This window comes from Burkholderia sp. SRS-25 (genome assembly GCF_004343765.1).
GTDB classification, from domain to species: Bacteria; Pseudomonadota; Gammaproteobacteria; order Burkholderiales; family Burkholderiaceae; genus Burkholderia; species Burkholderia contaminans.
Map to the genome: position 1 here is coordinate 55,333 of NZ_PTXM01000014.1, position 57,671 is coordinate 113,003.

General features: G+C 66.7%; 42 protein-coding genes and 2 pseudogenes (1 of these 44 running past the window's edge). 17 read left to right on the plus strand and 27 right to left on the minus strand.

Going from position 1 to position 57,671, the window contains the following annotated elements; genetic code table 11:
* Positions 1 to 144: 144 nt before the first annotated feature.
* Both C5O79_RS19675 and C5O79_RS19680 read right to left on the minus strand, forming a co-directional pair.
* Complete coding sequence (locus tag C5O79_RS19675; protein WP_039360762.1) at positions 145 to 702, minus strand: XRE family transcriptional regulator; 558 nt, start codon at positions 700 to 702, stop codon at positions 145 to 147.
* 17 nt (positions 703 to 719) lie between these two features.
* Positions 720 to 2,009, minus strand: a complete 1,290-nt coding sequence (locus C5O79_RS19680; protein ID WP_122476439.1) for an FAD-binding oxidoreductase — start codon at positions 2,007 to 2,009, stop codon at positions 720 to 722.
* A gap of 311 nt (positions 2,010 to 2,320) precedes the next feature.
* Between C5O79_RS19680 and codB the strand changes: the two genes are divergently transcribed.
* The 3 genes from codB to C5O79_RS19695 are packed head-to-tail and all read left to right on the plus strand — an operon-like array spanning position 2,321 to position 5,605.
* Entirely contained in the window at positions 2,321 to 3,589 is a 1,269-nt protein-coding gene (gene codB / locus C5O79_RS19685; RefSeq protein ID WP_046548369.1) for a cytosine permease, read from the plus strand.
* 44 nt (positions 3,590 to 3,633) lie between these two features.
* Positions 3,634 to 4,887, plus strand: coding sequence for a cytosine deaminase (gene codA, locus C5O79_RS19690; RefSeq protein WP_122476441.1), 1,254 nt, complete (start codon positions 3,634 to 3,636; stop codon positions 4,885 to 4,887).
* Positions 4,888 to 4,927: 40 nt separating this feature from the next.
* The gene (locus C5O79_RS19695) at positions 4,928 to 5,605 is read left to right on the plus strand and encodes a TetR/AcrR family transcriptional regulator (RefSeq protein ID WP_122476444.1); all 678 of its coding nucleotides are present in this window, start codon (positions 4,928 to 4,930) and stop codon (positions 5,603 to 5,605) included.
* 70 nt (positions 5,606 to 5,675) lie between these two features.
* Here C5O79_RS19695 and C5O79_RS38600 read toward each other — a convergent pair whose 3' ends face one another.
* Positions 5,676 to 6,116, minus strand: coding sequence for a hypothetical protein (locus tag C5O79_RS38600; protein ID WP_240687914.1), 441 nt, complete (start codon positions 6,114 to 6,116; stop codon positions 5,676 to 5,678).
* A gap of 26 nt (positions 6,117 to 6,142) precedes the next feature.
* Between C5O79_RS38600 and C5O79_RS19705 the strand changes: the two genes are divergently transcribed.
* Entirely contained in the window at positions 6,143 to 6,721 is a 579-nt protein-coding gene (locus C5O79_RS19705) for a DUF488 domain-containing protein (protein ID WP_046548373.1), read from the plus strand.
* Between the two features lie 48 nt (positions 6,722 to 6,769).
* On the opposite strand, the gene C5O79_RS19710 is transcribed toward C5O79_RS19705, so the two are convergent.
* A complete protein-coding gene (locus tag C5O79_RS19710) occupies positions 6,770 to 8,065 on the minus strand; it encodes a right-handed parallel beta-helix repeat-containing protein (RefSeq protein ID WP_122476446.1) in 1,296 nt (431 codons plus the stop codon).
* Positions 8,066 to 8,689: 624 nt separating this feature from the next.
* On the opposite strand from C5O79_RS19710, the gene C5O79_RS19715 reads away from it, so the two are divergent.
* On the plus strand, positions 8,690 to 9,427 hold the full coding sequence (locus tag C5O79_RS19715) for a sulfite exporter TauE/SafE family protein (RefSeq protein WP_046548375.1): 738 nt from the start codon (positions 8,690 to 8,692) through the stop codon (positions 9,425 to 9,427).
* A 297-nt stretch (positions 9,428 to 9,724) separates the two neighbouring features.
* The gene (locus C5O79_RS19725; RefSeq protein ID WP_122476449.1) at positions 9,725 to 11,104 is read left to right on the plus strand and encodes an amino acid permease; all 1,380 of its coding nucleotides are present in this window, start codon (positions 9,725 to 9,727) and stop codon (positions 11,102 to 11,104) included.
* A gap of 83 nt (positions 11,105 to 11,187) precedes the next feature.
* On the opposite strand, the gene C5O79_RS19730 is transcribed toward C5O79_RS19725, so the two are convergent.
* The 5 genes from C5O79_RS19730 to C5O79_RS19750 all read right to left on the minus strand — a co-directional run bounded on the left by C5O79_RS19730 (position 11,188) and on the right by C5O79_RS19750 (position 16,567).
* The gene (locus C5O79_RS19730) at positions 11,188 to 11,766 is read right to left on the minus strand and encodes an NnrU family protein (protein WP_047849617.1); all 579 of its coding nucleotides are present in this window, start codon (positions 11,764 to 11,766) and stop codon (positions 11,188 to 11,190) included.
* 308 nt (positions 11,767 to 12,074) lie between these two features.
* Positions 12,075 to 12,803, minus strand: a complete 729-nt coding sequence (locus tag C5O79_RS19735) for a TfoX/Sxy family protein (protein WP_122477494.1) — start codon at positions 12,801 to 12,803, stop codon at positions 12,075 to 12,077.
* Entirely contained in the window at positions 12,800 to 13,909 is a 1,110-nt protein-coding gene (locus tag C5O79_RS19740) for a malate/lactate/ureidoglycolate dehydrogenase (protein WP_046548378.1), read from the minus strand. The genes C5O79_RS19735 and C5O79_RS19740 overlap by 4 nt, the downstream gene beginning before the upstream one ends.
* A 52-nt stretch (positions 13,910 to 13,961) precedes the next feature.
* Positions 13,962 to 15,416: a M20 family metallopeptidase gene (locus tag C5O79_RS19745; RefSeq protein ID WP_046548379.1), complete on the minus strand. Its 1,455-nt coding sequence runs from the start codon at positions 15,414 to 15,416 to the stop codon at positions 13,962 to 13,964.
* An 80-nt stretch (positions 15,417 to 15,496) separates the two neighbouring features.
* Positions 15,497 to 16,567 carry a nitronate monooxygenase gene (locus C5O79_RS19750; protein ID WP_122476451.1) on the minus strand — a complete coding sequence of 357 codons (1,071 nt, stop codon included), beginning with the start codon at positions 16,565 to 16,567 and terminating at the stop codon, positions 15,497 to 15,499.
* A gap of 431 nt (positions 16,568 to 16,998) precedes the next feature.
* Here C5O79_RS19750 and adiC point away from each other — a divergent pair, with 431 nt between their 5' ends.
* Positions 16,999 to 18,531 carry an arginine/agmatine antiporter gene (gene adiC, locus C5O79_RS19755; protein WP_122476453.1) on the plus strand — a complete coding sequence of 511 codons (1,533 nt, stop codon included), beginning with the start codon at positions 16,999 to 17,001 and terminating at the stop codon, positions 18,529 to 18,531.
* Between the two features lie 3 nt (positions 18,532 to 18,534).
* Positions 18,535 to 20,874, plus strand: a complete 2,340-nt coding sequence (locus C5O79_RS19760) for an Orn/Lys/Arg decarboxylase N-terminal domain-containing protein (protein WP_047849613.1) — start codon at positions 18,535 to 18,537, stop codon at positions 20,872 to 20,874.
* Between the two features lie 140 nt (positions 20,875 to 21,014).
* Here C5O79_RS19760 and ftrA read toward each other — a convergent pair whose 3' ends face one another.
* Complete coding sequence (gene ftrA, locus C5O79_RS19765) at positions 21,015 to 21,989, minus strand: transcriptional regulator FtrA (RefSeq protein ID WP_122476456.1); 975 nt, start codon at positions 21,987 to 21,989, stop codon at positions 21,015 to 21,017.
* Between the two features lie 110 nt (positions 21,990 to 22,099).
* Between ftrA and C5O79_RS19770 the strand changes: the two genes are divergently transcribed.
* Together C5O79_RS19770 and C5O79_RS19775 are read left to right on the plus strand one after the other, a co-directional pair.
* A complete protein-coding gene (locus tag C5O79_RS19770) occupies positions 22,100 to 22,519 on the plus strand; it encodes a rhodanese-like domain-containing protein (protein WP_046548383.1) in 420 nt (139 codons plus the stop codon).
* 101 nt (positions 22,520 to 22,620) lie between these two features.
* Entirely contained in the window at positions 22,621 to 22,947 is a 327-nt protein-coding gene (locus C5O79_RS19775) for a superinfection immunity protein (RefSeq protein ID WP_011354384.1), read from the plus strand.
* 15 nt (positions 22,948 to 22,962) lie between these two features.
* Here the strand turns inward: C5O79_RS19775 and C5O79_RS19780 are convergent, their stop codons facing one another.
* The 7 genes from C5O79_RS19780 to C5O79_RS19810 form a co-directional block, all read right to left on the minus strand.
* Positions 22,963 to 24,138: a cytochrome P450 gene (locus C5O79_RS19780; RefSeq protein ID WP_122477497.1), complete on the minus strand. Its 1,176-nt coding sequence runs from the start codon at positions 24,136 to 24,138 to the stop codon at positions 22,963 to 22,965.
* A 101-nt stretch (positions 24,139 to 24,239) separates the two neighbouring features.
* Positions 24,240 to 24,506 carry a YodC family protein gene (locus tag C5O79_RS19785; RefSeq protein ID WP_011354382.1) on the minus strand — a complete coding sequence of 89 codons (267 nt, stop codon included), beginning with the start codon at positions 24,504 to 24,506 and terminating at the stop codon, positions 24,240 to 24,242.
* Positions 24,507 to 24,843: 337 nt separating this feature from the next.
* Positions 24,844 to 25,704: an isocitrate lyase/phosphoenolpyruvate mutase family protein gene (locus C5O79_RS19790; protein WP_039366556.1), complete on the minus strand. Its 861-nt coding sequence runs from the start codon at positions 25,702 to 25,704 to the stop codon at positions 24,844 to 24,846.
* Positions 25,705 to 25,890: 186 nt separating this feature from the next.
* Positions 25,891 to 27,558, minus strand: a complete 1,668-nt coding sequence (locus C5O79_RS19795; RefSeq protein WP_122476459.1) for an ankyrin repeat domain-containing protein — start codon at positions 27,556 to 27,558, stop codon at positions 25,891 to 25,893.
* Between the two features lie 196 nt (positions 27,559 to 27,754).
* Positions 27,755 to 28,183: a GNAT family N-acetyltransferase gene (locus C5O79_RS19800; protein WP_122476461.1), complete on the minus strand. Its 429-nt coding sequence runs from the start codon at positions 28,181 to 28,183 to the stop codon at positions 27,755 to 27,757.
* A gap of 55 nt (positions 28,184 to 28,238) precedes the next feature.
* On the minus strand, positions 28,239 to 29,099 hold the full coding sequence (locus tag C5O79_RS19805) for a MurR/RpiR family transcriptional regulator (RefSeq protein WP_039366551.1): 861 nt from the start codon (positions 29,097 to 29,099) through the stop codon (positions 28,239 to 28,241).
* 55 nt (positions 29,100 to 29,154) lie between these two features.
* Positions 29,155 to 29,508 (minus strand): NirD/YgiW/YdeI family stress tolerance protein, encoded by a 354-nt coding sequence (locus C5O79_RS19810; RefSeq protein ID WP_089475311.1) that lies wholly within the window; start codon positions 29,506 to 29,508, stop codon positions 29,155 to 29,157.
* Between the two features lie 232 nt (positions 29,509 to 29,740).
* Here C5O79_RS19810 and C5O79_RS19815 point away from each other — a divergent pair, with 232 nt between their 5' ends.
* The 3 genes and pseudogenes from C5O79_RS19815 to C5O79_RS38950 form a co-directional block, all read left to right on the plus strand.
* Entirely contained in the window at positions 29,741 to 30,403 is a 663-nt protein-coding gene (locus C5O79_RS19815; protein WP_039366547.1) for a response regulator, read from the plus strand.
* Positions 30,400 to 31,776, plus strand: coding sequence for an ATP-binding protein (locus C5O79_RS19820; RefSeq protein ID WP_047849606.1), 1,377 nt, complete (start codon positions 30,400 to 30,402; stop codon positions 31,774 to 31,776). The genes C5O79_RS19815 and C5O79_RS19820 overlap by 4 nt, the downstream gene beginning before the upstream one ends.
* 137 nt (positions 31,777 to 31,913) lie before the next feature.
* Positions 31,914 to 32,000: pseudogene (locus C5O79_RS38950) on the plus strand (antibiotic biosynthesis monooxygenase); the annotation flags it as partial.
* A gap of 83 nt (positions 32,001 to 32,083) precedes the next feature.
* Here C5O79_RS38950 and C5O79_RS19830 read toward each other — a convergent pair.
* The 4 genes from C5O79_RS19830 to C5O79_RS19845 form a co-directional block, all read right to left on the minus strand.
* Entirely contained in the window at positions 32,084 to 33,529 is a 1,446-nt protein-coding gene (locus C5O79_RS19830; protein ID WP_122476463.1) for a hypothetical protein, read from the minus strand.
* 11 nt (positions 33,530 to 33,540) lie between these two features.
* Positions 33,541 to 33,819 (minus strand): PAAR domain-containing protein, encoded by a 279-nt coding sequence (locus C5O79_RS19835; RefSeq protein ID WP_122477499.1) that lies wholly within the window; start codon positions 33,817 to 33,819, stop codon positions 33,541 to 33,543.
* A 1-nt stretch (position 33,820) separates the two neighbouring features.
* Entirely contained in the window at positions 33,821 to 35,161 is a 1,341-nt protein-coding gene (locus tag C5O79_RS19840; RefSeq protein ID WP_236862340.1) for a hypothetical protein, read from the minus strand.
* 94 nt (positions 35,162 to 35,255) lie between these two features.
* Positions 35,256 to 38,924, minus strand: coding sequence for a type VI secretion system Vgr family protein (locus C5O79_RS19845; RefSeq protein ID WP_131931578.1), 3,669 nt, complete (start codon positions 38,922 to 38,924; stop codon positions 35,256 to 35,258).
* A 356-nt stretch (positions 38,925 to 39,280) separates the two neighbouring features.
* Here C5O79_RS19845 and C5O79_RS19850 point away from each other — a divergent pair.
* Both C5O79_RS19850 and C5O79_RS19855 read left to right on the plus strand, forming a co-directional pair.
* Positions 39,281 to 40,056, plus strand: a pseudogene (locus C5O79_RS19850) (ISL3 family transposase); the annotation flags it as partial.
* A 488-nt stretch (positions 40,057 to 40,544) separates the two neighbouring features.
* Positions 40,545 to 40,745 carry a membrane protein gene (locus C5O79_RS19855; protein ID WP_046548390.1) on the plus strand — a complete coding sequence of 67 codons (201 nt, stop codon included), beginning with the start codon at positions 40,545 to 40,547 and terminating at the stop codon, positions 40,743 to 40,745.
* 479 nt (positions 40,746 to 41,224) lie between these two features.
* Here the strand turns inward: C5O79_RS19855 and blaPEN-bcc are convergent, their stop codons facing one another.
* The gene (gene blaPEN-bcc, locus C5O79_RS19860; protein WP_122476470.1) at positions 41,225 to 42,163 is read right to left on the minus strand and encodes a PEN family class A beta-lactamase, Bcc-type; all 939 of its coding nucleotides are present in this window, start codon (positions 42,161 to 42,163) and stop codon (positions 41,225 to 41,227) included.
* A gap of 128 nt (positions 42,164 to 42,291) precedes the next feature.
* Between blaPEN-bcc and penR the strand changes: the two genes are divergently transcribed.
* Positions 42,292 to 43,182: a beta-lactamase transcriptional regulator PenR gene (penR, locus tag C5O79_RS19865; protein ID WP_046548392.1), complete on the plus strand. Its 891-nt coding sequence runs from the start codon at positions 42,292 to 42,294 to the stop codon at positions 43,180 to 43,182.
* Positions 43,183 to 43,683: 501 nt separating this feature from the next.
* Here penR and C5O79_RS19870 read toward each other — a convergent pair.
* The 5 genes from C5O79_RS19870 to C5O79_RS19890 form a co-directional block, all read right to left on the minus strand.
* Positions 43,684 to 43,935, minus strand: a complete 252-nt coding sequence (locus C5O79_RS19870; protein ID WP_011354368.1) for a hypothetical protein — start codon at positions 43,933 to 43,935, stop codon at positions 43,684 to 43,686.
* A 96-nt stretch (positions 43,936 to 44,031) separates the two neighbouring features.
* Positions 44,032 to 46,254 carry an amylo-alpha-1,6-glucosidase gene (locus tag C5O79_RS19875; RefSeq protein WP_046548393.1) on the minus strand — a complete coding sequence of 741 codons (2,223 nt, stop codon included), beginning with the start codon at positions 46,252 to 46,254 and terminating at the stop codon, positions 44,032 to 44,034.
* Positions 46,255 to 46,411: 157 nt separating this feature from the next.
* Positions 46,412 to 53,521 (minus strand): autotransporter-associated beta strand repeat-containing protein, encoded by a 7,110-nt coding sequence (locus C5O79_RS19880; protein WP_131931580.1) that lies wholly within the window; start codon positions 53,519 to 53,521, stop codon positions 46,412 to 46,414.
* Between the two features lie 593 nt (positions 53,522 to 54,114).
* The gene (locus tag C5O79_RS19885) at positions 54,115 to 54,774 is read right to left on the minus strand and encodes a YdcF family protein (protein WP_122476474.1); all 660 of its coding nucleotides are present in this window, start codon (positions 54,772 to 54,774) and stop codon (positions 54,115 to 54,117) included.
* A gap of 234 nt (positions 54,775 to 55,008) precedes the next feature.
* The gene (locus tag C5O79_RS19890; RefSeq protein ID WP_046548396.1) at positions 55,009 to 56,049 is read right to left on the minus strand and encodes a rod shape-determining protein; all 1,041 of its coding nucleotides are present in this window, start codon (positions 56,047 to 56,049) and stop codon (positions 55,009 to 55,011) included.
* A gap of 269 nt (positions 56,050 to 56,318) precedes the next feature.
* On the opposite strand from C5O79_RS19890, the gene C5O79_RS19895 reads away from it, so the two are divergent.
* A protein-coding gene (locus C5O79_RS19895) for a patatin-like phospholipase family protein (RefSeq protein ID WP_046548397.1) crosses the window boundary here: on the plus strand, positions 56,319 to 57,671 show its 5' portion. The gene runs 1,074 nt beyond the window's last position; only the first 1,353 of its 2,427 coding nucleotides appear in the window; it begins with the start codon at positions 56,319 to 56,321; the stop codon falls past the right edge of the window.

Sequence of the window (57,671 nt, forward strand, 5' to 3'; positions counted from 1 at the left end):
CTTTCCATGTCTTGTATGACGGCGCCGCAGCGCGGCGAACCGGATTCATGCGGCATGCACGACGCCGCATGCCTCTTTCAGATCAGGACTGCAAATAACCACGCCGGCGCGGCTTTTCCCCCGACCGAATGCCGCGCTGACAACTCAGGTGAAGACCCAGATCACGCGCGTCGGCGCATCGGTCAGATTGGCGTAACGAAAGCGCTTGTGCGCGGGAAGCTGGAATGCGTCGTTCGGGCCGAGCGTGACGGGCGTATCGTCGCCGTCGACCCAGATCGTCAGTTCTCCTTCGAGCACGAAACCGCCCTGCTCGTCGCTGTCGTCGACGGGCCGCTCGCCGCTGCTCGCGCCCGGCGCGAGATGGCTTTCGAGGATCGAGAAGCGCGCGCGCATGTTCGGCGACACGAGGATGTCGGTAATGCCGGCCGCGTAATACACGGTGCGCCGCTCGTCGGGCCGCGTCACCCACGGCACGCTGCGCGGCTTGCTCAGGCTGTAGAAATAGGTGGTCGGCACGCCGAGCGCCTCGCCGATCGCGGTGAGATCCGCCACCGTCGGGCGCGACAGCCCGCGCTCGACCTGCGACAGAAAGCCGACCGAGCGGCCGATCCGTTCCGCGAGATCGTTGAGCGTGACCTTGCGATGCTTGCGCAGGTCGCGGATCAGGATGGCCAGGCTTTCTATCTCTTCCTGTTCGTTCATGGTGGGTTCCGGTGCAGTCAGACGGTATCGCGCAGACGGTACCAGGCCTTGCCGATCGCTTCCAGCGGCGCGGCGAGCCGGTCGCCGCCGGGGAAGCGCGGATTGCGGATGCGCTGGTACTGCGCGAGCAGGCGTTCGTCGCCGAGCACGGCGTCGGCCACCGCACGCGCGCCGGCAAGTGTCGGCAGCACGCCGTGCCCCGAGAAGCCCTGCAGCCAGAAGCGCTGCCCTTGGCGGCCGATGTCCGGCGTGCGGCGCATGCTGATGTCGATATGGCCGCCCCACGCGTAATCGAGCGGCACGCCGGCAAGTTGCGGGAACACGCGTTCGAGGTGCGGGCGCGTCGCCGCCGCGATATCGGCCGGAATGCCGCCGAGATACGTGCAGCCGCCGCCGAACAGCAGCCGGTGGTCGGGGCTCAGGCGGAAATAGTCGGGTACGAACTGGTTGTCGATCACGCAACTGTTCTGCGGCAGTAGCGACCGGGCGACGTCGGGTGCGAGCGGCGCGGTCGCGACCTGGTACGTGCCGACCGGCAGCAGCCGGCGCGCGAGATCGCGATCGAGCCGGTCGACGTAGGCGTTGCAGGCCAGCACGAGCACGTCCGCGCGCACTTCGCCGCGCGCCGTGCGGGCAAGGTGACCGTCGGCCGTCTCGCGGCAGTCCAGCACGCGGCTCTGCTCGAAGATGCGGCCGCCCGTGCGCTCGATCGTCTGCGCGAGGCCGAGCGCGAGTTTCAGCGGATTCAGGTGGCCGGCCTCGGGATCGTGCAGCGCCGCAAGGTAACGCGTGCCGCCGATCCATTCGGGCATCTCGTCACGGCCGATCACACGCAGCCGATCGTAGCCCCAGCGCTCGGCCGCTTCGTCACGGGCCTGCTCGAGCATCGCGACGCGCCGCGGCCGCACGGCCGCCCACAGGCTGCCGGGCCGGTAATCGATGTCGAAACCGTGCCGCGTGGGCAATTCGCGCACCTCGGCCGCGGCCCAGCGCATGCTGTCCCACAGCAGGCGCGCGCCGTCGCGGCCGAGCGAATCCTCGAGCGGCTGCATGTCGCACGACCAGCCGAGCAGCGCCTGCCCGCCGTTGCGGCCCGACGCGGCCCACGCGACGCGGCTCGCTTCGAGCACGACGACCCGCTTGCCTGCGAGCGCCAGGCGCAACGCCGTATGCAGCCCGCTGAAGCCCGCGCCGACGACGAGCACGTCGGCGTCGATGCGTTCGTCCAGCTCCGGGCGATGCGGGATCGGTGCCGGGTAGGTACCGGCGTAGTAGCTTGCGACGTGACGGTCGGACTGCACGAACATGCGGACTCCCGTGAAAATTACGCCGAGAAATTTCATGAAAAATTAGCACGGCAATTTCACGGAGGCAAGCGGGCGAAAAAACGCCGGATCGGCCGATATGCGGAACGCGTTGCGCGTGATCCGCACCGTCCCGGTGAATGTTCCTGCCATCCACCCGGACGAAATTTGTACGCTCGTAAAAATTTTGGACAGAGAGAATGACGCGCTGAAACAGCGCGTCACCCCTCCAAGCACGGCCCCCGTAACCCCTTTCAGACCCAACCCAGTCGCTGACGGGAGACAAGATGCCCACGAACCGGGATGCAAGCCCGATGGACGAATCGGATCACGGAGAATTCTCGCTGAGCGAAGTCCCGCTCGAGAAACGCACCGGATTTCTGTCCATCACGATGGTGTTGTTGAGTTTCACGTTCTTCACAGGAACGATGTTTGCCGGCGGCAAGATCGGTGTCGCCTTCGACGTCGTCAGCATGATCCAGATCGCGGTAATCGGAAACCTGTTGCTCGCCGCCTATGCGGCATCGCTTGCGCTGATTGCCGCCCGCAGCGGCCTGAATGCGGTACTGATGGGGCGGTTCTGCTTCGGGGAAGTGGGCAGCAAGCTGTCCGATTTCCTGCTCGGCTTCGCCGAACTCGGCTGGTACGCATGGGGAACCGCGACGGTGGCGATCGTCTTGGTCAAGCTGCTGGGCTGGCCGCCCTCCGTTACCACGCCGTTGATGATCCTCTTCGGCTTCGGATTTTCCGTCACGGCCATCATCGGCTATCGCGGCATGGATGTGCTGTCGCGCGTCTCCGTGCCGTTGATGTTCGTGCTGCTGATGACGTCGATGTGGATCGCCACCCGCGATATCGGCGGATGGGCCGGCCTCACGCATGTCGCACCGTCTCATCCGATGCCGTTCTCGGCCGCCGTGACCATGGTCATCGGCACCTTTGCGAGCGGCGCGACCCAGGCAACCAACTGGACCCGCCTCGCACGCAGCGCGCGCAGCGCCGTCTCGGCCAGCATGATCGGATTCTTCGCGGGCAACGGCCTGATGATCATCGCGGGCGCATACTGCGCGATCGTCTATCAGCAAGCCGACATCGTCGAGGTGATGATGCTGCAGGGCCTGTCGATCGCGGCGGTCGTGATGCTGTGCCTCAATCTCTGGACCATCCAGGGGCCGACGATGTACAACGTGGCGGCCGCCGGGTGCCATCTGCTGCGCACCGAACGGCGCCGCACGCTCGTACTCGTGGGCGCGGCGATCGGCATCGTGCTCGCGGTCGGCGGGATGTACGAGTTGCTGATTCCGTTCCTGGTGCTGCTCGGCTCGATCATTCCGCCGGTCGGCGGCGTGATCATGGCGGACTACTGGTACCGCCATCGCGGGCAATACCCGTCGCTAGCCGCCGCCCGCCTTCCGCGGTTCAACCTGGTCGGCCTGGCCGCGTATGCGATCGGCGCCGCACTCGCCTACACCTCGCCGTGGATCGCGCCGATCGTCGGCATCGGGGCGTCCGCCGGCGCCTACATCGTGCTGCTGCAGATTGCCCGTGCGTTCACGCGCGAACCGTCCGTTCAGGGTGAATGATTCCGCAGCGCACCCGCCCGCCCCCCAGAACCACAGGAATCCTCATGAAAATCATCAACGCCAGATTGCGCGGCCGTAGCGGCCTCTTCACGATCGACATCGATGCGGGCACGTTTCGCGGCATCGACCTCCAGCCGTCGCCGCTGAAGCATCAAGGGGACGACGTCATCGATGCGGGCAGCAATCTCGTTATCCCGCCGCTGGTCGAGCCGCATATCCACCTGGATGCGACGCTGACCGCGGGCGAACCCGAGTGGAACATGAGCGGCACGCTGTTCGAAGGTATCGAGCGGTGGGGCCAGCGCAAGGCCGCCATTACCCATGAGGACACGAAAGCCCGCGCCCACGCCACGATCGGAATGTTGCGCGACAACGGCATCCAGCACGTGCGCACGCACGTGGACGTCACCGATCACACGCTTGCCGCGTTGAAGGCGATGCTCGAGGTCAGGGACGAAGCGCGCGATCTCATCGATCTGCAGATCGTCGCCTTCCCTCAGGAAGGTATCGAGTCGTTCGAGAACGGACGTGCACTGATGGAGCGCGCGATCGCAATGGGAGCCGACGTCGTGGGCGGCATTCCGCATTTCGAGAACACGCGCGACCAGGGCGTGAGCTCCATCAAGTTCCTGATGGAACTCGCGGAGCGCAAGGACTGCCTGGTCGACGTTCATTGCGACGAAACCGACGATCCGCAATCGCGCTTCCTGGAAGTGCTTGCCGAGGAAGCACGGGTTCGCGGGATGGGCACGCGCGTCACCGCCAGCCACACGACCGCGATGGGTTCCTACGACAACGCGTACTGCTCGAAGCTTTTCCGGTTGCTGAAGCGGTCGGAGATCCATTTCGTTTCGTGTCCGACCGAAAGCATCCACCTGCAGGGGCGTTTCGACACGTTCCCGAAACGACGCGGCATCACGCGCGTCGCGGAACTCGATCGCGCCGGCATCAACGTGTGCTTCGGACAGGATTCGATCAAGGACCCGTGGTATCCCATCGGCAACGGCAACATCCTGCGCATCCTCGACGTCGGCTTGCACGTGTGCCACATGCTCGGCTACGAAGACCTGCAGCGATGCCTCGATTTCGTGACGGAGCACAGCGCCCGTGCGATGTCCCTGGACGATCGCTATGGCATTGCTGTCGGGCGGCCGGCCAATCTGCTGATCCTCGACTCGGATTCCGACTATGAAGTGGTTCGCACACAGGCCAGGGTGCGAATGTCGCTCCGCGCCGGGAAGGTCATCATGCAGCGCGCGCCCGAACGCATCACCTATCCTGAAGCAGGCACGCGTTGAGCGGGCGGCGCCGCTGGCCCGACATGCGGGAGGAAGCATCGTGAAGAACCCGTCCGAGCCGACTGCGGGAACGCCCGGCCGGCCTCACGGCCGGCGCGAAGCGCTGCGCGGCACGCTCGAGGCGACCATTCTCGCCGCTGCCGAAGAATCGTTTGCCATTGATGGATTCGAGGGCAGTTCCGTTGCGACCATCGCAGCGGCCGCCGGCCTGTCGAAGCAGAACCTGATGTACTACTTCCCCACGAAGCTGGCGCTCTACCAGCGCGTGCTGGACGACGTATTGCGCGACTGGCTAGGCAGGATGCGGGAGTTTGCGGCGCCCGATCGCGAGCCCGCGGAAGCCATGTCGGCCTATATCCGGGCCAAACTCGAATTCTCCAGGAATCGCCCGCATGGATCGCGGGTTTTTGCGCTGGAAATCATCGGCGGGGCCAAGACCTACGGAAAGGAAATCCGCAAACAGCTGATTCCGGTGTTGCGCGACGACATCCGGGTGCTCGAACGCTGGATCGAGGAAGGCAAGGTCAGGCAGGTCGATGCCGAACACCTGTTCTTCCTGATCTGGGCCGCCACGCAGGCATATGCGGATTTCGCCCCCCAGATGCTGCTGGTGCTCGGCAAGCGTGCGCTGGGAAACGACGATTTCGACGCGGCTTACCGCACGATCTCGGCGCTGGTGCTCAACGCGCTGATCACCGGCGACGGAAAGACGGATTGACCGCTTGAGCGCCTCCGTCGCCATTCATGCACGCCCCCGGCGCCGTTGACATGCGCCGGGGAACCGCCGGTCAATCGTGCTTGTAGCGCTTCTTGTGCTTGTTGCCGCGGTAATGATCGTTGGAACGCGAGTTGTTGCGCGACACGTGGCCGCCCAGCGCCGCGCCCGCGCCGCCGCCCACGGCAGCGCCGACGAGCCCGCCGGCCGTGCCGCCCATCGCGTTGCCCGCAGCGGTGCCTGCGCCGCCGCCCAGTGCGCCGCCGACAATCGCGCCCGTGCGTTCGCGTTTGTTCGACGTCACCGCCGCCGCACCGGCCACCACGGCCATCCCTGCCCATTTCTTCAGCATCTGTCTGCCCTCTCCACCTTTCGAGATATCGATGCGCAAATCTAGCACCTTTCCGGAAAGCCCATCGTAATGAAGCGTCAAATCGGGCGGCGTCCTGGCCGGAGCGCGAGTTTTAGCGGACTGTGACTTTTTCCGCGTGCGGTCGCGACCGATAATGGACACGCCATCCCTCCCGACAAGGACGACGCATGACGCTCCCGTTCTACACGATCGGCCATTCGAACCGCACGCTCGACGCGTTCGTCGGGATGCTCGACGCAGTCGGTATCGCGCTGCTCGCGGATATCCGCAAGATGACGCGCTCGCGCTCCAATCCCCAGTTCAACGAAGCGACGCTGCCGGACGCGCTGGCCGCCGCCGACATCGCGTACGAACACATCGCCGCACTCGGCGGGCTGCGCGGCAAGTCGCCCGGCGTGCCGGACGACGTCAATGACTTCTGGACCAACCCGAGCTTCCACCGCTATGCCGATTACGCACTGTCACCCGCGTTTCGCGACGGCCTCGACCGGTTGATCGCGCAGGGGCATGCGCAGCGCTGCGCGATCATGTGCTCGGAAGCGGTGTGGTGGCGCTGCCACCGGCGGATCGTGTCCGACTACCTGATCGCGCGCGGCGAAACGGTACTGCACATCATGGGCTCCAACCGCGTGGAACCCGCGCACCTGACGGCCGGCGCGGTGATCCGGCCTGACGGCACGATCGTCTATCCGGACGCCGGGGACGACGCCACGGCGCCGGGGGCAACCGCACCCCCGAACGCATAGCGCGGCGCCCCGTCCGATCGCACGGCCGGCAGCGCGTCGCGAACATCGTCAGTGCCGCGCCGACGCAGGCGCGCCATTCGCCTGAATCAGGCTCGTGCGCACCGCCGGCATCCCCGACGTCACCGCGCCGCCGGCCGGAATCGTCCCGGACGGAGAGGCGCCGACCGGCGGCGCCAGCGCCACGCCGCCCAGTGAATTGCCGTACGCAACGATATCGGCGGCCGGGCAGTTGTTCGTCAGCAGCGACACCGGCATGCCGGCGATCGACGCAAGCGTCGTGTCCGCCACCGAGAAATGGCAGACGTTCCCCAACGCGCGGAAGCCGGCATAGCCCGATCCCGATACGCGGTTGCCCTTCACGACGACGTACGACACCGTCCCCGACCAGGTATCGAGCTCGATTGCGGCCTGCTGGGTAGGCTGCAAGCCGTTGTTCGCATTCGTGCCGTCCTGGATCGCGCCGACGACGTTGTTCTCGATCACCACGTCCGACACGCCGTAGGTCTTCCAGCCATCCTCCTGCGCGACCAGGATGCCGGCCGCCTTCTGAACGCCGCTGACGCTGTTGTTCGAAATCGTCACGGACCGCCCGCCGACCACGGCGATGCCGCGCCCCCAGTAGTTGCCCGACACCGTATTCCCGTCGATCAGCACGTTGGCGCTGAGGCGGCCGTCACCCTGGTAGCTGACGACGGCGATCAGGTCGTCGCCGGTGTCCTTCACCGTGTTGCCGCGCACCAGCACGTTGGTCGAGCCATAGGTGGCGTGGATGCCGTCGGCCAGCGTCGCCTGCACGGTGTTGCCCACGATCGCCACGCTGCTGCCGCCGAACACGAAGATCCCGGCGCTGGCGCCCCCCTGGATCGTCACGCCGAGCACCTGGACGCCGGTGCCCGTTACCTCGACCTTCGTCGATGCGGGCGTCGTCAGCCGCGTCGCGCCCGTGCCGACCAGCGTGACGCCGACGAGCGTCGAACCGCTGCCGCTCATCACGATGGTCTGATCGGCCGGGTTGGTCGCAACCAGCGTCGCGCCATAGCCCGAGATCACGACGTCCGTTCCGGACACCGTCAACGACCGACCGACGGCGTAGCGTCCCGGCGCGAGCACGAGGCGCTGGCCCGGCTGCAATGCATCGAACGCGGCCTGCAGCACGTCGGCCTGGTCGCCGCCGTTCGCCGTCGGCTGGACGGTCACGGCCGGAAGCGCCGGCGCGCTGCGCAACGGATGCGCATGCCGCGTGCCGCCCGGTGTGTAGGCGGCCGCTGGCGATGCGGCAAAACATGCGGTACAGATCAGGCAGACGGCCGTACTCGGGCCGACCCCGCGAAACGACTTTTTCATGGTTGTTCTCTCACGCCCGTTCGCCCGAGACGACCGGCCAACGGCCGACGGTCGCGAGGCGTTCGAGCAACGGCGATCTTACGGCGCGCGGCACACGCACCGTACCATCCCGACTGCGACATTCATTTGCTCCGCCGATGCGGCGGAGCAACGGCAACGAAGCGCCGTCGCGTGGCCGCGATCGACGCCCGGTCACCTGTTCGCCCGCCGGCGCGCATGCGTGCCCCCCGAGAAAAGGCGGCCCGATTCCGACGCGCCGGCACTGCGTGGCCGGAATCGAACCCGTCAACAGGAACTGCGTTCCCGAGCGCACCGGGCGCCGGCTGACCCCCAACCCTGCCGGTTTTTTTCCCGCCGCTCATCAACCAGTCTATTTCGCGCGCACCGTTCGACAATCCGACATTGGCCGCGCGACGTCGTAAGACCGCCCGTGCGCCCGCCCGGGCCATCCTCGACCTTGGTCGCGGGCAGTGCGGCATCGCCGCTTGCGCCGGCCGGGAAGGCTCGTGACGACACTGCGATCGCACCAGTTCACGCCGCCTCCCGTCCTGCATTACCATCGTGCGTTCGCCGCGCCTGCCCGATTCCGGCAGGTGAGCCCCGTCACCTTGCGCTCCCGCTCCGATGCTCGCTCTCGTCATCCTCGCCGGCCTGTGGGCCGGACTGCAGAACACCCTCGCCGGCGGCGGCTCGTTCGTCACGCTGCCCGCGCTGATCGTGTCGGGCATGTCGCCGCTCGCGGCGAACATCACGTCGACGGTCGCGCTGTTTCCCGCGCAGGTCACGACCGGCTGGGCGAGCCGCAAGATGGTGCGCGGCGTCGGCAGGCTGTCGTTTCGCGCGATGTTCTTCATCAGCGTGGTCGGCGGCGCGCTCGGCGGGCTGCTGTTGCTGAAAACCCCTTCGTCGATCTTCTCGCGCCTCGTGCCGTGGCTCGTGCTGTTCGCGACGATCGTGTTCGCGTGGGGCAGCTTTTTCCGCAAGCCGGGCGAAGGCACGGCGCACCTCGGCACCGTCCCCGCCGCGCTCTCGCAGTTCATGATCGCGATCTACGGCGGCTACTTCGGCGGCGGGCTCGGCTTCCTGATGATGGCCGTGCTGACGATGGCCGGCCTGTCGCCGCGCCACGCGATGTCGACGAAAAACGCGCTCGCGGGCGTGATGAACGCATCGGCCGTGGTGCTGTTCCTGACGTCGCCGCACCTGCACTGGGGCAACGCGCTCGCGCTCGGCGGCGGCGCGATCGTCGGCGGGCTGCTCGGCACGTGGGCGCTGCATCGCGTGAACGAACGCGTGCTGCGGATCGGGATCGTCTGCATCGGCGCGGTGCTGACCGTCGGGTTGTTCGTCAAGCCGATCTGACACGCGCACGCCAGCCGCCATCGCGGCAATTGATGAGCAAACCGCAAGACGTCTTTCGCATATCTCGTTTGCCGTGACGGCGGCGTCCGCCCACAATCCGGGGGGGCGTCGTCATCGCCCTCTCGCGGGCACCGACCGGCACTTCGCGGCCGCCATTCCGATTCACCGCCGGCGGCCCGGCACATCGCGTCACACACGCTCCCTCGACATCGGCGCCCCATGCGGCGGCAGAACGCTTGCCGCCGCGCGGTCCGATGCGTTCCCGGCCAACGAGCCAACAATAACTAGAGGTAGGAGATGCAGGACAACTCGTTGAGGCAAAGCCTCAAGCAACGGCACATCACGATGATCGCGCTTGGCGGTGTGATCGGCGCAGGCCTGTTCGTCGGCTCGGGCGCCATCATCGCGACCGCCGGCCCCGCGGCGATCCTGTCGTACCTGATCGGCGGCGTGATCGTCACGCTGGTCATGTTCATGCTCGGTGAAATGGCCTCCCGCAACCCCGACAGCGGATCGTTCTCCACCTACGCAAGCAGCTATCTCGGCGAATGGGCCGGCTTCGCGGTCGGCTGGCTGTACTGGTTCAAGTCGATGATGACGATCACCGTCGAGGCGATCCTGCTCGGTGCGATCCTCCACGATTTCCTGCCGTGGCTGCCCGTGTGGGGCGGCGCGCTGTTCATGCTCGTCACGCTGATCGCGAGCAACGCGTACTCGGTACGTTCGTTCGGGGAAGCGGAATACTGGCTGTCGTTCGCGAAGGTCACGACGATCATCATCTTCATGGCGCTCGGCGCCTCGATCCTGCTCGGCTTCCAGCCGCGCATTCCCGCGCCGGGGCTCGTGAACCTGACGGATCACGGCGGCTTCATGCCGAACGGCATCTCGCCCGTGCTCGCCGGCGTGATGGTCGTGATCTTCTCGCTCGGCGGCAGCGAAATCGCGGCCGTTGCGGCGGGCGAATCCGAGAACCCGAGCAAGAACGTGATCCGTGCGATCAAGAGCGTGATCGTGCGCGTGATGGTGTTCTACGTCGGCTCGGTGTCGATCCTGATCCTGTGCATGCCGTGGACCGACAAGGCCAACCTGAAATCGCCGTACGTGTCGCTGTTCAGCATGGCAGGCTTCACGGGCGCGGCCGTCGCGATGAAGATCGTGCTGTTCGTGTCGTTCATGTCGGTGATGAACTCGTTCCTGTTCTCGAACTCGCGCATGCTGTTCTCGCTCAGCCAGCGCGGCCACGCGCCCGCGATGTTCGGCCGGACCAACGCGAAAGGCGTGCCGATGAACGCGCTCGTGCTGTGCCTCGCGATCTGCGTGTCGATCCTCGGCGTTCACTTCGTGAGCGGCGGCGACCTGTTCCTGATGCTCGCGAAGAGCAGCGGCGCGTTCGTGATGATCGTGTGGATCTTCATCATCGTCGCGCACTTCGCGATGCGGCGGCAGGAGAAGCACGCGCCTCGCGATCCGCAGGCGTTCCGCGCGTGGTTTTATCCGGTGTCGAACTGGATCGCGTTGCTGGCGCTGGTGGCCGTGCTCGGGTCGCAGGCGTTCAACCCGGATTCGCGCTTCCAGTTCTGGTTCACGGTATTGACGGCGCTTGCGATCGTCGCGGCCTATTTCCTGCGCCGCAAGCCGGTGCAACTCGGCGAAACGGCCGGCGCGAAGGCGCGCTGACCGTTGCCCCAGGCGGGCGGGCGGCGCGCCGCTCGGCCGCCGCTCAGCTGTTCGACTTCTCAGTCATTCGACTTGTCGGCCGCTCAGCCGAACGGTCGGACGCCGATCAGCCAGCCGTGCAGGAACAGCGCGAAGACGGCCCACACGACGAGCCCGGCCACGACCGCCACGACGTCGCCCGACAGCCTGCCCGCCGGATAGCGCACGCCATCGCGGCGGTCACGCGCGCGCCACACGACGAAATCGACCAGCGCCCACACGAAGAAGGCGCCGAACAGCACGACTGCGTGCAGCGTGCCGTTCGCGAGCAGGTGCGCGATCGCCCACACCGCCACACCGGCCACCATTGGATGGCCGACGAGCGTCTTGATGCGGTTGCCGGGCACGTAGGAGGCGGCGATCAGCACGAAGGCGATTGCGGTCAGCATGCCGGTGAGGTGGCGCACGCCGACGGGCGACACCCACAGCAGCGTCGCGCCCTGGCGCGCGATGCCGTACCCCCAGATGATCAGCACGAAGCCGATGATCGACGCGATCGCATAGGGGCCCTTCCAGCGCTTCTCGCCGATCCGCTCGATCATCGCTGACCGCCAGCCGTCCGCGACGATCCGGATCGAATGCACACCGAGGAAGATCGCTAAACCGAGAATCAGGACGAGCATCGGCTGTCTCCGTCTGGAATGATGAGTGGGGAAGCGTTCCGCACGGTGTACGATGCGCCGTTCGCGGGGCCGGCGGCGAGGCCGGCGCAGGTCGCGCCGGGCACGGGTGCAACCCGCGCCGATCATAAACGCCGAGGCCGCCGTTGTGAAGCATGGGGGATGTGCGGTGCGGCACAAGCTTGACGCATTCGTGACTGTGCGCCCCTGCCACCCTTGCGCCAGCCGGCGCATGTCGCGTGAATCGCCGGGCGACGGCCGGGCCGGCAAAAAAGAAAAAATCGCGCGGCTTTCGCTTCGCGCGACCGGCACTATGCTTGCTTGCGCTTCGCCGGGGACTTCGCCGCTGGTTTCGACGCCGGTTTGGTGGTTCGCTTCGATGCCGGCTTGGCTTCCCGTGCAGAAGCAGGCTTTGGCGACGCTTTCGATGCCAGTTTGGCGACTCGCTTCGACGCGGGCTTCGCTTCCTCCGCCGGCGCAGGCTTCGGCAACGCTTTCGACACCGGCTTCACTTCCTCCGCCGGCGCAGGCCTCGGGAATGCTTTCGACACAGGCTTGGCGGCTCGTTTCGACGCCGGCTTCGCTTCCGGCGCGGGCACCGATTTCGATGAGGCCACCGATACCGGCTTGGCCGCGCGCTTCGACACCGGCTTCGCTTCCGGCGCCGCCGCTTTCTGCACCGCCCTCGCCTTGCGCTTCGGCGGCCCCGCCAGCAACGCCGCGCGATACGCGCTGCGGCACCAGTCGAACAGCGCGCCCGCATCCTCGAGCACGTCGGCCGGCGTTTCGTAATAGCCGTCGAGCGAAACCGTGCGCGTGGGCCGCTCGTACGAGAACGGCCCCATCCCCGCCGCGACGAACCCCGGACGGTTCACGTCATCCACACGCAGGAACAGCGACCCGCGCGACATGAAGCCGAACATCACGCCGTCGAGCCGCATCGCCGCACCGCTGAAGAAGCGCACGACCGTGACGTTGCCGAGCGGCGCGAGCTGATATGCGATCTCCTCGCCGTGCGCCTTTTCGGATTGCCAGCTCATGCGGATGCCGTGCAGCGCTGCGTCCACGCGTCGAGTTCGGCTTCATCGAAGCCGACCACCGCCGCGCTCTCGCGAATCTGCCGCCACGTCGCGCGATCGACCGGTATGCCGCCGGCACCGCGCGCCGCGCGGCTCGCCTCTTCCGGCTCGCCCGGCACCTGTACCGGCGCATCGGCGGCCTGCGGCGACGCCTTCGCCCACGCGACGAACGCATCGGCTTCGCGCTGCGCGTCGGCCGCATCGAACGCGTTCGGATCGATCAGCACCGACAGCATCCCGTTGACGATCGCACTCGTCTTCTGCAGCGTGTCGCCGTAGGTCGTATGCCCGCCGACGAGCGCGCCGCCGAAAATCTCGCACATCGCCGCCAGCGCGTAGCCCTTGTGCAACCCGAACGGCAGCAGCGCACCGAATGGCTGCTCGTGCATCACGGCCGGATCGTCGGTCGGCTGGCCGCGGGAGTCGATCAGCGACCCGGCCGGCACGCGCTTGCCCTGGTTGTACGCGACGCGCGTCTTGCCGTACGCGATCGCGCTCGTCGCGAAATCGAGCAGCAGCGGCGGCAGGCCCGCGCGCGGATACGCGGCGCAGAACGGGTTCGTGCCGAAGCGTGGATCGGCGCCGTGCAGCGGCGCGACCAGCAGGTCGCCCGGCACGTTGACGAAATGGAACGACACGAGCCCCGAGCGCGCGCACTGCTCGGCCCAGTGCCCGATGCGGCCGAGATGATGCACGTCGCGCAGCCCGATCGCGCAGATGCCCATGCGTCGCGCACGCTCGATCCCTTCGACCATCGCCTCGAACGCGATCACCTGGCCGAAGCCGCGACCGCCGTCGATCGACAGCACCGCGCCGCCATCGCGCGCGATCGACGCGTGCCCGTTCAGCTGCAACTGCCCTTCCCGCCACGACGCGACGTAGTTCGGAATCATCCCGATCCCGTGCGAATCGTGGCCCGCCAGGTTCGCGCCGACCAGGTGATCGGCGACGAGCCTTGCCTCGCGCTCGCTGCTGCCGGCCCGTTCCCAGAGTGCCGCGACGAATGCATGCAGCGGTTCGGCGCGCATGCGCAGCGGTTCGGTATGGGGCGTCGGCAGGGCGGTCATCGGCAAGGTTCCGTGAGGTCGGGTTGGGCAGTTGCCACTGCCAAGCAAGCGCTCAGCGCGCGGTCGCGATCACGTCCGCGACCGCGGCCGTCAGCTTCTTCGCATACGGCACGTGCAGGAATTCGTTCGGGCCGTGCGCGTTCGACTTCGGCCCGAGCACGCCGCACACCATGAACTGCGCGGACGGGAACCCTTCCTGCAGCACGTTCATCAGCGGGATCGTGCCGCCGAGGCCCATGTACGCGCAATCGGCGCCGAAGTGGCGGCGCGACGCGGCATCGAGCGACGACGCGAGCCACGGCGCGAGATCCGGTGCGCTCCAGCCCGTCGCGGCACCGGCGTCCGGCTTGAACGTGACCTTCGCGTTGTACGGCGGATCGAGTTCGAGCAGTTCCTTCAATTGCTGCACGGCCTGCGCGGCATCGACGAGCGGCGGCAGGCGCAGCGACAGCTTGAACGCGGTGCGCGGACGCAGCACGTTGCCCGCATCGGCGAGCGCCGGCAGGCCGGCCGCGCCGGTGACCGACAGCGACGGACGCCACGTCGAATTCAGCAGCGCCTCGCGCGGATCGGTCGTGGTCGGCAGCACCGGCTTGCCGTCCGCGCCGCAGGCCCACGGCAGCCCCTTCCACACGGCGTCGCCGAGAATCGACGCAGCGGCCTCGGCTTCGCGCACGCGGCTGTCGGGAATCTCGCAATGGAACACGCCCGGCAGCAGGTTGCCGTTCTTCGCGTCTTCGAGGCGCTCGAACAGCTGGCGCATCACGCGGAAGCTCGACGGCGCGATGCCGCCGAACACGCCCGAGTGCACGCCTTCCTCGAGCACCTCGACCTGCAGGTCGCCGGACACGAGCCCGCGCAGCGACGTGGTGAGCCACATCTGGTCGTAGTTGCCGGCGCCCGAATCGAGACACACGACGAGCGACACCTGGCCGAGCCGGTCGCGCAATGCGTCGACGTACGGCAGCAGGTCGTAGCTGCCCGATTCCTCGCAGGTCTCGATCAGGCCGACGCAGCGCGGCCGCTCGATGCCTTGCTCGTCGAGCGCGCCGAGCGCCGCGAGGCTCGCGTAGATCGCATAGCCGTCGTCGGCGCCGCCGCGGCCGTACAGCTTGCCGTTCTCGTACTTCGGCGTCCACGGGCCGAGATCCGCGCGCCAGCCGTCGAATTCGGGTTGCTTGTCGAGGTGGCCGTACAGCAGGATCGTGTCGGTGCTGCCCGAACGCGTGGCGGGCGATTCGAAGAAGATCACCGGCGTGCGGCCCGGCAAGCGCACGATCTCCAGTTTCAGGCCCTTCACGGGCTGCCGCTCGGCCCACTGCGCGGCGTCGGTGACGACCCGCTCGAGATAGCCGCGTTTCGCCCAGTCGGGGTCGAATGCGGGGCTCTTCGCGGGGATCGCGATGTAGTCGGTCAGGGCATGGAGGATTTCATCGTTCCACTTGCGCTCGATGAAGGTAACGAGCTTGTCATGGTCGAGGACGGGGGTAGTGTCGACGGAGGTCATGGTGGGGGTGCCTGGATCGGGCTGACGAAAACCCAGATGATACGCCGATGCTCCCGCGCCGGCGCCCCCTTCCCGGTCGCTCAGACCGCCTGCGGGAACGCGTCGCGCAGCCCCGCCGCGCACGCCAGCGCGTCGCGCCACAGGCGTTGCGTCAGTTCGCCCGCATCCGCTTCGCACGCGAGCGCCGCGGCCTCGCCCGACCACAGCAGCGAGAAGTCGTCGCGGCCCTGCCGCTCGAACGCGCTACGCAGCGGATCGACCGCGGCCGTCGCCAACGGGAACGCCGGCGCGAGCGCGCTCATCGGCCCCTGCTCGCGCATGAAGCGCGTCAGCAGCCCGCGCGCGGGTCGGCCCGTGTACAGGTTGGTCGTGCGCGTGCCGTCGTCGCGCGCGGCGCGCACCGCCGCGCGATGCTGCGCCGAGCGGCCGGCTTGCGGCGTCAGCAAGTAGCCCGTGCCGATCTGCACCGCGCGCGCGCCGAGCGCGAACGCCGCCGCGATGCCGCGCCCGTCGGCGATCGCGCCGGCTGCGATCACCGGCACGCGCACCGCGTCGACGATCTGCGGCAGCAGCGCGAACAGCCCCGGCTGCGCATGGATGTCGTCAGTCAGGAACATCCCGCGATGGCCACCGGCCTCCGCGCCTTGCGCGACGATCGCGTCGACGCCGCGCGCATCGAGCCAGCGCGCTTCCTCGACGGTCGTCGCGGACGACACCAACCACGCCCCCGTACGCCGCACGCGCTCGAGCAGCGCATCGTCCGGCAACCCGAAATGAAAGCTCACGACGGCCGGACGCAACGCTTCGACGACCGCGCACATCGCATCGTCGAACGGCGCGCGGCCGGGGCCGCCCTTCACGTCGGCCGGATCGAGCCCGGCTTCCGCGTAATAACCGGCGAGCGCCGCGCGCCAGCGTGCATCGACCTCCGCGTCGGGTGCAGGCGGCGTGTGGCAGAAAAAGTTCACGTTGAACGGTGCGGGCGTGCGCGCGCGAATCGCGGCGATCTCGTCGCGCAGTTGCTGCGGGCCGAGCGCCGCGCATGCGAGCGAGCCGAGCCCGCCGGCTTCGCACACCGCGATCGCGAGCGGGCTCGACGAACCCACCATCGGGGCCTGGATCAGCGGCAAACGGGAGGGCAGCGTCGTCATCGGAATCGTCCTCGGGGAAGAAGCGGTGGTCGCGCGCGCCGGCGGCACGCATTAAATGCGTTCGATATTAACCGACGAACCTGAACCCCGATTGCGGCGCAATTTACGTCACGAATTGATTTAACCGATTCGGGAAAAACGATTATTCGCCGAAGTTTCGACTGCGTGACTTCGCCCCCCAGGATCGGAATCAAAAGGCGCCCCTCGGCCTTGCCGTACGGCCCATCCACACCCGCACTCAAACACCGATTCACCCGTTTCAATGACATCCGTCAATATTCAAGTTATTAAATACCGGCGTTTACCCTTATTAAAATCCACCGAGGCGATACCATGAAAAAGTTAAATAAAGCGACGATTCATGCCGGAATCGTCGACCGGCGCCATACCGCGCCACCTCAATCGCAACACGTCTCGTCAAGGAGCGTCGCATGTCCGATGCCAGCTCGTCCTCCTCCCGCGCCGCCGCCCCATCGGCCGCGGCTTCCGCGCCGAAAATCGGCGTCATTCCCGCCACGCTGATGGTCGCGGGCAACATGATGGGCTCCGGTGTCTTCATGCTGCCCGCGAACCTCGCCGCCACCGGCGGCATCGCGATCTTCGGCTGGCTGATCACCGTCGTCGGCGCCGTGTCGCTCGCGCTCGTGTTCGCGAAGCTCGCGGCGATCGACCCGGCCGCCGGCGGCCCGTATGCGTATGCGCGCAAGTCGTTCGGCCCGTACATGGGCTACCAGACCAACCTGATCTACTGGCTCGCGAACGTGCTCGGCAACGTCGGCCTCGCGGTCGCCGGCCTCGGCTACCTCACGCATTTCTTCCCGGTCCTGAAGGACCCGCTCGTGTTCGCGCTCGCGCAGATCTTCGTGATCTGGCTGTTCACGTACGCGAACATCCTCGGGCCGAACGTCGTCGGCCGCGTGCAGTCGGTCACGACGATCTTCGCGCTCGTGCCGATCCTCGGGATGGCCGTGTTCGGCTGGTTCTGGTTCAGCAAGGACGTGTACTTCGCCGGCTGGAACGTGTCGGGCACCAACAGCTTCAGCGCGATCGGCGCGACGCTGAACTTCACGCTGTGGGCGTTCATCGGCGTCGAGAGCGCGTCGGTATCGGCCGGTGTCGTCGAGAACCCGTCGCGCAACGTGCCGATCGCGACCGTCGGCGGCGTCGTGCTCGCGGCCGTCTGCTACGTGCTCAGCTCGACCGTGATCATGGGGATGATCCCGAACAAGGCGCTGCTCGCATCGAGCGCGCCGTTCGCGGATGCCGCGCGCCTCGCGCTCGGCAATACGGCCGCGAACGCGGTCGCACTGTGCGCGGCGCTCGGCTGCCTCGGCTCGCTCGCGGGCTGGACGCTGCTGGTCGGCCAGACCGCGAAGGCCGCCGCCGACGACGGCCTGTTCGCCGGCGTGTTCGCCCGCGTGAACTCGAAGAACGTGCCGTCGGCCGGCCTCGCGATCGTCGCGCTGATCATGACCGTGCAGGTGCTCGCGACGATGTCGCCGAGCGCCAGCGAACAGTTCGGCAAGATCGCGTCGATCGCCGTGATCATGACGCTGCTGCCGTACATCTACTCGTGCATCGCGATCAAGGTGCTCGGCTACGGCAAGATGCCGTTGCACCAGTTCACGTTCTACACGATCGTCGGCCTGATCGGCGCCGTCTACGCGCTGTGGGCGATGGTCGGCTCCGATGGCCAGCAAACGCGCTGGTCGCTGATCTTCGTCGTCGCGACGATCGTCTTCTACGAGCTGTCGATCAACCGCCAGCGCGAGATCGAGGAAACCCACATCCATCCGGGTGGCCGCTCGCCGCGCTGGGTGCGCTATCTCGCGCTCGGCGTGACCATCGCCGCGCTCGCCGCCACGTTCTGGATTTCCGTGGGCCGTCACCAGGCCGACACCCTTCACGCGCGCTCGCCGGCCGTTGCCGCGAGCGTCCAGGCAACCCAGCAAACGGGGGATTGATACATGACCGCTTCCTTGACCCAACCGGCCTTCCGCCGCCTCGGCATGAAGGCGCTGCTCGTGCAGCACGACATCGATGAACGCACGGCCACCGGGCGCGCCGCGACGGCACTTGCCGAGGAGCTGCGCACGCGGCTCGTCGACGTCGTGATCGCGACGTCCGCCGACGATGCCTGCGCGGTGGTCGCCGCCGATCCGGCGATCCAGTGCCTGCTGCTCAACTGGGAACTCGGCAACGACGCCGGCCATGCGCCCGCGCAAGCCGTGCTCGACGCAATGCGCGCACGCAACGCGACCGTGCCCGTGTTCCTGCTCGCGAGCCGCGCGAGCGCGTCCGCGATTCCGGTCGACGCGATGCGCAAGGCCGACGACTTCATCTGGCTGCTGGAGGACACCACCGCGTTCATCGGCGGGCGCATCGTCGCCGCGATCGAACGCTACCGCGAGACCGTGCTGCCGCCGATGTTCCGCGCACTCGCGAAATTCTCGCGCGTGTACGAATACTCGTGGCATACGCCCGGCCACACGGGCGGCACCGCGTTCCTGAAATCGCCGGTCGGCCGCGCGTATTTCGAATTCTTCGGCGAATCGCTGTTCCGCTCCGACCTGTCGATCTCGGTCGGCGAACTCGGCTCGCTGCTCGATCACTCGGGCCCGATCGGCGAAAGCGAACGCTATGCGGCGCGCGTGTTCGGCGCACATCGCACGTACCACGTGACGAACGGCTCGTCGATGTCGAACCGCGTGATCCTGATGGCGAGCGTCACGCGCAACCAGGTCGCGCTGTGCGACCGCAACTGCCACAAGTCGGCCGAGCACGCGATGACGATGTCCGGCGCGATTCCGACCTATCTGATTCCGTCGCGCAACCACTACGGGATCATCGGGCCGATCATGCCCGAGCGGCTGACGGCCGCCGCCGTGCGGCTCGCAATCGACGCGAACCCGCTCGTGCGCGGCCGCGACGGCATTGACCCAACGCCCGTGCATGCGCTGATCACGAACTCGACGTACGACGGCCTCTGCTACAACGTCGCGCGCGTCGAGGCACTGCTCGGCCAGAGCGTCGACCGATTGCACTTCGACGAGGCATGGTACGGCTATGCGCGCTTCAACCCGATCTACCGCGACCGTTACGCGATGCACGGCGATCCGTCGCAGCACGACGCCAGCAAGCCGACCGTGTTCGCGACGCAATCGACGCACAAGCTGCTCGCCGCGCTGTCGCAGGCATCGTTCATTCATGTTCGCGACGGCCGCAACCCGATCGAGCACGCACGCTTCAACGAGGCGTACATGATGCACGCGTCGACGTCGCCGAACTACGCGATCATCGCGTCGAACGACGTGAGCGCCGCGATGATGGACGGCCCCGGCGGCGAGGCGCTGACGACCGACGCGATCCGCGAGGCCGTCGCATTCCGCCAGATGCTGGCGCGCCTGCATACGGAATGCGCGGAGAACAACGACTGGTTCTTCAACGGCTGGCAGCCCGACAGCGTCGTCGATCGCAAGACGGGCCGGCGCGTGCGCTTCCACGAAGCGGACGAAACGCTGCTCGCCACCGACCCGTCGTGCTGGGTGCTGCATCCGGGCGACACGTGGCACGGTTTCGGCGATATCGAGGACGATTACTGCATGCTCGACCCGATCAAGGTGTCGATCGTCACGCCGGGCGTCGCGTCGCACGGCGGGCTGATGCCGGTCGGCATTCCGGCGTCGGTCGTCACCGCGTATCTCGACCGGCACGGAATCGTCGTCGAGAAGACGACCGACTTCACGATCCTGTTCCTGTTCTCGCTCGGCGTGACGAAGGGCAAGTGGGGCACGCTCGTCAACACGCTGCTCGACTTCAAGCGCGACTACGATGCGAACGCGCCGCTCGAACAGGCGCTGCCCGAACTCGTCGCGCGCTATCCGGAACGCTACGGCAAGCTCGGCCTGCGCGACCTGTGCGACCTGATGTTCAGCGCGATGAGCGACCTGAAGACGACCGAGATGATGTCGCGCGGCTTCTCGACGCTGCCGAAGCCCGATTACAGCCCGGCCGAGGCGTTCGAGCACCTGGTGCACAACGACATCGAAATGCTGGAGCTCGCGGAGATGGCAGGCCGCACCGTCGCGACGGGCGTCGTGCCCTATCCGCCCGGCATTCCGCTGCTGATGCCCGGCGAAAACGCGGGGCCCGCGGACGGCCCGCTGCTCGGCTACCTGAAGGCGCTCGAGCAGTACGACCTGCGCTTTCCGGGCTTCACGCACGACACGCACGGCGTCGAAGTCGAGGATGGCGTGTATCGCATCGCGTGCATCAGGCAGAAGGCGCGCGATACCGACACGCGCTGAGTGCGCAGCGCATCGCGATGCCTGCCGCCGCCTGGCGGCGGGCGTCGGCCGCTCACGCGGCCGGGCTCTCTCGGGGATGCGCGGTCCTGGGCCGCCGCTGTGCCATCAGAGGAAGACGTCGACAGGAATCGACGCCGTGCTCAGGCGTCCCGTGCGCTTTCGCCGCGACTCATCCCGCGCCGGTACGCGGCCGGGCTCGTCGCCGCGACGCGCCGGAAATGCCGGCGCAGCGATTCCTCGGAACCGAACCCCGCACGCGCCGCGACCTGCGCGAGCGAGAGTGCGGGATGCGCTTCGAGCATGTCCTTCGCGACGTTCACGCGCTCGCGGATCAGCCACGCGAGCGGCGACATCCCCGTTGCATCCGCGAACTGACGCTGCAGCGTGCGCGTGCTCATCGCAGCCTGTGCGGCGAGCGACGCGAGCGTATGCGGCTCGGCCGCGTGCGCGCGCATCCAGTCGATCAGCTTCGCGAGCCGGTCGGTGCCGCCCGGCGCGACCGGACGCGGCACGAACTGCGCCTGCCCGCCGTCACGATGCGGCGGCAGCACGAGGCGCTGCGCGACCCGGTTCGCGATCGCGCCGCCGTGATCGCGGCGCACGAGATGCAGCAGCATGTCGAGCCCCGCCGCCGATCCGGCCGATGTGATCACCTGCCCTTCATCGACGTACAGCGCGTCGGGATTCACGCGCAGCGCCGGATAGCGCGCCTGCAGCTTCTCCGCATAGCGCCAGTGGGTCGTCACCGTGAGGCCGTCGAGCACGCCGGCTGCGGCCAGCACGAACACGCCCGAACAGATCGAGCAGAGCCGCGCGCCGCGGCGATGCGCGGCGCGCAGCTTCTTCAGCAACGGCTCCGGCGGCGGTTCGTCCGGATCGCGCCAGCCGGGAATCACGATGGTGTCGGCGCGATCGAGCGTCGCGAGCCGATAGGGCGCGGCGACCGTGATGCCGCCTGCAGCGCGCACGGGCCCCGGCTCGCTCGCGCAGACCGCGAAGCGATACCAGTCGACTCCGAGCTCGGGGCGTTCGAGGGCGAACAGTTCGACCACGCAGCCGAATTCGAACGTGCAGAGGCGATCGTAGGCGAGCGCGACGACGAGATGATTGTGCATGGCGCGATGTTACCGGAACTTGTCGATCGCGCCACTGCCGCGAAACGCGCCGAACCGCGATACTGCCCTTCATTCCACCGCGTTCCGCGCAATCTTCAGGAGAACCTGCCATGTCCTACGTCACCGACGTGCCCGCCGCCGACAGCCCCGCCGCCCTCGCGCATTTCGAGGCCTCGCTGCGCTTCGAGACCGATTGCTGGGACGTGCACGACGCGCTCGCGTCGGGCACGCCCGATTTCGTGCTGCTCGACGTGCGCGGCCCCGATCAGTTCGCCGCCGGCCACGTACCCGGCGCGCGCAACCTGCCGCGCCGCAAGATCATCGAGAGCAAGCTCGCCGGCTATCCGGCCGGCACGCTGTTCGTCGTCTACTGCGCGGGCCCGCACTGCAACGGCGCCGCGCGCGCGGCGATCCAGCTCGCGCGCCTCGGCCGGCCGGTCAAGCTGATGATCGGCGGCGTGACGGGCTGGCTCGACGAAGGTTTCGCTTTGAGCAACGAAGTGCAGCCGGCAGGCGCCGAAGCCGGCTGATCGTCATTAAAAACGCAACAATCAATTGCTTGGCCACGGCCTGCACGCAAACGGAAAAAGCGCGATACTCGGTTCCATTGCAGTTCGGATGGAGCAGCAACATGCAGAACGCAGTCCTGATTCAAGTGGCCGGTTCGGTAGCCGCGATCGCGATCTATTTTCTGCCGGCGGTCATTGCCGACCGGCGCGGCCGGCACGACAAGCTGACGGTCGCGATGTTCAACGCGCTGTTCGGGTGGACCGGCATCGGCTGGCTGATGACGCTGTACTGGGCCTGCCAGCCGAACCCGCGCACCGATGTCGCGCAGACGATCCTCGCGAAGCGCCGCGGCATCAGCATGCGGACCTTCTCGACCGGTCTCGTCGAACGCGTGCAGCGCCGCGTGGCCGCCCAGGAGCAATGGGCGGAGAAACAAGGCTGCCGTTAAGTCCCTCTTTCCCCTTCACCGTGCCGCGTCGAACTTCGGCATCCTGACGTTGGTCGACGCGCGGTAGTCCCACGCCAGCCCGTCGTGCGGCGGTACGCCGCCCGCACGCAGCCACGCCCCGAACGCCCCCGCCGTCACCGCCCGCGCGATCCGCTCGCCCGGGCAACCATGCGGCCCCGTGCCGAAGCCGAAATTCGGCCCGGCCGCGCGGCCAGGCATGAACCTCTGCGGATCGCGATGCACGGCCGGGTCGCGGTTCGCGGCGGCGAGCACGACGAGAATCGCATCGCCGGCTTCAACGGTCACGCCTTCGATCGTCGTGCGCGATGCGACGAAGCGGCGCGTGTTCTGCACCGGTGAATCGAAGCGCCCGACTTCGCCGACGAATGCGTCGAGCGCGGCATCGTCCGGCGTGACGCGCGCAGCGTTCGCCCCCGCTTCCCCGTGCCACGCCACCAGCGTATTGCCGAGCCATGCGGCGGTCGCCTCGCAGGTCTGCGACAGCAGCCCGACGAGATTCGCGACCAGCGCGCCGCTCGCCTGCCAGCCCGACGCGCGGGCCGCCTGCTGGACGGCGGCAACGAGCGTGCCGTCGTGCGCACGGGTCCGTGCGACGCGCTCCGTCATCCGGTCGAGCAGCGCTCGCGCCGCGTCGCTCGCGCGGGCCAGTGCCGCGGCATCCGACAACGGCGACAGCGCGGCGACGAAATCGACGACCTGCGCCGCGATACCGTCGAGCTGCGTCTCGTCGAAGCCGAGCAGATCGGCAACCGCGCAAACAGGCACCGTCATGCACCACGCGTTCAGCGCGCCGGCATCGCCCGGCGCCGGCAAGCGCCGCGCGGCAACCTGCGCGGCACGGTCGCGCAGCGCCGCCGTGTCGATCGGCGCGAACGCCGTGCGCAGCGCCTGCTTCGGCACGTCGTGCCGCAACACACCATCGTTCATGCGCACCAGCTCGCCGAACAGCGCGCCGGCCGTCGTACCGCGCAATGCGGGCGGCACGGGGGCGTCCAGCGGGCGAACCCGGCAGGCCGGATGACCGAGCACGGCCGTCACGGCGGCCGCGCGGCTCGCGACCCACAGGCCGAGGGTGGTGTCGAACGCGAGCGGCGGCCCGTCGACGAGCGCCGCATAGTAGGGATAGGGATCGCGGTGCGTGACCGCTGCGATGGGATCGGTCGGGTTCATGCAGACAGTATCGGGGTAGCGCACTGCCGCATGTTTCGGGCTGACGTGAAATGTCGCGGCGCGGGTACCGGACGTGGCGGCATCGCGAAGACAGCTGATCGTCAGGCAGCCGACCGGTAGCGATGCGACTGCATCCGCATGCGGACGCGCCCGGCCGAAATCGCGCGCGGCTCGGGCACCACCGTGTCGTGGGGGAACATTTCCTGCCGGAATTCGCCGTTTTCGTCGAACCACTGGCAGATCAGCCAGTCGCCGTCGTCGAATACGACCGGCCCGGCATAGGTGACGGTCATGCGCGGGCCGCCCGTCTTCAGCGTCACGACATCGCCGACGCGAAACCTGACGCGTTGATTTTCTCGGTTCGTCATCGCTCTCTCAGCATTTTTATATATCGATATTCCCGGGGGCTTGCCAACCGTTCATTCGAACGTGCCGCAGATTATCAATCAAAAAATCAGCCGGCAACTCCCGCGTTCAAAAACATACTGAACGGGGAAATGCAACAATGCGCGGCATCGACGCGCACGGCGCTCACCCGATCGCCCGACCCGGCGCGGCTTGTGCGCCGGCGCCGGTCGAACGGGCGGGAATGCGGAGAATAGACGATGTATTTTGCGTCGTCACCGACGTTTAATTCGAACGCGAAATCGGTTGATTATTGTCAATCAACATTTGATTGGAAACGATCCCACGCTTTATCGACGCTCATTCACCGAACAAAACCGGCGAATTATCGGGTGAGGCAAACCAGCGGTTGATATCGCGCCCGGGCACGGCAGCTTGCGTAAATGTAAACGTGCCGTCCTGAGCCATCTCCTTCGCCGCGCGCAGAAAGGCGCCGAGCGCGGCCCGCGCCAGCGCGCCGCCGACGCTCACGCGCTTCACGCCGAGCGCCGCCAGCGCATCGAGGCTCAGCAATCCGCCCTGCAGCCCCATCACGACGTTCACGGGCGCGCCGACGGCCTGCGTCACCGCCGCGATGTCGTCCGCATCGGTGATGCCCGGCGCGTACAGCACGTCGGCGCCCGCGTCGCGATAGGCGACGAGCCGGGCGATCGTGTCGGCGAGGTCGTGGCGGCCATGCAGGTAGTTTTCGCAGCGCGCGGTCAGCGTGAACGGAAACGGCAGCGCGCGTGCCGCGTCGACGGCCGCCGCGATGCGCTCGATCGCCGCTTCGCGCGCGTAGATCGGCGCGTCGGCGCGGCCCGTCGCGTCCTCGATCGAACCGCCCACCGCGCCGGCCTCGGCCGCGAGCCGGATCGTTTCGGCCACCGTGGCGGGCGCGTCGCCGAAGCCGTTCTCCAGATCGGCGCTGACGGGCAAACCGCCCGCGGAGACGATCTCGGCGATGTGATCGAGCATCGCGTCGCGGTCGATCGCGTTGTCGGGCTGCCCTTTCGAGAACGCATAGCCGGCACTCGTGGTCGCGAGCGCCTCGAAGCCGGCCATCGCGAGCAGGCGCGCGGTGCCGGCGTCCCACGGGTTCGGGATGATGAACGCGCCGGGGCGCGCATGCAGGGCGCGGAAGGCTTCGGCTTGACGGGCTTGCAGGTCGGAACGGGTCATCGCGGACTCCGGAAGGAAGTTGACGACCGAGCTTACGCCGGTCGTGCACGCGACGTTTCAGCGTTCGTCGAAATGTCGTCGCGCGACTGGGAAAACCTGGCGCGCCGACTGCACGCCGGCAGCCGGCAACGAGCGGGCCGGCGCCCCCACCGGCGCGTTAGCGGTCCATTAGCGGCCTACGATCGTTCAGATCGATGCGGTCGGCCCGCCGTCGATGCCGAGCAACACGTCGGCGACGGCTTCGGAGAATCGCATCGCGCGGCCGTCGATCAGCACGTCGTCCGGATTCGACGGGTCCCGCGTGGCGTGCGCCACGCCGTGCGCGAGCAGCACCCGCGCGCAAGCCTCCCAGTCGGCGGCGCCGACATGCTCCGGTTCGTTGACGGATGCCCAGGACAACGTGCCGAGCGCGTCGCTCCCGAACCCGTGCATGTCGCGCCAATTCGCGCCGTGCGCGAGCAGGAACGCCAGCAAGCCCGCGTCGCCTCGGAACACCGCGTGATTCAGCGCGCTCGCGTCCCAGTCGCCGCCCCGCGCGGCGATCGGCCAGCCCAGTTCGACCATGACCTTCACCGCGTCGCCCGAGCCCCATGCGGCGGCGTCCGGCAACAACCGCAGCTGTTCATCCGGCAGCGCGCCGGGCAGTTCGGGATGGCGCGCCTGGATACGCCGCGCATCGTCGGCGTCGGCGCGCGCGCAGGCCGCCACGAACGCGTCCGCCGCGTCGAGCGCCTCCTCCGCGCCGGCCGCACGCAACAACGCCGCGACGTCGGACAGTCCGGCCTGCATCGCCAGCCGGTACGCACTGACGCCGGTCGGGGTTCGCGCGCCGGGATCGGCGCCGGCCGCCAGCAGCGCGGCGACATGGCGCGCGGAGCAGCGAACGCCGATCGCCCGCAACAACGGCGCGCCCCAGGTCTGCGCCAGCCCCGGTCCGGGCGGCTCGTTCGGGTCGCCGCCATGCGCGAGCAGCAGTTCGAGCGCATCCGCGTCGTGCATGTCGAGCGCGCGCCGCAACGCATTCGTCCCGCCCACTCGCGCGCCGTGTTCGAGCAGCACGCGCGTGCAGGCCGGATTCTCCACCGAGTGATACAGCGATTCGCCGTCGTTCGGATCGGCGCCGGCTTCCAGCAGCATCGCGGTGAGCACCGGATCGCGATTGACGCCCGCTGCGCCGTACAGCGCCGACAGCGGCCCCGCTTCGTCCGGTTCGGCGAGCGAAGCCGGTGGAAAGCGGTTGCCGATTCGCTGGTTCGGATCGGCACCGGCATCGAGCAGAAGACGCGCGCAGGCGCGCAGCCTGGCGGCAAATTCGGGAAGCTGCCCGAGCCGCGAATGCGTGACGGCGACCAACGGCGGCAGCTTCAGCGCGCCGCCTGCACGCGCGACCCAGCCCGGATCGACGGCCAGCGCCGCCTTCACGGCGTCGAGATCGCCGGCCGCGCAAGCAACGGTTGGATCGCCGGCAACGAGATCCGGATGGTCGAGCAGCAATTGCGCGGCGACGCGCGGCCGGGCCGCGTCGAAGCCGCCGGTCACGTCGCCGCCGTACGCCAGGTCAAGCCAGCGCCGGATCAGCTGCGCGCGCTGTTGCCCCGCCAACGCATGCGTTTCGACGAACGCGCCGAGATCGGCCCATGACGCGAAACCGTACTCGCGCGCAATGCAGGACTGCGCGTCATGCAGTCGAAGCCCGAGCGCGAGCGCTTCGTCGTGCGTGCGGTTCGCGGCGGCAGGGAGAAACCGGACAAAGCGCGCGACGGCATCGGCGTCACCTTGCCGGTACAGGCGCAACAATGCCTTGGCCTGCTTTTTCAGATGATCGGGATGGGCCCCGGGAGGCAGCTTTTTCATGCGAATCCTCGTGCAGTGAATGGCCGAAGGTCCGCAATACCGCCAGCACAAAGGACAGGGGGAAAGCTGAATTTGCTGCGACAGGTGGGTTCAACCCTTTCCGCGGACCCGGAAGCGACCTGCATCGCTGACCGGTATCCTAGGCGACGGCCAACGACGGCGTCAACCGGGCCGCGCCTTGCAGCGGCGATGGCACTCAGCCTGCAGCGAGCTTCTTCGTCAGGAAAATGCGCGAGTGTCCGACCGGATAATCCGGCAGCTCACCGAAGCGGACATAGCCGCGTTTCTCGTAGAACGGCCGCGCCTGGAAGTCGAACGTATCGAGCCACGCGCTGTGGCAGCCGCGCGCGACGGCTTCCGCCTCGGCCAGATCCATGATGCGCGTGCCCGCGCCCTGGCCGCGCGCGGCCTCGGGCACCACGAGCAGGTCGACATGCAGCCAGCCGTACGCCGTGCTGCCCCACAAGCCCCCCACCACCGCGCCCTCGCCGTCGGTCACGACCACGGCCAGCGCACGGGCGTCGTTCGGACCGGCCTGGCTTGCATTGAACCGGACGAGCGGCGCGACGATCTGCTTGCGAACGTTCGCATCGCCCGCGTCCGTCACCTCGTATGTGAACGTCATCGGTTGAATCCGCTTGAATCGAAAAGAAGGCAGGGTTGAAGCCGCACGAACCGCGTCAAACGACGTAAGCGCCCTTCGCGTGCAGTTCCGCTTCCGTGCGCTCGAGCGCGGCGATCGCGTCGCTGCCTTCGAGCGCCAGCAACTGCGCGACCAGCGCTTCGGCCATCGCATGCGCGGCCACCAGCGACGGGAAGAACGACGGGCTGTCGTGCGTGAAGATCAGTTGCGCATCCGCGTGCAGTGCGATCGGCGACACCGCGCTGTCGGTGATCGCGACGATCCGGCTGCCTTGCGCCTTCGCGGCCTGCGCGACGCGGGTCGCTTCCTGCGAATACGGCGCGAAGCTGACGACGACGGTCACGCTCTGCTTCGCGATCGTGCGCAGCTCCATTTCGAGCGAACCGGCGACGCCATTGAGCAGCGACACGCTCGGACGGAACAGCCGGTAGCCGTACACGAAGCCGAACGCGACCGGATAACACGACCGAAACCCCGCGACGTGCACGTGCGACGCCTTGCGGATCAGTTTCGCGGCATCCACGAGCGTGTGCTCGTTCTGCGCGGCGGTGGCCGACAGGTTGTGTTGTTGCGCGGCGAGCAGGTCGTGCGCGAGCGACGCCTTCGCGTCGGGCCGCACGAGCGAACGCGCCCGTTGCGTGAGCGGCTCGGGGCGCGTGCGCACGCGCGCGACGCACAGGTCGCGCAGCTCGTTCCAGCCGGGGAAGCCGAATTGCTGCGCGAGCCGCACGAGCGACGCAGGCTGCACCTGCGCGCGCTGGGCGACCTTGCGCATCGACGAGGTGGCGACTTCGTCGGGATGATCGAGCAGGAAAGCGGCGCCCGCCTGGAATTGCGGGCTCAGCTCGGAAAATTGCGCCCGGATCCGGGACGCGAGTTCGTCGAAATTGGCGGCCATCTTAGTGGGTACGGGAACCGGTCGTCCATGGTATCACCGGCCCCGCGCGCACCGGTCAGCGCAGCACTTCGACGTGATCGGCGTCGACCTTCACGCTGCCCGACCATTTGCGCTCGAATTCGCCGGTCACCTTCACTTCGTTCTTGTCGCTGACGGGCTGGCCGGCCGCCCACAGCTTGCGGTCGATCTCGACGCGGATCGTGCCGGTCGCATCGGCGAATTCGTAATCCTCGCCGCCGACATGCTTGACGATGCGGCCCTGCAACTGCACGTGCTGGTCGTCCTTGCCGTTTGCGAGCAGCTCCTTCACGGTGGTCGTGGTCAGTGCGGACGGCCCCGTGTATTGCGCGTAGACGGCGGCAGGCAGCGTGGCGAGCGCAACCGTCAGGATTCTGGCCAGGTGTTTCATGATCGTGGTCCTCTTCTTCGATGTGACGCCGCGCCCCGTTGAGCACGACGGCGCCAGATTACGGACCGTAAGATTAAGCAAACCTGAAGGGTGTGCCGAAGCGACACGGTGCCGCATTGGACGAGTACGAAGGCGCGCCGCGTGCCGCCCGCATTTAAGGTCCGCCTAAGTCACGGGCGCTTATCATGGGAACCCCGGGCGCCACGACGCCCCGTTGAAGAGACACCCATTCATGCGCGTATTGCTCGTCGAGGATGATCCGCTGATCGGCAGCGGGCTCGAACAAGGCCTCAAGCAGGAAGGCTTCGCGGTCGACTGGGTCAAGGACGGCGACGCCGCGTCGCTCGCGCTGCGCGCGACCGGCTACGGCCTGCTGCTGCTCGATCTCGGGCTGCCGAACCGCGACGGCCTGTCGGTGCTCGCCGCGCTGCGCCGCCGCGACGAAACCCTCCCCGCGATCATCATCACCGCGCGCGACGGCGTGCCCGACCGCATCGCGGGCCTCGACAGCGGCGCGGACGACTATCTCGTCAAGCCGTTCGAGCTCGATGAATTGCTCGCCCGTATCCGCGCGGTGACCCGCCGCCATGCGGGCCGCGCGCAGACGACGCTCGTGATCGGCCCGCTGCGGCTCGACCCCGTCAAGCACCTCGTCTGGCTCAACGACGACGAAGTGCCGCTGTCGCCGAAGGAGTTCGTGTTGCTGCACGAGCTGATGCGCGACCCGGGCGCGGTGATTTCGCGCGAGCAGTTCGAGGAACGGCTGTACAGCTGGGGCGAGGAAATCGAGAGCAACGCCGTGCAGGTGCATATCCACAACCTGCGCAAGAAGCTCGGCCACGACACGATCCGCACGGTGCGCGGCGTCGGCTACCGGATCGGTGACGGCGCATGACGCGCATCCAACGCGCGATCGCGCGCTGGCGCAACGCGTCGCTGCGGCGGCGCCTGCTGACGTGGCTGATGCCGGCCGCCTGTGTGATCGGCCTCGTCGCGAGCGCGGGCACCTACTGGGGCGCGCTGCGCGAACTCGACGACCTGCTCGATGACCAGATGCGCAGCATGTCGAAGCAGATCGTCGTCGGCCCGAACGGCGAGCTGTCGTTCAGCAACCACGCCAACGGCAAGCACGGCTTCGAAGCGAGCGACCCCGACGCGGTGCTGCTGCAGGTCTGGCGCAACGGCACGCTCGTGTACTCGACCGACCGCGATTCGAAACTGCCGCCGCCCGAGCAGAAAGGCATCGCGAGCGTCGATGTCGACGGCCAGCCGTGGCGCACCTATGTGACCGAGCGCGGCGGCACGACGATCCGGCTCGCGCAGGCACGGCACGCCCGATGGGAAGCGATCGCCGGCATCGCCGTGCACCTGCTGTGGCCCGTGTTCTCGATGCTGCCGCTGCTCGCGATCGGCCTGTGGTTCGGCATCGGCGCGGGGTTGCGGCCGCTGCGCACGATTGCATCCGGCCTGAAACGCAGGAATGCGAACAATCTCGAGCCGGTCGACGTCGGCTCGATGCCGAACGAAGTCCGGCCGCTCGCCGAAGCGATCAACGACCTGCTCGCGCGCCTCGACCGCTCGTTCACGCTGCAGCGCCACTTCATCGCCGATGCTGCGCACGAACTGCGCACGCCGATCATGGGGCTGTCGATCCAGTCGCAATTGCTGCGGCGCGCGGCGACCGCCGAAGAACGCGAGCACATCCTCGCGCAGATCCATGCAGGCACCACGCGCCTCGGCCACCTCGCCGAGCAGTTGCTGACGCTCGCGCGTCTCGAGCCCGACGCGCAGGCGGCCGCCTCCGCGTCGGCCCCGGTCGATCTCGCCGCGCTGTGCCGATCGGTGGTATCGGATCGCACGCGCGTCGCCGACGCGCACCGGATCGATCTCGGCGCGATCGTGTCGACGCCAGTGATGACGTCGGGCAACGCGGACACGTTGCGCGTGCTGCTGAACAACCTCGTCGACAACGCGATCCGCTATGCGGGCGACGGTGCGCGCGTCGATGTGTCCGCGCGGATCGACGGCACGACGCCCGTGCTCGAAGTCGCCGACGACGGCCCCGGGATCCCGGAAGCCGAACGCACCGACGTATGGGAGCGCTTCTATCGCGGCGAAGGCGCGCAGGCCGTCACGTCGTCGGGCAGCGGGCTCGGGCTGTCGATCGTCAAGCGGATCGCCGAACAGCACCGCGCGACGGTCGCGCTCAGCACGACGCACGGCGGACGCGGGCTGACCGTCACGGTGCGCTTTCCGCTGCCGGCCTGACGCCGCGCGACGCACGGCTTTTCCACAGATTATGTTGGCAAGCTTGTGGACAACCGTCCATTAACGACACCAAGCCATTGATCGGAAAGGGTTTGCCGGGCGTGCGCGGCAAATGCGCCTGGCCGGATGCGGCGATCCGTGTGCTGTCGGCCTATCAGTCGTCCGCCGTCGCGAGCCCGCACCTGTTCCAGAAAGTCGGCGTGGCCGGTATCTGCATGGCGTAAGGGCACGCGGGAATCGGGGCTGCACACATTATTCGATCTGCGCGGAATACCCTGCATATTTCCGCATATAGTTCTCTCCACCGTCACCCAATAATGCTCGCCACCAAGTCCACTGTCGATTCCACCAACCGTGAGAAAAGTCCAGGATGACGGATGAAGAAAAACACCACCATCAAAACGATGGTGACGCACGTAACAAGCGTGTCTGTCGAACTCCAGCCCGTGTCCGCTGACAGCAGTATGCTGACCATCCACAACGACGTGAGCGCGCCGAATTCAGGCCCCAAGATCGGCCTGTAGCCGTATTCATCCTTCCACGGCACATCCACCGGATCCGGTTCCCTTGCCACGAGATTCAGCACGACACCCTGTTCGTGGGGCAGCGCAATGAGCTGTGGCCCCTGGCCGAAATGAGCCATCTTCGCGGCCAACGCTTGAATCACCCAGCGCGCCACGGGGGCCTGCGGGCCGATAGCCAGATCGAGCGCGTGCGTGTCCACCTTCAGGTCGGACTCCCTGACGGCGCCAAGGGTCGCATGCTGTGCCAGCCCCTTGAGCCGGCTGTGCCAGAAGTGGCGGATACGTTCGACGGGCACCTGTCCTGCCTTAAGCAGTAGCGCCAGCGATCCTTCCACACGGTCGGCATCGCCGGTAATCTGGCGCAGCAGCCACGCCTGGTGCTTCAGGTCAGGCTTCTCGCACATGAGTGCAGGCGACCCCAGCAGCAGCGCCACCGCCGCTTCCGAGTCCTTAAGCTCAGTATCCGGCCCGCTTGTGTTCAACCGCCATGCCAGAACCAGACGATACTTTGGCGTCGTGTCCTGCGAATGGTAGGGCAAGTAACTGGCGTTGCTCTCGAACCACGTGTCCGCAAAACCAACCTCGCGGCTGTTATCGAGCCACCGCACGACAGGCTTGCCCGGTAGCTCTAGCCTGCCCCAAGCAGTCAGAACCTCACGGGACAGCGCCGCATAGTCGCACTGCATCACGATCTCGAACGATCCGCCTTTCGCCGCCTGCGCGAGCCGTGCGGCCATTGGCGTTAGCAGCGCATCCAGCACACTGTTCAGACGCGAGCCGTCATCTGCAGCATCGATCTCTCCCAGCGCCATGACCCTGCCGGGATTTTCGGGCGGCTCACCTTCGAGTGCCAGCATGCGCTCAGCCAGGTCAGGCTCGGGCGTGAGGATCGTGCTGTCGAGCACCGCCATGCCGGAGCGGCTCTTCCGTTGCCAGCCGGTCATCTGGTGCCAGCGTGCCGAGTTATGTTCTGCGGCCTGCGTCGCGGGGATGTCATACGCAAACCAATACACGATACAGCTCAGTGCCAGCCAGCCGAAAAACGGCACCGCGACCGCGTAATGCAGGACCCTGTCCCAGGGGATGGAGCCGTACTTTGGCAGGCCAGGCACCACCAGGGCGAGGGCGGAACCCTCGACAATCAGGTACAGCAAGAGATAGAACCAAAGGGGTAGCGGCTCATAGGTCGCCCGTTCGGACGGGAACTGCGGGTTCCAGCGAAAACTCATCCAGCCTCCTGTCAGTCAACCGTCCATTCGTGCTGCGAGGCAAGCAACCGGGGTTTCGGATTGCAGGCGCACAGGCAGAAGTCATCCTCCAGCGCGGGCACCTTGCCGTACCAGTCCTGTTCGAAGCGCTCGCCGTTGCAGCCAATCCTGCCGGTGGTGCCGCAGGCGGGACAGGATACGGGTGCGCCGACATAGCCCATCCTGCGTCCGTTGTAGCCGGTGCCGTCGATGCCATCGGCCACGATCCCTTGCGCGGTGGTGCGGTCGCCTTCATAGACATGGGCGCGCATCTCAGGCGCCCACCCATTCCCAGTCGGCCCGGTTGCCTGCATCCTTGATCAACGGCATCGGCTGGCCGCGCCGCAGCGAAACGACGCTTGCCAGGTCGTGGCGGTATTCCGGGCGCAGAAAATCCGAGCCCGCAATGATGCGGGCCACCCAGCGCCCGCTGCGCGGACAGATCGAACCCGCCGCGCAGAACTGCTGGGTGTCCTCGATCATGTCGAACGACCATTGCTTGACCGGTGTCGGTGCGGTGGCTTCCCACATCCACTGCACCGGCCCATTGATGTGGACGCCGTTCCCATTCTCCATCGGCATCTTCACGTCTTCGGTGGTGGCAACGTCCCCAGCCTTGAACGGCCGGACCTGAAGGCTGCGCTGGCGGCTACTGAAACCCAGCCCCGCTGCACGGTACAAGCCATCCTTTGCGAACGTCTCGCCAGGCTTTACCGGCTGGAACGACATTTCGGCGCGTTGCGTCGCCTCCCACTGCTCGCGCTCCTCGGGGGTCGAAGGATAGTCGCGGTCGAACGTGATGCGGGTGGGGTTCTTGTAGTCCGAGTGGAAATCGACGCGCAACAAGCTGGACTGAATTCCGACAACCTCTATATTCATGAATACGCCAATATTCAAGTCGTATGCACCAGCAAGAAATTTACCAATAGAATTAGTTTTCATCTTCAGCAATACAAAACTATGCGGCGCGAGATTGATTTCCCCATCTGAAAATTGTTTCGAATCGGAAAGCAATTGCCCAGCCAATGCAAGCCCAAGCTGATCATCAACATTTCCAGGACTGCCGACGCGATAGCCGTTTACACCCAGAATATCCATATCTCGCCCCATTCTGGTATTCCATCTATCGGGCGTCTTGAACCTGATCGGGTGGTCTCCGCTATTGATAAACCTGAACGAGACCATAAATCCATCCTTTTCACGATCGATCGAATCCAGCGAAATATCGAGCTTCACAAGCCTCTTCCCGTTCTGAACCCCTGCATTGGTAAGCTTGTCTACCAGATCACCAATCTTGATCGCAACAGGGTGGCTGAAATCTGTCATATAACTACTCCGCATCACTCCGCCACACTTCGCAATGTAAAGATCAGGCAGCGTAACAGCGCTTTTTTCGTCCTTCTCAGAACAAAGCAATCCCAAAAGACTCCTAGCATCATCCAGATTCTGGTTTAACAGTTTCATCTCATATATTCCAACACCGCTGATATTTCTGTTTCCATCAGAATCCCCAATCTGCACCCGGAGCACATCTCCGGAAACAGATATTTCATTGTTTCCATATTTGTTGATGCTGCCATCCCTAGCACCATTTGTCGTGTAGCTAAATTGCATCACTCTATTTCCTATATTTATATTTTCCGCATGCGCGCAACTTCCAACCAAAGACAAGCAGACGACTACATTCCACAACCCTTTAATCGGTGAATTAAGAGTCATAACCAACCCTCCACAACTTGTTCGTTGCGAGCGAAAACTGCCTCCGCACGTACTCCAGATAATATGGCTTGATAGCCGCCGTAACACGGTCATCCTGCAATGCGGCATTAGCACCATCACCCATAACATTTGCACCAACGTAAGTTGCATCGGTTTGAGAATGCCCTTGCCAAACCATTGCGCCAGCCTTCGCGTCGACCAGCGAAAAATCTATCTGCTCATCCTTGATATAGGCTTCGTGAAGCCAGCCACCTTGATCGTAATATTCATCGGGAAAGTTAAAATAATGTCCACACTCATGCGCCTCAACATTTGCATCAGGGTAATCATGTAAAACATGATTCTTATCCTTCCACTTGTGCTTCTCTCCCCACGCCCCTGTATCTGCCCGAAGCACGAATGGAAACAGCTTCAACGATACATGCGGATTGAATCCGTTAATCGGCGCTCCCTTGATCGATACACGAAAATCGACCTTGAATTTAACTTTCACCCGGCATCCACAAGCCGCCCCCTTGGAACAACCGTCCAGGATCAACTTGTAACCGCCCTGATTTAGTACAGCCTCGATACGGCTTTTTAGCGCCCTGACATCAAATTTTGACCCAACCTCATGGCGATAATCCATTTTCACGCCCTGCCTCACCATTCCTGGCATCATCGTCGAGTGGGCAGAGAACTCGTATGGAACCGTCGCTTTGGCTGCAGGCACCGACGTGTCACGTGCTCCTTTCAGATCGACGGGAAACAGGTCCATCGGAATCAGTATTGCGCGAACCGTGCAGGTAATCGACTTGTCCTCTTCGCTGTATGAAAATTCATAATTCGAACCTCTCGAACCTCCCCCTCTATACTGTGTTTTGGTATTGGGGTCAATCCACTTGGTCCGATTATTCAGCATCCCCCAATATGGCTTGCTCTCGACATGCTGGCTGACATCCGCTTTGAGGTCTGTGATTTTCCAGTCGCAGGGAACGGCGTTCGCCAGCTTGATGGGATCAGGTGCAACGACAGCTTGCTGATCGCCGGGGCTATTCAGTGTGACCTTGGCCCTAGGCATTTCTGAATCCACGTTCGAAGGCTTTCCGTCAAACGGCGAATACGCAGACGCGCCTGGTGGCAGAGCATCGGTGGATTTACGCGAGAAAAAGTCGCTAAGCGGTGACGGCGCGGCCACCCCTCCATCAGGCGACGGCGCGGGCGGCACTGCTCCTGTGTTACCCAGCGACGCCCACTGCGACGGGCTCGGTTCAGGCGCAGGTGCGGGGGAAGGAACGAAGGCCGGGTTAGTACGCCAAACTTCACACGCTGTCGTGTACGGCACGAACGCAGGAGCGAACGCCGCGCCGCACAGGTCCATCTGTGCAGGCCCGGCCCCCTTCACACCAGCCGTGCGGTACAGCACGCTGCCGCGCGAACCGATCTCGACGCCGCCCCCGTTGATCTTCACGTAGGTGCCGCTCACGTTCAGGATGATTTCCTTTGCGGCCTTCACGTGAACCACGCCGTTGACCGACTCGACGGACATGTCCTCCTGCGACGCGAGTTGCATGCGGCCACGCTGCGCCTGCGCGACGAAATCACCCGCCGACGCAATGAGGCTCATGCCCTTCTGCGCAAACATCGACAGCACGTCTCCCGCTGCGGCGGTGAAGCGCCTGAGCGTACTGAAATGCACTCCTTTCTTTGCGGTGCCGATGATAGGGCCGTCTGCGGCAAGGTGCATCCCGTCCGCTGAAACAACACCGACCGGCCCCGGCCCCGTGACCAGGACGCCGGGCTTCTTCAATTCCTTCAGGCCATCACGGATCGCCTGCTGCGCATCCAGATCGGCGGGCGATGCCTTCGACGCTGCGGCAGAATCCGCAAGTGACTTGACGAACACCTGGTGATCCGCCAATTGCGCATCCGTCTCGTCCATGGCGAGCACCTTGCCGCTGCCGCCGCCCTGGTTGTAGGCCGTCAGCATCGCACCAGCCCCACCACGGGTGACGGCGTGACCCGAAGTCTTCAGCTCCGCACCCGCACCGCGCTCTTTCAGTTCACCGTCCGGGATGAAACCGAGGTTGAGCTGCGAGCGGCCCGAGTGCTCGGTGCTGAGTTCGATTCCTTCCTGGTTGTCAAAGTCGTCCATCCACAGCTTGTTACCCGACTGCGTGCGGATTTCGTTACGTGACATACGCCGCCGTGACGAATTGATGAGGTCGGGACGCTCGTTGTTCGGAGCGAAGCCCACGAGGATTGGCTTGTTCGGATTCCCTTCGCGGAAACCCACGAGCGCTTCATCCCCGTCCAGCGCGGGCATGTGCATGCCCGTGTTGTTCTTGCCCGAGAAGGGCTTTACAAGGCGCAAAGGGACGCTCTCCGCGCCTTTGGGCCAGTTGCCAAAGTCGCAATGGAAACGCGCAATGTACTCCCCCTTGGCAGTGAGGTAGGCAAATTTGTATTTATCAGGAGAGCAGATCGTTGCACCAAGTGTGCCATGTATCCGGGGCCACCGGCTTTCATCGACAATCATGCGATAAGGCCGTTCAGCCGGAATGGCAGTGAAGCGGTTCATGTAGCTCGCGTCGCGCGCCCCAATGTGCACGACCTTTGTGACGAACATGCCCGACTTCGTATCTTCAAGCTCCCGGTCCGAACGCACGATACGGCCCGGCCTGAGCGCAAGGACAGTCGACTTGACCTTGTACCGGACCTGATGCGCAAGCGCAGCCTCAAGCCGCAACTGTGCCTCGCGCTTCGCGCCCTGGGCGTCTTCGTGATGCGTGCCCCACACGTAGGGCGTGCCGATCATCGTCGGGTCGTCCCATGACGGCTCGCTTTCGTCACGAAGAACCTCCCAGGCGTTTTCCGGGTTGTAGTCCGCAACGACAAAGGATTCCGGCACGGTGCAGGTACGTACCTTGAAGGAAAAGACGGATTCCTCGAACGTTGACAACCCGGCCGTGGGACGATCCGGCACGGTAACGTAGGGCCGTTCGTAGCCGTCGATGTCATCGGCAATGACCAGCACTTCGCCGTACTCGCCGGTCGTCGTGAAACAGAATAGGCCAGCCTGTTCCATTTCCAGTCTGATATAGGCCCAATCGCCCATGTTGTACTGGAAACGGAAATCATGTTTCGGATGCTCACGCCGCAAGCGAAGTTCGATCTGCATCCAGAAGCGGATTTCGTGGCGTTCAAGGATTGCCTTGATGATCTCCCACGATGTCATCCGCTGGTACGTGACGCAGTTGCTCGGGCCATCGAGAAGGGCAAGCCGCTGCCGGATCACGACGTGGTAAGTACAACCGTCACGCGACTCCGATACCAGATCGAAGCGCGACACGTAGCCGTTGAACTTGCGCAGTTCGCGCCCATCCTCGGGATGGATCGAGAATTCCGCGAACTGCCCGAGCACCCTCTTTCTGCTTACCGGCTCCCGCGTCGTAATCACGGCCTTGATGCGGTACGGTTCGCAGATTTCCTCATGCACTTCCCACGACACAACCGACGCATCGGGTGCGGACTTCGGCTTGCCTGTTTCCCTGTCAGCCTGCTGCGGCTTGCGCGGCATTAACTTGAGATGAGCCAACTGCCGCCCTGTCAGATATCTCGTTATTCGATCGGCTTCCGCCATAAATAGCCCGCCATAATAAGTTACGCTCTTTTCCAACCCGTTACATCACCATTGAACACGTCATGCGTCAACTCGTTTAAATTTAGATAGTTAGTCATGGAAATTGTTTACGGCTAGCCGAAGTACTTTGATTCATGACACGCCAATACGACCCCTATGGATACATCACTTACAAGTGATACTCGGCACATCACGAAACAGATCAACATATAGATAAAACATATATTTATCATCAATAGGAATCCTGTATTTTTTAGACAAGAAGCGATCCCATCTGGGTGGGAAAAATCGAGGGAACGCTGATCGATACCGTGAACGGTCACGGATCGTGCATGCCGTCGTCACTGGCTCCGGCAGACCGTCGCAATGCGCTGACTGCCGCCAGAGAACCCATGGCCGAGCCGGACTGGTCAACGATCCGTTATCGGGCAATGGACGAAGTCGCGCTGCACAAGGGTCATCGCTACGCCGCAGTGGTGATTGATCCGATCGGCCGGCAGATGCTCTGGGTCGGTCAGGGACGCTCGAAAAAAAACGGCCCGCGCCTTTTCCGAGCAACTTCCCGAGGGCGTCGCCGAGCGCACCGAAGCGGTCGCGATCGACATGACCACGGCCTATGAGTTGGAGATCAGGGAAGAGTGCCCACGAGCGGAAATCGTCTTCTATCTGTACCGCGTTGTGGCCAAGTACGGGCGCGAAGTGATCGACCGCGTACGGATAGATCGAGCCAACCAACTCCGACATGACAAGCCGGCCCGGAAGGTTCTGAAATCCAGCCGCTGGCTATTGCTGCGCAACCGCCACAATTTGAAGCCGAAACAGGCCGTGCACCTCAAGGAGTTGCTGGCCGCCAATCAGCTGCTGTTACGCGTCTATGTTCTGCGCGACGAACTCAACCGGCTCTGGTTCTATCGCAAGCCAGCCTGGGCGGAAAAGGCCTGAGAACAGTAGATCGAACAGGCCCAGCAAAACGGAATCGCTGCCCTGCAAAAAGTTCGCCCGGCGCTTGCTGGGCTATTGGCACGGCATCGTGGCTCGTTGCCGCCACCCGGTCAATACCAACGTCGTCGAAGGCATCAACAACACCATCAAGGTCATCAAGTGTCAGGTTTATGGGTACCGCGCCGAGGAATACTTCTTCCTGAAGATCCGCGCCGCCCCCCCCTAGTCCGCGATGAACCCAAAGTTACCCACAGTTTTTGTTGGCAAGTTTGTGGATATCCTGCGCACCGCAGCGCTAAACCCTTGATCCGATGGACGTTGGCACGCGTGATGCAGACGAAGCCCGTGCGACCTCGTCATACACACCGCTTCGCCGCACTTCGCGTCACGACGCCACGGCCACGCGCGGCGCCACTTACCCACAGATTTTGTTGGCAAGCTTGTGGATATCCTGCGCAAGCCTGCGCTAACCCGTTGATCGGGCTACGGTTCATGCTCGGCGTCACGGTTGCGGCACCCGACGGCCCGGGCCTGCGCGCAAGCGCACGATCCCGCGCAAAAGCAGCGCATCACCGTCGCCTTGACGCTCGCGCCCGCCACGCGTCAAGATCTCGCGAGCCGCACGCGGCCGCGCATCATCGGCTTTGCACGACGGCTCAACGGGCCGGCCATTCCGCCGGCGCCGCACCACGACACCTCTCTCCGAGGAAGACCATGGAACACTTCACCGCGTGGCAGCTGGTCGTCTCACTCGTGCTGGTCGCCGTCGTCATCTATCCGTACGTCCGCATCGTTCGGCGCACCGGGCATTCGGGCTGGTGGATCCTGACGATGTTCGTCCCGGTCCTGAACTTCATCATGTTGTGGGTGTTCGCGTTCGCGCGCTGGCCCACCGTCGACGATCGGCAGCCCTGATCGTCGCCCTCGCGGCCGCCAGGCTTGTCCACAGATTTTGTTGGCAAGCATGTGGATAGCCTGCGCATACCGCGACCAAGCGCTTGATCCGTAAGACTTTGTCCGCGCCGCTTCAAATGCGGCACGGCGGCCGGGAAAGTGCCGCTCGCACGCCCGTTCGACACGTGACGGGCACCTTCCGCGCGAGCGAACCGGCTTGTCCACAGATTGTGTTGGCAAGCGTGTGGATAGCCTGCGCATACCAAGGCCAAGCGCTTGATCCGTAAGACTTTGTCCGCGCCGCCTCAAACGCGGCACGGCGGCCCGCGCCGCGCCCGATGCGGCCGCGCGCGGGCTTGTCCACAAATTTTGTTGGCAAGCATGTGGATATCCTGAGCATGCGTGACCTAAGTCGTTGATCGCACAACGTTTGATCACGCGGGTCACGGTTGCGGCACGGCATGCACGCGGATCGCGTCACGCACGTCGCGCCGTCCGCCTCAACCGAATGCCCGGACCACGATGCGTGCGACCGACGCAATCACGTCGTCCTTCGCGCGCGCATCGGCACGCGTCTGCGTGTAGTACACGGCCAGCGCGATCGGCGCACCCGACGGCGACCACATGACACCCGCGTCGTTGGTCGTCCCGTAGTCGCCGGTGCCCGTCTTGTCGCCGACCGTCCACCCGGCCGGCACGCCCGCACGGAGCCGCTTGTCGCCGACCTTGTTGCCGCGCATCCACGTGACGAGCTGCGCACGCTGCGCGGCCGGCAACGCATCGCCGAGCATCAGCACGCGCATGCTCGCGGCCATCGCGGCCGGCGTCGTCGTGTCGCGCGGGTCGCCCGGCAGCGCGGTATTCAGTTCGGTCTCCCATCGATCGAGCCGGAACGCGTCGTCGCCGATCGAGCGCGCGTAAGCCGTCACCGCCGACGGGCCGCCGAGCAGCTTCATCAGCAGGTTCGCGGCCGAGTTGTCGCTGTACTGGATCGCGGCCTCGCACAGCGCGGCGACCGTCATGCCGTCGTCGACATGCTTCCCCGACACCGGCGAATAGTTGACGAGATCGGCCTTGGTGTACGTCACGCGCTGTTGCAGCAACGCCGGTCGATCGACGCTCTGCGCCAGCACCGCCGCGCTCAGCATCGCCTTGAACGTGCTGCAGAACGGGAAGCGCTCTTCCGCGCGATGTTCCGCGCGCCGGCCGGTCGCGATGTCGATCGCGCATACGCCGAGGCGGCCGCCCGCGCTGCGTTCGAGCTCGGCCAGCATCTGCGCGGCGGCAGCGGGCATCACGGCCGCCGCCGCAGCCGCGGCTGCGGCAGTTGCGTCGTCCGGCGCCGCGGCCTGCCGCGACGCGCACGCGGCAACGGTCAACGCAAGCGGCGCCGTCGCAGCGGCCAGCAACAGGGTTCGACGTTTCGATGAGTAGGTCATGTCGGTTGTCTCGTGGTGGAATGTGAGCGAAAAGGTGTTGAACACGCCCGGCCGGCGAGACAGCACTATCGAGACTTTACGGTTGCCTGACAAGCAAAGATAATTGAGCGCTGACCAAAGAAATTCTTATGACCAAGCTCCGCCCTCATCTTCCGCTCAATGCGCTGCGCGCGTTCGAATCGTCCGCGCGCCACCTGAACTTCACCCGCGCCGGCCTCGAGCTGAGCGTGACCCAGGCCGCGGTCAGCCAGCAGGTGCGTTCGCTCGAGGAGCGTCTCGGCTGCACGCTGTTCACACGGCTGCCGCGCGGCCTCGGGCTCACCGACGAGGGGCGCGCGCTGCTGCCGGTGCTCAGCGACGCGTTCAGCCGCATCGAGACCGTGCTCAAGCAGTTCGACGGCGGGCGCTTCCACGAGGTACTGACGCTCGGCGTCGTCGGCACCTTTGCCCTAGGCTGGCTAATGCCGCGCTTGAAGCAGTTCGGCGATACCCACCCGTTCGTCGAGCTGCGGATGCGGACCAACAACAACGTCGTCGACCTGGCCGCCGAGGGCCTCGACTTCGCGATTCGCTTCGGGGAAGGCAACTGGCCGACCACGCGCAACGAGCGTCTGCTCGACGCGCCGCTCACCGCGCTGTGCGCGCCGGACATCGCGCGGCGCCTCGCGCAACCGGCCGATCTCGCGAACGAAACGCTGCTGCGCTCGTACCGCACCGACGAATGGCACGGCTGGTTCGACGCCGCGCAGCTCGCGCCGTGGGCGGTCAACGGGCCCGTGTTCGATTCGTCGCGGCTGATGGTCGAGGCTGCGATGCAGGGTGCGGGCGTCGCGCTCGCGCCGGCGTGCATGTTCGCGCGCGAACTGCAGCTCGGCCTCCTCGTGCGGCCGCTCGACATCGACGTGCGCGCCGGCGGTTACTGGCTCACCTCGTTGAAGTCGAAACCGCTCACGCCGGCGATGACGCTCTTTCGCGACTGGATCGTGGCCGAGGCGGCCGCCACGGCGCAGGCCGAGTGACACGGCCCGGCTTGTCCACAGAAAGTGTTGGCAAGGATGTGGATATCCTGGGTACCCGGTGCCTAAGCCCTTGATCGCGCACGAATTAGCGTGCCGACGCAGACATCGGGCAGCCACTGTTCGCGGGCTTCTCGAGCCGGCCCCGGACGGGCCGATCCGCAACTGTCGCGACGCAATCGATTGCGAGTTGTCCACAGAATATGTTGGCAAGCCTGTGGATATCCTTCCAATGCGGCGCGTAACACCCTGATACAAAAGAGGATTCGATTCACGGACCTTGCGAGGTCAACCCTGTGGCAGCACCGGCGCCTTCGCACGGCCCGCGCCGCACCCGGCTCGGGGTCGAACGGTTCTCCACAGATTGTGTTGGCAAGCTTGTGGATATCCTGCGCACCGGCCACCTAACTCATTGAGCGCACGGGGTTTTGTGCTTCGTCTACAGAATCGGGCAGCCCCGGCGCTGCCCGTGCGGCAAGCGCCGGGGCCGAGGCCATCCGGGCATCAATGCCGGTCGAGCCCGCCGCGCAATTCGCTCGCCTTGTCGCGCAGCGCCTCGTAACCCGAGCGCGCGTGCTCGGGCAGGTCGGGATCGCCGATCAGCGCGCCGAGCGTTTCGATCAGGCTGAACAGGATGCCTTTCGCCGCGCCGACCGCGATGCTCTGCGATTCGATCGACTTGTGCAGGTGGTCGACCGCCGCTTCCAGATTCTCGAGCTTGTGCTCGCTGTCGTCGGGCCGGTTGTCGGTCGTCATCGTCTACCTCCGCCATCGTTCAAGGGTCATGTCACGATTCTATGCCGCTGCACGCGAACGTGGCGCGACATCGCGCAACGTTCGCGCAGCGCCGTGCTACAGCACCGCGACCACCTTCACGCGGCCCGGCTGCTCCGCCGCCGCGACGACCTGCCCGTCGACACGGCGGAACGTGAGCGACACGGTTTCGTCACCGACGCGCAGCGCGTCGATCCGCAGCCAGTCGACACCTTCCGGCAGCGTCGGGCGCTCGACGCGCACCTCGTGGCGCGATGCGTCGATGCTCACGCCGAGGCAGGCCTGCAGCATCATGAACGGCGCACCGGCCGCCCACGCCTGCGGCAGGCAGGCCACCGGATACGCGGTCGGCGGTTCGCCGCGCCGGCGCGGGAACCCGCAGAACAGCTCGGGCAGGCGCATCTCGAAGCTCACCGCCGCCTCGAACAGCGCGCGCAGCAGGTTCACCGCGGCTGTCTTGTCGCCGTAGCGCGCCAGCCCGCGCGCGATCAGCGCATTGTCGTGCGGCCACACCGAGCCGTTGTGATACGCCATCGGGTTGAAGCGCGGCTGGCCGGCCGCGAGCGTGCGGATGCCCCAACCCGTCTGGAACAGTGTCGAGCCGAGCACCGCGGCGACCGCCGCGCCGCGCTCGGCGTCGGGCAGCCCGAATGCGAGCAGGTGCCCCGCGTTCGACGCGAACACGCGGCACAGGTCGCCATGACCATCGAGCGCGATGCCGTAGAAATCGCCTTCCGGCATCCAGAACAGCGCGTCGACCTGCTCGCGCAGCGTCTTCGCGCGCAGTGCGTAGCGCGTGGCGTCGATCGCGTGGCCACGCCGGTGCGAGCACATCGACATCGCATCGAGCGCCGCGCACGCATACGCCTGCACTTCGACGAGCGCGATCGGGCCGTCCGGGAAGCGACCGTCCGCGTGGAACACCGAATCGTGGCTGTCCTTCCAGCCCTGGTTCGCGAGGCCCCGCTCCGACGTGCGCTGATAATCGAGCAGTCCGTAAGGATTGCGGTCGCACTTGTCGATCACCCATTGCGCGGCGCGCTCGAGCGCGGGCCACAGCTCGTCGATCAGCGCATCGTCGCCGGTGCGTTCGACGTACGCGCCCGCGAGCACGATGAACAGCGGCGTCGTATCGACCCCGCCGTAGTACAGCGCGAACGGCACCTCACCCGTCGCGGCCATCTCGCTGCGGCGGAACTCGTGCATGATCTTGCCGGGCTCCGCGTCGCGGAATGCGGAAGTCTCGCGCGCCTGGTGCTCGGCCAGGAACCGCAGCACGCCGCGCGCGAGCGACGGCTGCAGCCACAGCATCTGCAGCGACGTGATCACCGCGTCGCGGCCGAACGGCGTCGAGAACCACGGAATGCCCGCATACGGGTACGGCCCCGTGTCGAGCTGCGTCGTGAGCAGCCCGAGATCCGCGAGCGAGCGGTCGAGCCACGCGTCGAACAGCGGATTGCCGGTGTTCACGCGCGCCATCGATTCGCGCCGCGCGCGCATCTCGCGATGCACGCCGACGAGCGCGGTGCGCAGCGCGACGCGGCCGCATCCCGGCCCTTCCGCATGCGCGGGGCCGAGCGTCGCGTCGACGGTCAGGTAGATCGACACGCAGGCCTGCGCGGCGATCGTCAGCGTGTAGTCGGCACGATCGACCGACAGCGCATCGGGCGCCGGCGAGAAATGCACGGTCACGTTGCGCTCGACGCTGTCGAGGCCGTCATAGCGCAGCCGCACCGCGCCCGCGTCGACGCGCGGCGCCGCCACGGTGCCGCGCTTCGGGCGCTGCGTGCCGCGGACTTCGAACATGTCCTTGAAATCGGCCGCGAACGACAGCGACAGCGGCACCTCGGCTTCGCTCGCGCCGTAGTTCGTCAGCGTCAGCGCTTCGTAAAGCACGTCGCCCGCGAGCACGCGCATCCGCTCGATGTGGATCACGCCCTCGGGCGTTTCGTGGCCGCCCAGCGGCGGCAGCGGACGGTTCGTCAGGTGTGCGGTGAACGACGCGTTGTCGGCGCTCGTCGCGCCCGACAGCAGCGACGGCGCGCGGCCGCCGAAGGTCAGGCGCCACTTCGACAGCACGCGCATGTCGTCGACGAACAGGCCGTCGTCGTGACCGCCGATGTCGCCGAGCGCATCGCTGACCACGAACGCGTCGCCGGATTTCAGGACGTACTGGTTGTTGCGTGCCAGTGCCTGCGGATCGGCTTCGGGCGCGATGAAGGCGGGGCCGGACGCGGGGGTCGGGGCAACAGGCGCGACTTGCGGCGCCTGGGTCGTCGTGGCTTCAGCGTGATTCGGCATCGATGCTCCTGTGTCGGGTCGCAACGCGCGGCGCGTCGCGTCGCGTGTTTCGCACAGGATAGGACAGAACGGGGAACGTGCGCAGCGAGGAAAAAGACGCGATGCCATGCGACGTGGTCGTCGCCGCATGGCATCGCGCAGGCACGTCAGGCGCTGGTCAGAACTTCCACAGGATGTTGCCGAGGATGGCGTTGTCGCGCACGCCGCTGCCGTACTGGCCGCTGTACGTGAGGCCGAGCGTCAGGCGCTTCGTGATGTTCGCGTCGATGCCGGCCTCGAGCACGGCGCTGTCGCGAGCAATCGGCACGCCCGATACCTGGAACGAGGTACCGCCGTTCGCGAACGTGAACGCCGACGACGGCGTCACGTTGCCGAACGCATGCCGCCAGCCGACCGTCCCGCGCGCGGTGAACGTGCCGCTCGCGATCGAGCCGAGCTGCGACGCCGCGCGCACGCCGAGGGTCGAGAAGCCGACGTGCGTCGTCTCGCCGCCGGCGCGCAGCGCGGCCGCGCCACCGGTTTCCGTATAGCCGTCGGTGTGCAGGTTCACATACGCGAGGCCCGCGAACGGCTCGATCGCCACGGGCCCGACCGGCAGCGCATAGCCGACTTCGCCGAACACCTGCGCCGAATTCGCGTCGTAGCCGGCCGAATCGTGATCGGAGAAGCCCGCGAAGCCCGGCGAACGGTCGCTGTTGATGCGGTACCACGTGTACGACGCGCCGCCGCGCACGCCGAGTGCGCCGTACTGCGCGCCGCCGTACAGCGACAGGTAGTAGCTGTTCACCGACGCCGACGAACTCTGGTCGTTGTCGAGCGAGCTGTGCGTGACGCCTGCGGCCAGGCCCGCACGCCACTTGTCGTTGAGCGCCATGTCGGCACCGGCGATGAAGCCCGTCATGCTGCGGTTGACCGTCGACGCGTTGCCGTCGCCGGTGAGCCGGCTGCGGCCGCCGAACGCCTGCCCCCAGACGACCGGCTGGTAAGGCGTGCCGCCGTAGCAGCCGTCGCGCGAGCCGATCCGGCGTTCCGGCGGCAGCGTCGGGTCGACCGCGCCGGCCGTGTTGTCGCCGCACAGGGCCGCACCACCCGACGACAGCGCGGCGAGCGGACCCGATCCCGGCGCGAGGCCCTGGCGGACGCGGTCCGTCACCGCGTCGCGCACATAGCGGCTGTCGAGCAGCAGCATGCTCTTCAGGCTCGCCTGCAGTTCGCCGTCGAGCTGCCCGTACGCGCGGCGTGCGGTCGTCGCGTCGGTCGTCATCACGGCGTCGTACAGCGGGTTGCCGGCGCCGAGCCCGCCGAGCGCGGCCGCGACCGAGCGCTGGTTCGGCGTCGTCGCGACATCGGAAAACGCGGTACCGTTCGAGACCAGCCGCAGGTACACGTGATCCGGATCGTAGCTAAGCGTCGGCGTGAGGAACGCGTAGTTCGCATTCACCTGGCTGAACGTGCCCTGCACGCCCGACCCTGCGGTGAGGATCGTATAGGTCGTGCTCGGCTGGTAGCCGCTCTGGTTCGCGAGCACCTGCACGGTGCCGCCGTTCAGCGTCGCCGTGCCGCTTGCCGCGAGACTGCCGCTTTGCTGCGGCGTGGCCACGACCTGGAACGTCGAGCCCGGCTGGAACGTGACGTTGCCGCCCACGTTCAGCGCCGCGCCCGGCTGCGACGCGGCTGCAGTCGCGCCGCCCTGCACCACGAGGCCGCCGATCGTGCCGGTGCCCGTGACCGTCGCACCGCTCTGCACGGTCACGGTCGACTGGCCGAGCGACCCGTTGACGGCGAGCGTGCCCGCGCTGACCGTGGTCGGGCCGCTCAGCGTGCTGGTGCCCGTCAACGTCAGCTGCCCGCTGCCGGCCTGCGTGAGCGAACCGGTGCCGGACAGCACGCTTGCGATCGTCACGTTGCCGGATTGATTGACGATCAGCGCGCCGTTGTCGACGACATTGCCGGCGATGCTGCCCGACGTGCCGCCGTTGCCGAGTTGCAGCGCGCCGCCGGCCGCGATCGTGGTGCCGCCCGTGTACGTGTTCGCGCCCGTCAGCGTCTGGACGCCGGTGCCGGCGATCGTCACGCCGCCCGCGCCGCCGATCGTCCCGCCGAACGTGCCGTTGCCGCTGCCGTTCAACGTCAGTGCATTGGCGCCGAGATTGACGGTCGCGCCGGCCGCGCCGTTCAACGTGCCGATCGTCTGCGTGCCCGTCGCACCGCTCACGTCGAACGTCGCACCTGTGCCCGCGAGATTCACCGCGCTGCCCGACGCGAGGCTGCCGCCCGCGCCGAGCGCCAGCGTGCTGCCGCCGTTGATGGTCGTGCCGCCCGTGTAGGTGTTCGCACCCGTCAACGTCTGCGTGCCGGTGCCCGCGAACGTCACGCCGCCCGCGCCGCCGATCGCGCCGCCGAACGTGCCGTTGCCGCTGCCGCTCAGCGTGAGCGCATTCGTGCCGAGGTTCACGTTCGTGCCGGCGCCGCCGCTCAGCGCCCCGACCGTCTGTGCGCCCGACGCACCGCTCACGTCGAACGTCGCACCCGTGCCCGCGAGATTCACCGCGCTGCCCGACGCGAGGCTGCCGCCTGCGCCCAACGCGAGCGTGCTGCCGCCGTTGATGGTCGTGCCGCCGGTGTAGGTGTTTGCGCCCGTCAGCGTTTGCGTGCCGGCGCCCGCGAACGTGACGCCGCCGGTGCCGCCGATCGCGCCGCCGAACGTGTTGTTGCCGGCGCCGTTCAGCGTGAGCGCATTGGCGCCGAGGTTCACGTTCGTGCCGGTGCCGCCGGACAGCGTGCCGAGCGTCTGCGGTCCCGATGCACCGCTCAGGTTGAACGTCGCGCCCGTGCCGGCGAGGTTCACCGCGCTGCCCGACGCAAGACTGCCGCCCGCACCCAGCGCCAGCGTGCTGCCGCCGTTGATGGTCGTGCCGCCGGTGTAGGTGTTCGCGCCCGTGAGCGTTTGCGTGCCGCTGCCGGCAACCGTCACGCCGCCCGCACCGCCGATCGTCCCGCCGAATGCGGCGTTGCCGCTGACGTTCAAGGTCAACGCATTCGTGCCGAGGTTCACGTTCGTGCCGGCGCCGCCGCTCAGCGCACCGATCGTCTGCGCGCCCGTCGCGCCGCTCACGTTGAAAGTCGCGCCCGTGCCGGCCAGATTCACCGTGCTGCCCGACGCGAGGCTACCGCCCGCACCCAGCGCCAGCGTGCTGCCGCCGTTGATGGTCGTAACACCGGTGTAGGTGTTCGCGCCCGTCAGCGTCTGCGTGCCGGCGCCCGCGAACGTCACGCCGCCGGTGCCGCCGATCGCGCCGCCGAACGTGTTGTTGCCGCTGCCGTTCAGCGTGAGCGTATTCGCGCCGAGATTGACGTTCGTGCCTGCGCCGCCGCTCAGCACGCCGAGCGTCTGCGCGCCCGATGCGCCGCTCAGGTTGAACGTCGCGCCCGTGCCGGCGAGCGTCACCGCGCTGCCCGACGCAAGGCTGCCGCCCGCGCCCAGCGCCAACGTGCTGCCGCCGTTGATCGTCGTGCCGCCCGTGTACGTGTTCGTGCCGGACAGCGTTTGCGTGCCCGTGCCGGCGACGGTCAGGCCGCCGGTACCGCCGATCGTGCCGCCGAAATTGCCGCTGGCGGTCCCGCTCAACGTCAGCCCGTTGCCGCCGAGGTTCACGGCCGAGCCGGCGACACCGCTCAGTGCGCCGATCGTCTGTGCGCCCGTCGCGCCGCTCAGGTCGAGTGTCGCGCCCACGCCGGCCACGTTCACCGCGCCCGTCGCCGCCAGGCTGCCGCCGGCACCGAGCGCCAGCGTGCCCGCGTTGATCGTCGTGCCGCCCGTATAGTTGGCCGCGCTCGTGAGCGTCGTCGTCGCCGCGCCGTCCTTCACGAGGGCACCCGCGCCGGTGATGCCGCCGTTCAACGAAAGCGCGTTGCTGCCGCCGAGCGTCAGCGTCGCGCCCGTGCCGAGATTGACCGCGTTGTTGACCGACAGGCTCGCGCTCGTGTCGAGCGTCGCCGCGCCGCCGACGTTCAGCGCGCCGCCGCCGAGCGCCCCGTTGTTGCCGAGCACCAGGCCGCCGCTGTTCAGGTTCGTGCCGCCCGTATAGACGTTCGCGCCCGTCAGGGTCTGCGTGCCGGTGCCCGCCAGCGTCAGGCTGCCCGTCCCGCCGATCACGCCGCTGAAGGTGCCGCTGGCGGTCCCGCCCAGCGTCAGCCCGTTGCCGCCCATGTTGACGAGCGTCCCCGCGACACCCGACAGCGCACCGATCGTCTGGGCACTGGTCGCCGTGCTGAGGTCGAGCGCCGCGCCCGCGCCTGCCAGGTTCACCGCGCCCGTCGCCGCCAGGCTGCCGCCCGCGCCCACCGCCAGCGTGCCCGCGTCGATCGTCGTGCCGCCCGTGTAGGTGTTCGCGCCCGTCAGCGTCGTGGTCGCCGGGCCATTCTTCACGAGACCGCCCGCGCCGGAAATGCCGCCGCTCAACGCGAGCGCATTGCTGCCGCCCAGCGTCAGCGTCGAACCGTTCGCAAGATTGACCGCGTTGGTGACCGACAGGCTCGCGTTCGTATCGAGCGTTGCCGCGCCTGCGACGTTCACCGTGCCGGTACCGAGCGCGCTGTTGTCGCCGAGCACCACGCTGCTGCCGCCGTTCAGGTTCGTGCCGCCCGAATAGGTGCTCGCGCCGTTCAGCGTCTGCGTGCCGGTGCCCGCCAGCGTCAGGCTGCCGGTGCCGCCGATCGCGCCGCTGAAGGTGCCGCTGGCGGTCCCGCCCAGCGTCAGCCCGTTACCGCCCAGCGCGACATTCGTCCCCGCGACGCCCGACAGCGCACCGATCGACTGCGCACCGGTCGCGGCGCTCACGTCGAGCGTCGCACCCGCGCCGGCCAGGTTCACCGCGCCGGTCGCCGCGAGGCTGCCGCCCCCGCTGATCGCCAGCGTGCCCGCGTTGATCGTCGTGCCGCCCGTATACGTGTTGGCGGCCGTCAACGTCGTGGTCGCCGCGCCGTCCTTCACGAGAGCGCCCGCGCCGGTGATGCCGCCGTTCAGCGTGAGGGCATTGCTGCCGCCCAGGGTCAGCGTCGAACTGGTGTTGAGGTTGACCGCGTTGTTGACCGACAGGTTCGTGTTCGTATCGAGCGTCGCCGCGCCGCCAACGGTCAGCGCGCCCGTGCCGAGCGCCGCATTGTTGCCGAGCACCAGGCCGCCTGCATTCAGGGTCGTGCCGCCGGCGTAGTTGTTCGCGCCGGACAGCGTCACGGTCGCCGCGCCGTTCTTCACGAGACCGCCGCCGCCCGAGACCGTGCCGCTCAGGCCGAGATTCGTGCTGCCGCCGAGTGTCAGCGTCGTGCCGGTGGCGATGTTGACACCGTTCGCGAGCGACACGTTGGTGGTCGCGTCGAGCGTCGACGAGCCGTTCACGTTCACCGCGCCGAGGCCGAGCGCCGTATTGCTGCCGACGGAGAGGTTGCCGCCGTTCAGGTTCGTGCCGCCCGTGTAGGTGTTCGTGCCGGACAGCGTCTGCGTGCCGGTGCCCGTCAGCGTGACGCCGCCCGTGCCGCCGATCGAGCCGGCGTACGTCGCATTGGCGCTGCCGTTCAGCGTCAGAGAATTGCCGCCGAGGTTCACGTTGGTGCCGGCCGCGCCCGCCAGCGCACCGATCGTCTGCGTGCCCGACGCGTTGGTCATGTCGAACGTCGCGCCCGCGCCGGTCAGGTTCACCGTGCCGCTCGCGGACAGGGTGCCGCCCGCCCCCAGCGCCAGCGTGCCGGCGTTGATCGTCGTGTCGCCGGTGTAGGTGTTCGCGCCACTCAGCGTCAGCGTGGCCGCACCGTTCTTCACGAGGCCGCCGTTGCCGTTGATGCTGCCGGCCAGCCCGAGATTGTTGCTGCCGCCGACCGTCAGCGTCGTGCCCGTGGCGAGGTTGACGGTGTTGTTGAGCGTCGCGTTCGTACTCGAGTCGAGCGTGGCCGAGCCGTTGACGTTCAGCGCACCGGTGCCGAGCGCCCCGTTGTTGCCGACCACGATGCCGCCGGCGTTCAGGTTCGTGCCGCCCGTGTAGGTGTTCGCGCCGGACAGCGTCAGCGTGCCGCCGTCGTTCTTCGTCAGCGCGCCGCCGCCCGACACCGTGCCCGACAGCGTGAGCCCGGTCGAGCCCTGCACCGTCAGCCCGCCCGCGTTGAGCGTCACGTCGTTGCTGACGTTGAGCCCGGCCGTACCTGCCTGCAGCGCGCCGCCGGTGGCCGTGATGGTGCCCGTGCCGAGCGACGCGTTGTCATTGATGATCGCGACGCCGCCTGCCAGCGTTGCGTCCTGCGCGGTCGATGCGCCATTGATCGTCCAGTTGCCGCTCTGGACGTTCAGGTGATTGAAGTTGATGTAATTGTTGACCGCGATCGTGCCGTTCGCGCCGGCCCCCTGCTGCAGCTTGAGCGTGTTGTCGCCGCCCGCACCGCCATCGACCGTGCCCGTCGCGGCAACGCCGAGCGTGACCGGGCCGACCGTGATGTTGAACGCGCCCCCGATGCCGCCGGCCGTGTTGACCGACGAGCCCGTCACCGCGGTAAACGAGTTCGTGCTGTTCGCGCCCATCGACACGCTGCCGTTGATCGTGCCCGAGTTGACGAACGTATTGCCCGCGCCGGGCGTGCCGTTCGAACCGAGCGACACGCGGCCGGTGATCGTCCCGCTGTTCGTCATGTTGACCGTTGCGCCACCGTACGCGGCGACCACAGGCGCGTCCGCGCCGGTGAGGGTCGCGCCGACCAGCGGGTTCGAGCCGATCGTGCCGGTGTTGTTGATCGTCGACGTGCCGCCGGTTCCGTTCTGGACCGACAGCGCCATGCCCGTCACGCCGCTGATCGCCACGCCGGTCGAACCGTTCATCGTGCCGTTGTTGGTGACGGTGGTGCCGGCGCTCGCCGCCGCGTTGCCGATCACCGCGCCGCTCGACAGCACGCCGAGCCCGGTGCCGAGCGCCGAAGGGTCGATCGTGCCGTTGTTGGTCAGCTGCGTATTGCTGCCCGTCAGCGACATCGCGGTGCCACCGACGCCGAGCAGCACGCCAACGCTCGCGCCGGGGTTGACGGTCGCGTTTATATTGTTTGCGCTGTTCGAATAGCTCGGTGCAAGCGGGTTGGCGACCCCGGAGCAGGTCACCGTCGTGCCCGCGGTGGTACAGGTCGCATAGGCGGGCACGATACCGGCGCCGGACAGCGCCAGAAAAACACCCGTCGGCAATAACAATTTCGGAAACGGTTCGCCGGATTTTTTCGAACGTGCAAGATTCATGCTTTCCCTCAATTATGTTATTGGAATTGGCATTACCGTGAAATCGAACAGCGGCCGCAGATAATCGCGGACAAAAGCGTGCCCCCCCGGCTGCCGCGATGCGACGCCGGTTAATTCATGGACGAATCTTTAATTGCCCCGGGCAGGCAGGCGTGAAACTAGTCGAATGACATGTCGGTGGCCCCTGTTTCTTCTGCAGCGATTTTCTGGTTGATTTGATTACCGCCCTGCTTTTGTCAGACAAGGCTAGCTCAAAAAAACAGGCTTTTCCAGTCGATCTTTACCCTTGCATATCGGGGGATGCAATGAGCGCGCATTTTTTACTTATCGGAGCACTTCAGACAGGTAACTTCGTATGCCGCCTGTCAACCGGTTTGATATTCCTCAAAAAATACGGGAATCACCGTATCGGTGAAAATACCGATATCGGCGCGATTAACACGATTATTTATTGCAACGCAATATTCGCACGCCCGAAAAATATCGACACGAGATAAATCTCCACGCCGTCATTCATCAGACGAAATAAAGCAAATCCGGCAATTACCCGATCCTTGGATTTCCGTCGCGCATCGGTCGAACACCATCCCGCGTTACGAAAACAGGCTCATCAGATAAAGCATCGGCCGGAACGAGACAGGCCGCGCATCGGGGTTCACCCACAGCCGCACCGCATACACCGCGTACGCCGGCACTTCGCGCCAGCTCGAATAGACGTCGCGCAACTGGAAACGGCGCGGATACGCGGCGGAGATGTCCGCCCGCGCGATGCCGACGCGCTCGAACGCGAGGCGCGCCCGCGCGAGGTGGTAATACTGGCTGACGATCACCACGCGCGACACGTGATGCGCCTGCAGATAGGCGAGCGTGTGCTGCGCGGTCGCGAGTGTGTTGTCGCCCTGGTCGTCGACCACGATCCGGTCGGCCGGCACGCCGCGCGCCACGAGATAGTCGCGCATCGCGGTCGCCTCGTTCAGCCCCGGGCCGTCGATCGCGCCGCTGACGAGGAACGCCGGGCACTGCCCCGTGCGGTAGCAGCGCACGCCCACGTCGAGCCTGGCGGCGAGCACGGGCTTCGGCGCGCCGGCCTCGTCGAGCGCGTTGCCGAAGATCACGGCGACGTCGGCCGGCTCGCTCGGCATCCGCATCCCGTACGCGACGAGCGCAACGGCCGCGACGATCCAGAGGCTGGCGACGACGGCCAGCAAGCGGCCCAGGCGGGCAAACACGCGCCGTTTGGTGTGGTTTTCCAAGGTTTTCGGTCTCTCAGGTCGTCGGGCGTAGCGGCTTGCCCGGCCCCGGACGGGCGCGTAACGCTAGCACGGTGCGCGTTCGGGTGTCCACGCAACGGACCAATGCCGGACGGTGAACGGCGTTCCTGAAAGCCGGCTGGAGACACGTACCCGGCGACGCGGGTACGCAATACGGAAATCGAAAGAGTGTGAATGCGCGCGCCGCTCGGCGACGCCTGGCCGGCACGACCCGAATCAGTCGGCCTGGCACATCGTGAGCCGCCCCATCGCCTCGCCTGCGCCGCGCACCGCGCAGGTGGCCGGCTCGTCGGCGATCCGGGCAACGAGCCCCGTCTCGTCGTACAGCAGGCGCTCGAAATCCGCGAGCAGCGCACCGCCGCCCGTCAGCACCACGCCGCGATTCGCGATGTCGGTCACGAGCTCGGCCGGCGCGTTCTCCAGCACCGACTTCACCGCGCCGATCACCTGCTTGAGCGGCGCGGCCAGCGCGTCCGCCACGTCGTGGTTGGACAGTTCGATCGAGCGCGGCAGCCCGTCGCCGACACCCCGCCCGACCGCGCGCGTCGACCGGCGCGGCACCGCGCTGGTGGCCGAACCGATCGTCTGCTTCACGTGTTCGGCCGTCTGTTCGCCGAGCAGCACGCCATACAGGTTGCGCACATGGTTGACGATCGCCGCGTCGAACTGGTTGCCGCCCACGCGAATCGCCTCGCGGTAGACGATGCCGCCGAGCGCGATCACCGCGACTTCGGTGGTCCCGCCACCGATATCGACGACCATCGAGCCGACCGGCTCGGTCACCGGCAGGCCCGCGCCGAGCCCGGCCGCGAGCGATTCCTCGATCAGTTCGACCTCCGATACACCCGCGGCGAAGGCGGCCTCGCGGAGCGCGCGGCGCTCGACGGCCGTCGCGTCGGACGGCACGCACAACGTGACTTCGACGCGGCGGCCGAAGCGCGAACGCGTGCGCGACATGTCGATGAAGCTGCGGATCATCTGCTCGGCCGCGTGCGCGTCGGCGATCACGCCGTGCCGCATCGGCCGCACGGCTTCGAGATGCCCCGGTTCGCGGCCCAGCAGCGCCTTCGCGAGCTCGCCGACGGCCTCGAGCGTCGGCCGGGCGTCGGTCGCACCGGCACCGGCCTTGCGGAAGCAGACGACCGACGGCTGGTTCAGCACCACGCCGCGTTCGTGCGTATAAATCCGCGTACTCGCCGTTCCAGGGTCGATCGCAACGGGTTGCGCAAACAACTTTCCGAACAGCGGTGTCGACATATCAAACCTTTGTAATCGAGCGGACCTGGGCAGCCGCGCTGCATTTTGCCGCGCGTCCATGCCGCCCCATCACGAACTTAGCGGCAAATCGTTCCGATACTTTAGGCAATTCCGATGATTTTTTCGCGAAACAATTGTCAAAAGTGCCGGCCAGGATGCCTCCGGCTACGCGACAGCCTCTCGCATTGCGCGTGTAAAACACGGTAATCTCTCGGTCTTGCCTGCTCCCGGCAGGCCTCAGACGCCCGATCACGCCAGGTATTTCCTCCATGACAGCGACCGTTTCCTTCCGCTGGGCGCGGGTGCGCCCGCTTTGCACGACGCTCGTCGCCTTCTGGTGCTGCACGGTCGCCGCGCAACCGCTGCCGGCCGCCGACTCCGCCGCCGCGGCCGCGGTCACCGCCGCCGTCCCGATTGCCGCGCCGGTCGCTGCCGCCAGCGCGCCGGCTGCCAAGCCCGCCGCATCCGGGCACACCTGCGACGCCGACGGCGGCCCGGCCGGCCGCCCGTCGGTCGGCCTCGTGCTGTCCGGCGGCGGCGCGCGCGGCTACGCGCATCTCGGGGTCCTGAAGGTACTGGAAGACAACCGCATCCCGATCGACTGCATCGCCGGCACCAGCATGGGCGCCGTGGTCGGCGGCCTGTACGCGAGCGGCATGGCCGCCGGCGAGATGCAGAAACGGCTGTCGGAGGTCAACCTCGCCGACATCGCATTCGACGTGACGGAGCGCGCGGACCTGCCGCAAACCAGCCGGGAGGACGAGCGCCTGTACATCAACGGGCTCACGCTCGGCTTCGGCAAGAAAGGCGTGAAAGTGCCGGTCGGCCTCGTGCAGGGCAACCGGCTGCAGGCGCTGCTCGCGAGCTGGACGGCCGCTGTGCCGACCAACCAGCCGTTCGACCGTCTGCCGATCCCGTACCGCGCGGTCGCGACCGACCTGCAGACGGGCCAGATGGTGGTGCTCGACCACGGCTCGCTGCCGCTCGCGATCCGCGCGAGCATGGCGATGCCGGGCCTGTTCGCGCCGGCCGAAATCAACGGGCGCGCGCTCGTGGACGGCGGGCTCGTCAGCAACCTGCCTGTCGACACCGCGCGGCAGATGGGCGCGAACGTCGTGATCGCGGTCGACATCGGCTCGCAACTGCGCCCGCTCGACGCGCTCGCGTCGCCCGCCGACGTGATGCAGCAGATGGTCGGCATCCTGATCCGCCAGAACGTGACCGCACAGCGCAAGCAACTCGACGCGCAGGACGTGCTGCTCACGCCGGACCTCGGCTCGCTCGCGTTCACCGATTTCCAGAACGCCAAGCAGGCGATCGCCGCAGGCGCTGCCGCCGCGACCGCGGCCCTGCCGAAGCTGAAGCGCTTCGCGCTCACGCCGGAACAGTACGCGGCCTACCGGTCCGCGCACGCGCAGCCGCTGCCGCCGCCGATCCGGATCACGCGCATCGACATCAAGACCTCCGGCGGCGTGCCGAAGCGGGTCGTCAGCAACGCGCTGCACGTGAAGCCCGGCGACACCTACGATCCGGACACAGTCAGCCAGGATCTGCTCGGGCTCACGACGGGCGGCAACTTCGAGAGCGTCACGCAGCAGATCGTGAGCCACGGCAACGAAAAC

Excerpts from the sequence above, each read along its gene's own strand:
- C5O79_RS19675 (WP_039360762.1), bottom strand. The coding sequence starts at position 702 with ATGAACGAACAGGAAGAGATAGAAAGCCTGGCCATCCTGATCCGCGAC.
- C5O79_RS19680 (WP_122476439.1), bottom strand. The coding sequence starts at position 2,009 with ATGTTCGTGCAGTCCGACCGTCACGTCGCAAGCTACTACGCCGGTACC.
- codB (WP_046548369.1), top strand. The coding sequence starts at position 2,321 with ATGGACGAATCGGATCACGGAGAATTCTCGCTGAGCGAAGTCCCGCTC.
- codA (WP_122476441.1), top strand. The coding sequence starts at position 3,634 with ATGAAAATCATCAACGCCAGATTGCGCGGCCGTAGCGGCCTCTTCACG.
- C5O79_RS19705 (WP_046548373.1), top strand. The coding sequence starts at position 6,143 with ATGACGCTCCCGTTCTACACGATCGGCCATTCGAACCGCACGCTCGAC.
- C5O79_RS19710 (WP_122476446.1), bottom strand. The coding sequence starts at position 8,065 with ATGAAAAAGTCGTTTCGCGGGGTCGGCCCGAGTACGGCCGTCTGCCTG.
- C5O79_RS19715 (WP_046548375.1), top strand. The coding sequence starts at position 8,690 with ATGCTCGCTCTCGTCATCCTCGCCGGCCTGTGGGCCGGACTGCAGAAC.
- C5O79_RS19725 (WP_122476449.1), top strand. The coding sequence starts at position 9,725 with ATGCAGGACAACTCGTTGAGGCAAAGCCTCAAGCAACGGCACATCACG.
- C5O79_RS19730 (WP_047849617.1), bottom strand. The coding sequence starts at position 11,766 with ATGCTCGTCCTGATTCTCGGTTTAGCGATCTTCCTCGGTGTGCATTCG.
- C5O79_RS19735 (WP_122477494.1), bottom strand. The coding sequence starts at position 12,803 with ATGAGCTGGCAATCCGAAAAGGCGCACGGCGAGGAGATCGCATATCAG.
- C5O79_RS19740 (WP_046548378.1), bottom strand. The coding sequence starts at position 13,909 with ATGACCGCCCTGCCGACGCCCCATACCGAACCGCTGCGCATGCGCGCC.
- C5O79_RS19745 (WP_046548379.1), bottom strand. The coding sequence starts at position 15,416 with ATGACCTCCGTCGACACTACCCCCGTCCTCGACCATGACAAGCTCGTT.
- C5O79_RS19750 (WP_122476451.1), bottom strand. The coding sequence starts at position 16,567 with ATGACGACGCTGCCCTCCCGTTTGCCGCTGATCCAGGCCCCGATGGTG.
- adiC (WP_122476453.1), top strand. The coding sequence starts at position 16,999 with ATGTCCGATGCCAGCTCGTCCTCCTCCCGCGCCGCCGCCCCATCGGCC.
- C5O79_RS19760 (WP_047849613.1), top strand. The coding sequence starts at position 18,535 with ATGACCGCTTCCTTGACCCAACCGGCCTTCCGCCGCCTCGGCATGAAG.
- ftrA (WP_122476456.1), bottom strand. The coding sequence starts at position 21,989 with ATGCACAATCATCTCGTCGTCGCGCTCGCCTACGATCGCCTCTGCACG.
- C5O79_RS19770 (WP_046548383.1), top strand. The coding sequence starts at position 22,100 with ATGTCCTACGTCACCGACGTGCCCGCCGCCGACAGCCCCGCCGCCCTC.
- C5O79_RS19775 (WP_011354384.1), top strand. The coding sequence starts at position 22,621 with ATGCAGAACGCAGTCCTGATTCAAGTGGCCGGTTCGGTAGCCGCGATC.
- C5O79_RS19780 (WP_122477497.1), bottom strand. The coding sequence starts at position 24,138 with ATGAACCCGACCGATCCCATCGCAGCGGTCACGCACCGCGATCCCTAT.
- C5O79_RS19785 (WP_011354382.1), bottom strand. The coding sequence starts at position 24,506 with ATGACGAACCGAGAAAATCAACGCGTCAGGTTTCGCGTCGGCGATGTC.
- C5O79_RS19790 (WP_039366556.1), bottom strand. The coding sequence starts at position 25,704 with ATGACCCGTTCCGACCTGCAAGCCCGTCAAGCCGAAGCCTTCCGCGCC.
- C5O79_RS19795 (WP_122476459.1), bottom strand. The coding sequence starts at position 27,558 with ATGAAAAAGCTGCCTCCCGGGGCCCATCCCGATCATCTGAAAAAGCAG.
- C5O79_RS19800 (WP_122476461.1), bottom strand. The coding sequence starts at position 28,183 with ATGACGTTCACATACGAGGTGACGGACGCGGGCGATGCGAACGTTCGC.
- C5O79_RS19805 (WP_039366551.1), bottom strand. The coding sequence starts at position 29,099 with ATGGCCGCCAATTTCGACGAACTCGCGTCCCGGATCCGGGCGCAATTT.
- C5O79_RS19810 (WP_089475311.1), bottom strand. The coding sequence starts at position 29,508 with ATGAAACACCTGGCCAGAATCCTGACGGTTGCGCTCGCCACGCTGCCT.
- C5O79_RS19815 (WP_039366547.1), top strand. The coding sequence starts at position 29,741 with ATGCGCGTATTGCTCGTCGAGGATGATCCGCTGATCGGCAGCGGGCTC.
- C5O79_RS19820 (WP_047849606.1), top strand. The coding sequence starts at position 30,400 with ATGACGCGCATCCAACGCGCGATCGCGCGCTGGCGCAACGCGTCGCTG.
- C5O79_RS19830 (WP_122476463.1), bottom strand. The coding sequence starts at position 33,529 with ATGAGTTTTCGCTGGAACCCGCAGTTCCCGTCCGAACGGGCGACCTAT.
- C5O79_RS19835 (WP_122477499.1), bottom strand. The coding sequence starts at position 33,819 with ATGCGCGCCCATGTCTATGAAGGCGACCGCACCACCGCGCAAGGGATC.
- C5O79_RS19840 (WP_236862340.1), bottom strand. The coding sequence starts at position 35,161 with ATGCAATTTAGCTACACGACAAATGGTGCTAGGGATGGCAGCATCAAC.
- C5O79_RS19855 (WP_046548390.1), top strand. The coding sequence starts at position 40,545 with ATGGAACACTTCACCGCGTGGCAGCTGGTCGTCTCACTCGTGCTGGTC.
- blaPEN-bcc (WP_122476470.1), bottom strand. The coding sequence starts at position 42,163 with ATGACCTACTCATCGAAACGTCGAACCCTGTTGCTGGCCGCTGCGACG.
- penR (WP_046548392.1), top strand. The coding sequence starts at position 42,292 with ATGACCAAGCTCCGCCCTCATCTTCCGCTCAATGCGCTGCGCGCGTTC.
- C5O79_RS19870 (WP_011354368.1), bottom strand. The coding sequence starts at position 43,935 with ATGACGACCGACAACCGGCCCGACGACAGCGAGCACAAGCTCGAGAAT.
- C5O79_RS19875 (WP_046548393.1), bottom strand. The coding sequence starts at position 46,254 with ATGCCGAATCACGCTGAAGCCACGACGACCCAGGCGCCGCAAGTCGCG.
- C5O79_RS19880 (WP_131931580.1), bottom strand. The coding sequence starts at position 53,521 with ATGAATCTTGCACGTTCGAAAAAATCCGGCGAACCGTTTCCGAAATTG.
- C5O79_RS19890 (WP_046548396.1), bottom strand. The coding sequence starts at position 56,049 with ATGTCGACACCGCTGTTCGGAAAGTTGTTTGCGCAACCCGTTGCGATC.